Source organism: Neorhizobium sp. SHOUNA12A, from assembly GCF_023006505.1.
Classification (GTDB): domain Bacteria; phylum Pseudomonadota; class Alphaproteobacteria; order Rhizobiales; family Rhizobiaceae; genus Neorhizobium.
In genome coordinates this window covers 1-50,800 of sequence record NZ_JALBGV010000043.1, presented here as the reverse complement: position 1 = coordinate 50,800, position 50,800 = coordinate 1, and the positions used below count along the sequence as shown (strand labels likewise).

General features: G+C 61.5%; 45 protein-coding genes. 34 read left to right on the top strand and 11 right to left on the bottom strand.

What is annotated here, in order from left to right; genetic code table 11:
• Nucleotides 1–121: 121 nt before the first annotated feature.
• Nucleotides 122–1,645: a sulfatase gene (locus tag MOV63_RS19210; protein ID WP_258719239.1), complete on the bottom strand. Its 1,524-nt coding sequence runs from the start codon at nt 1,643–1,645 to the stop codon at nt 122–124.
• A gap of 131 nt (nt 1,646–1,776) precedes the next feature.
• Complete coding sequence (locus tag MOV63_RS19205) at nt 1,777–2,727, bottom strand: LysR family transcriptional regulator (RefSeq protein WP_247035892.1); 951 nt, start codon at nt 2,725–2,727, stop codon at nt 1,777–1,779.
• A 171-nt stretch (nt 2,728–2,898) separates the two neighbouring features.
• On the opposite strand from MOV63_RS19205, the gene MOV63_RS19200 reads away from it, so the two are divergent.
• Genes MOV63_RS19200 through MOV63_RS19175 form a run of 6 tightly spaced genes read left to right on the top strand, consistent with a single transcriptional unit; the run spans nt 2,899 to nt 11,368 of the window.
• On the top strand, nt 2,899–4,407 hold the full coding sequence (locus MOV63_RS19200) for an ABC transporter substrate-binding protein (protein ID WP_247035890.1): 1,509 nt from the start codon (nt 2,899–2,901) through the stop codon (nt 4,405–4,407).
• Between the two features lie 12 nt (nt 4,408–4,419).
• Entirely contained in the window at nt 4,420–5,361 is a 942-nt protein-coding gene (locus MOV63_RS19195; protein ID WP_247035888.1) for an ABC transporter permease, read from the top strand.
• Nucleotides 5,358–7,121 (top strand): dipeptide/oligopeptide/nickel ABC transporter permease/ATP-binding protein, encoded by a 1,764-nt coding sequence (locus tag MOV63_RS19190; protein ID WP_247035887.1) that lies wholly within the window; start codon nt 5,358–5,360, stop codon nt 7,119–7,121. The genes MOV63_RS19195 and MOV63_RS19190 overlap by 4 nt, the downstream gene beginning before the upstream one ends.
• The gene (locus MOV63_RS19185; protein ID WP_247035886.1) at nt 7,118–7,930 is read left to right on the top strand and encodes an ATP-binding cassette domain-containing protein; all 813 of its coding nucleotides are present in this window, start codon (nt 7,118–7,120) and stop codon (nt 7,928–7,930) included. The genes MOV63_RS19190 and MOV63_RS19185 overlap by 4 nt, the downstream gene beginning before the upstream one ends.
• Before the next feature lie 3 nt (nt 7,931–7,933).
• A complete protein-coding gene (locus MOV63_RS19180) occupies nt 7,934–9,694 on the top strand; it encodes a sulfatase-like hydrolase/transferase (RefSeq protein WP_247035881.1) in 1,761 nt (586 codons plus the stop codon).
• A gap of 12 nt (nt 9,695–9,706) precedes the next feature.
• Nucleotides 9,707–11,368 (top strand): glycoside hydrolase family 3 protein, encoded by a 1,662-nt coding sequence (locus tag MOV63_RS19175; protein WP_247035862.1) that lies wholly within the window; start codon nt 9,707–9,709, stop codon nt 11,366–11,368.
• A gap of 85 nt (nt 11,369–11,453) precedes the next feature.
• Here MOV63_RS19175 and MOV63_RS19170 read toward each other — a convergent pair whose 3' ends face one another.
• Nucleotides 11,454–12,407: a formylglycine-generating enzyme family protein gene (locus tag MOV63_RS19170; RefSeq protein ID WP_247035859.1), complete on the bottom strand. Its 954-nt coding sequence runs from the start codon at nt 12,405–12,407 to the stop codon at nt 11,454–11,456.
• 250 nt (nt 12,408–12,657) lie between these two features.
• On the opposite strand from MOV63_RS19170, the gene MOV63_RS19165 reads away from it, so the two are divergent.
• Both MOV63_RS19165 and MOV63_RS19160 read left to right on the top strand, forming a co-directional pair.
• Nucleotides 12,658–13,116, top strand: a complete 459-nt coding sequence (locus tag MOV63_RS19165; RefSeq protein ID WP_247035856.1) for a transposase — start codon at nt 12,658–12,660, stop codon at nt 13,114–13,116.
• Between the two features lie 136 nt (nt 13,117–13,252).
• On the top strand, nt 13,253–13,858 hold the full coding sequence (locus MOV63_RS19160; RefSeq protein ID WP_247035845.1) for a hypothetical protein: 606 nt from the start codon (nt 13,253–13,255) through the stop codon (nt 13,856–13,858).
• A 60-nt stretch (nt 13,859–13,918) separates the two neighbouring features.
• Here the strand turns inward: MOV63_RS19160 and MOV63_RS19155 are convergent, their stop codons facing one another.
• The 4 genes from MOV63_RS19155 to MOV63_RS19140 form a co-directional block, all read right to left on the bottom strand.
• On the bottom strand, nt 13,919–14,989 hold the full coding sequence (locus MOV63_RS19155) for an alcohol dehydrogenase family protein (RefSeq protein WP_247035843.1): 1,071 nt from the start codon (nt 14,987–14,989) through the stop codon (nt 13,919–13,921).
• 13 nt (nt 14,990–15,002) lie between these two features.
• On the bottom strand, nt 15,003–16,382 hold the full coding sequence (locus tag MOV63_RS19150; RefSeq protein WP_247035841.1) for an aspartate aminotransferase family protein: 1,380 nt from the start codon (nt 16,380–16,382) through the stop codon (nt 15,003–15,005).
• Between the two features lie 29 nt (nt 16,383–16,411).
• Nucleotides 16,412–17,908: an NAD-dependent succinate-semialdehyde dehydrogenase gene (locus MOV63_RS19145; RefSeq protein ID WP_247035839.1), complete on the bottom strand. Its 1,497-nt coding sequence runs from the start codon at nt 17,906–17,908 to the stop codon at nt 16,412–16,414.
• Between the two features lie 119 nt (nt 17,909–18,027).
• Nucleotides 18,028–18,522, bottom strand: a complete 495-nt coding sequence (locus tag MOV63_RS19140; protein ID WP_247035837.1) for an Lrp/AsnC family transcriptional regulator — start codon at nt 18,520–18,522, stop codon at nt 18,028–18,030.
• Between the two features lie 88 nt (nt 18,523–18,610).
• On the opposite strand from MOV63_RS19140, the gene MOV63_RS19135 reads away from it, so the two are divergent.
• From MOV63_RS19135 to MOV63_RS19075, 13 genes are all read left to right on the top strand, one after another.
• Entirely contained in the window at nt 18,611–19,996 is a 1,386-nt protein-coding gene (locus MOV63_RS19135; RefSeq protein ID WP_247035835.1) for a PLP-dependent aminotransferase family protein, read from the top strand.
• A 122-nt stretch (nt 19,997–20,118) separates the two neighbouring features.
• The gene (gene ehuA, locus MOV63_RS19130) at nt 20,119–20,904 is read left to right on the top strand and encodes an ectoine/hydroxyectoine ABC transporter ATP-binding protein EhuA (protein WP_040125472.1); all 786 of its coding nucleotides are present in this window, start codon (nt 20,119–20,121) and stop codon (nt 20,902–20,904) included.
• A gap of 60 nt (nt 20,905–20,964) precedes the next feature.
• Complete coding sequence (ehuB, locus tag MOV63_RS19125; protein ID WP_247035833.1) at nt 20,965–21,810, top strand: ectoine/hydroxyectoine ABC transporter substrate-binding protein EhuB; 846 nt, start codon at nt 20,965–20,967, stop codon at nt 21,808–21,810.
• Nucleotides 21,811–21,916: 106 nt separating this feature from the next.
• Nucleotides 21,917–22,576: an ectoine/hydroxyectoine ABC transporter permease subunit EhuC gene (gene ehuC, locus MOV63_RS19120; protein WP_040125899.1), complete on the top strand. Its 660-nt coding sequence runs from the start codon at nt 21,917–21,919 to the stop codon at nt 22,574–22,576.
• Between the two features lie 2 nt (nt 22,577–22,578).
• Nucleotides 22,579–23,238, top strand: coding sequence for an ectoine/hydroxyectoine ABC transporter permease subunit EhuD (gene ehuD, locus MOV63_RS19115; RefSeq protein WP_247035826.1), 660 nt, complete (start codon nt 22,579–22,581; stop codon nt 23,236–23,238).
• A 1-nt stretch (nt 23,239) separates the two neighbouring features.
• On the top strand, nt 23,240–24,016 hold the full coding sequence (gene eutA / locus MOV63_RS19110) for an ectoine utilization protein EutA (RefSeq protein ID WP_247035824.1): 777 nt from the start codon (nt 23,240–23,242) through the stop codon (nt 24,014–24,016).
• 4 nt (nt 24,017–24,020) lie between these two features.
• Nucleotides 24,021–25,022: a hydroxyectoine utilization dehydratase EutB gene (eutB, locus tag MOV63_RS19105; protein ID WP_247035822.1), complete on the top strand. Its 1,002-nt coding sequence runs from the start codon at nt 24,021–24,023 to the stop codon at nt 25,020–25,022.
• A complete protein-coding gene (gene eutC, locus MOV63_RS19100) occupies nt 25,019–26,011 on the top strand; it encodes an ectoine utilization protein EutC (RefSeq protein WP_247035820.1) in 993 nt (330 codons plus the stop codon). The genes eutB and eutC overlap by 4 nt, the downstream gene beginning before the upstream one ends.
• 33 nt (nt 26,012–26,044) lie before the next feature.
• Nucleotides 26,045–27,226, top strand: coding sequence for an ectoine hydrolase DoeA (gene doeA, locus MOV63_RS19095; protein WP_247035818.1), 1,182 nt, complete (start codon nt 26,045–26,047; stop codon nt 27,224–27,226).
• Between the two features lie 7 nt (nt 27,227–27,233).
• Nucleotides 27,234–28,241 carry a N(2)-acetyl-L-2,4-diaminobutanoate deacetylase DoeB gene (gene doeB / locus MOV63_RS19090; RefSeq protein ID WP_247035810.1) on the top strand — a complete coding sequence of 336 codons (1,008 nt, stop codon included), beginning with the start codon at nt 27,234–27,236 and terminating at the stop codon, nt 28,239–28,241.
• A 482-nt stretch (nt 28,242–28,723) separates the two neighbouring features.
• On the top strand, nt 28,724–30,205 hold the full coding sequence (locus MOV63_RS19085; protein WP_247035803.1) for a lipopolysaccharide biosynthesis protein: 1,482 nt from the start codon (nt 28,724–28,726) through the stop codon (nt 30,203–30,205).
• A 40-nt stretch (nt 30,206–30,245) separates the two neighbouring features.
• Nucleotides 30,246–31,244 carry a polysaccharide pyruvyl transferase family protein gene (locus MOV63_RS19080; protein WP_247035801.1) on the top strand — a complete coding sequence of 333 codons (999 nt, stop codon included), beginning with the start codon at nt 30,246–30,248 and terminating at the stop codon, nt 31,242–31,244.
• 31 nt (nt 31,245–31,275) lie between these two features.
• On the top strand, nt 31,276–32,097 hold the full coding sequence (locus tag MOV63_RS19075) for a galactosyl transferase (protein WP_247035799.1): 822 nt from the start codon (nt 31,276–31,278) through the stop codon (nt 32,095–32,097).
• Nucleotides 32,098–32,170: 73 nt separating this feature from the next.
• On the opposite strand, the gene MOV63_RS19070 is transcribed toward MOV63_RS19075, so the two are convergent.
• Entirely contained in the window at nt 32,171–33,211 is a 1,041-nt protein-coding gene (locus MOV63_RS19070; RefSeq protein WP_247035797.1) for an SMP-30/gluconolactonase/LRE family protein, read from the bottom strand.
• Nucleotides 33,212–33,557: 346 nt separating this feature from the next.
• Here MOV63_RS19070 and MOV63_RS19065 point away from each other — a divergent pair, with 346 nt between their 5' ends.
• Nucleotides 33,558–35,480, top strand: a complete 1,923-nt coding sequence (locus tag MOV63_RS19065) for a methyl-accepting chemotaxis protein (RefSeq protein ID WP_247035795.1) — start codon at nt 33,558–33,560, stop codon at nt 35,478–35,480.
• Nucleotides 35,481–35,496: 16 nt separating this feature from the next.
• Here the strand turns inward: MOV63_RS19065 and MOV63_RS19060 are convergent, their stop codons facing one another.
• Complete coding sequence (locus tag MOV63_RS19060; protein ID WP_247035793.1) at nt 35,497–36,429, bottom strand: GlxA family transcriptional regulator; 933 nt, start codon at nt 36,427–36,429, stop codon at nt 35,497–35,499.
• Between the two features lie 95 nt (nt 36,430–36,524).
• On the opposite strand from MOV63_RS19060, the gene MOV63_RS19055 reads away from it, so the two are divergent.
• Genes MOV63_RS19055 through MOV63_RS19045 form a run of 3 tightly spaced genes read left to right on the top strand, consistent with a single transcriptional unit; the run spans nt 36,525 to nt 39,323 of the window.
• On the top strand, nt 36,525–37,670 hold the full coding sequence (locus MOV63_RS19055) for a DJ-1/PfpI family protein (RefSeq protein ID WP_247035791.1): 1,146 nt from the start codon (nt 36,525–36,527) through the stop codon (nt 37,668–37,670).
• A gap of 53 nt (nt 37,671–37,723) precedes the next feature.
• Nucleotides 37,724–38,953, top strand: a complete 1,230-nt coding sequence (locus MOV63_RS19050; RefSeq protein ID WP_247035783.1) for a flavin-dependent oxidoreductase — start codon at nt 37,724–37,726, stop codon at nt 38,951–38,953.
• A gap of 10 nt (nt 38,954–38,963) precedes the next feature.
• Nucleotides 38,964–39,323, top strand: coding sequence for a hypothetical protein (locus MOV63_RS19045; RefSeq protein ID WP_247035782.1), 360 nt, complete (start codon nt 38,964–38,966; stop codon nt 39,321–39,323).
• Nucleotide 39,324: 1 nt separating this feature from the next.
• Here the strand turns inward: MOV63_RS19045 and MOV63_RS19040 are convergent, their stop codons facing one another.
• A complete protein-coding gene (locus tag MOV63_RS19040) occupies nt 39,325–40,788 on the bottom strand; it encodes a sulfatase (RefSeq protein ID WP_247035780.1) in 1,464 nt (487 codons plus the stop codon).
• A 17-nt stretch (nt 40,789–40,805) separates the two neighbouring features.
• Nucleotides 40,806–41,759 carry a dihydrodipicolinate synthase family protein gene (locus MOV63_RS19035; RefSeq protein WP_247035778.1) on the bottom strand — a complete coding sequence of 318 codons (954 nt, stop codon included), beginning with the start codon at nt 41,757–41,759 and terminating at the stop codon, nt 40,806–40,808.
• A gap of 131 nt (nt 41,760–41,890) precedes the next feature.
• Here MOV63_RS19035 and MOV63_RS19030 point away from each other — a divergent pair, with 131 nt between their 5' ends.
• The 9 genes from MOV63_RS19030 to MOV63_RS18990 all read left to right on the top strand — a co-directional run bounded on the left by MOV63_RS19030 (nt 41,891) and on the right by MOV63_RS18990 (nt 50,671).
• Nucleotides 41,891–42,613 (top strand): FadR/GntR family transcriptional regulator, encoded by a 723-nt coding sequence (locus MOV63_RS19030; protein ID WP_040125455.1) that lies wholly within the window; start codon nt 41,891–41,893, stop codon nt 42,611–42,613.
• Between the two features lie 31 nt (nt 42,614–42,644).
• The gene (locus MOV63_RS19025) at nt 42,645–44,231 is read left to right on the top strand and encodes an ABC transporter substrate-binding protein (protein ID WP_405029354.1); all 1,587 of its coding nucleotides are present in this window, start codon (nt 42,645–42,647) and stop codon (nt 44,229–44,231) included.
• A 73-nt stretch (nt 44,232–44,304) separates the two neighbouring features.
• Nucleotides 44,305–45,264 carry an ABC transporter permease gene (locus tag MOV63_RS19020; protein ID WP_247035768.1) on the top strand — a complete coding sequence of 320 codons (960 nt, stop codon included), beginning with the start codon at nt 44,305–44,307 and terminating at the stop codon, nt 45,262–45,264.
• Nucleotides 45,230–46,141: an ABC transporter permease gene (locus MOV63_RS19015; RefSeq protein WP_247035766.1), complete on the top strand. Its 912-nt coding sequence runs from the start codon at nt 45,230–45,232 to the stop codon at nt 46,139–46,141. The genes MOV63_RS19020 and MOV63_RS19015 overlap by 35 nt, the downstream gene beginning before the upstream one ends.
• Nucleotides 46,142–46,151: 10 nt before the next feature.
• The gene (locus MOV63_RS19010) at nt 46,152–47,069 is read left to right on the top strand and encodes a dihydrodipicolinate synthase family protein (protein ID WP_247035764.1); all 918 of its coding nucleotides are present in this window, start codon (nt 46,152–46,154) and stop codon (nt 47,067–47,069) included.
• A 2-nt stretch (nt 47,070–47,071) separates the two neighbouring features.
• On the top strand, nt 47,072–48,082 hold the full coding sequence (locus tag MOV63_RS19005) for an ABC transporter ATP-binding protein (RefSeq protein ID WP_247035762.1): 1,011 nt from the start codon (nt 47,072–47,074) through the stop codon (nt 48,080–48,082).
• Nucleotides 48,083–48,085: 3 nt separating this feature from the next.
• Nucleotides 48,086–49,054 carry an ABC transporter ATP-binding protein gene (locus tag MOV63_RS19000; protein ID WP_247035760.1) on the top strand — a complete coding sequence of 323 codons (969 nt, stop codon included), beginning with the start codon at nt 48,086–48,088 and terminating at the stop codon, nt 49,052–49,054.
• A 558-nt stretch (nt 49,055–49,612) separates the two neighbouring features.
• Nucleotides 49,613–49,774 (top strand): hypothetical protein, encoded by a 162-nt coding sequence (locus MOV63_RS18995; protein ID WP_157885335.1) that lies wholly within the window; start codon nt 49,613–49,615, stop codon nt 49,772–49,774.
• Nucleotides 49,775–49,939: 165 nt separating this feature from the next.
• Nucleotides 49,940–50,671, top strand: coding sequence for a hypothetical protein (locus MOV63_RS18990; protein ID WP_247035758.1), 732 nt, complete (start codon nt 49,940–49,942; stop codon nt 50,669–50,671).
• Nucleotides 50,672–50,800: the final 129 nt, after the last annotated feature.

Here is a 50,800-nt window from a genome sequence, read left to right as displayed (position 1 = left end):
CCGACGCGCCGTCATAGCCGCGCTCTCAAACCACCATCCACCACAACGATGTCCACACTGCCGTATCAGGTTCCAAATGACCTCAAAATCAATTCTGCCAAAGTAGTGCTAAGCCGGCTGCCTAAATCCGTTCTCTGGGATGCTCGGCGATGTCGCCGATCTCGGCCATATGGGTGTCGAGCTTGTCGAGCATCTCGCGGAAAATTCCCGCATAGCTCGGATCGTCCACGACGTTTCTCAATTCGTGCGGATCTTCCACGCAGTCGAATAATTCCCATTCCGGGGGGGCACCATTCGGTCGAGCGCCTGGCTGTCCCAAATCGTCATTGTACCAGTAGATGAGCTTGTAGCGGGCGTCGCGCACGCCGTAATGCGCCCAGGCGCCATGGATGGCATCGTTGTGCATCCAATAGCGATGGTACACCAATTGCTGCCAGTCGTCTGGAGTCCGCCCCTCCAGCACGGCGCGCATCGACCGCCCTTGCATGAAGGAAGGCGTCCGCACCCCGGCATAGTCCAGGAAGGTGGGCGCAAAGTCGACGTTGCAGGCGAGGTCGCGACTGGTCGTGCCGGCCGGGACCGCTGCCGGGTAACGTGCCAAAAACGGCATCTGCAGACTTTCCTCGTACATGAAACGCTTGTCGAACCAGCCGTGCTCACCAAGGAAGAAGCCCTGGTCCGATGTGTAGATCACCAGCGTGTTCTCGGTCAGGCCTTTTTCATCGAGGTAGTCGAGCAGGCGGCCGACATTGTCGTCGATCGATTGAACCGTCCGGAGATAGCGCTTCATATAACGCTGATATTTGAATTCTGCGAAAGCCTGTGGATCGGTGAAGGTGTAGTTCCGGCCGGTCGAAGCGCACACCACGGTGATGCTTTCGCCACCTTTGAGTTCCGGCACGCGGCGAATCGGGATCTGATCCAGCATCAGTTCTCCCGTGACGGTGGCAGGCCCCTCCGGCTGCACGAGCCCGAGATCCTCCCAGTTGAGGTCGGACCGGACGCGCATGCGTGCGGCGGCGGCCGCCGCTGCCCGACCGGAATAATCGTCGTTGAACGTCGACGGCAGCGGAAGATCCTCTTCCGCCCAGAGATGATTGTGTTTGTGGTCGGGCACGAAATTACGATGGGGCGCCTTGTGGTGGCACATCAGAAAGAAGGGCCGGTCGTCGCCTTGTTCGATGAAATCGATCGATTTGTCGGTAATGATATCGGTGACATAGCCCGGAATTCGGCGCCGGCCATCACGATCGATGAAGGCCGGGTCCCAATAATCGCCCTGCCCTGGAACGACTGCCCAGTCATCGAACCCCTTCGGCTCGTGGAGAGGGCCTTCGCCGAGATGCCATTTGCCGAAGATGCCGGTGCGATAGCCTGCCGCTTTCAGAAGCTTGGCCACGTTGGGGATACGATTGTTCATGTGCGTCACGAGCGTCGTGACGCCATTGACGTGGTTATGCGTGCCGGTCAGGATCGCGGCCCTCGACGGCGTGCAGATCGAGTTCGTGACATAGGTCGCGTCATGTCTCACGCCCTCCTTCGCCAGCCGATCGATATTTGGGGTGTGGTTGAGACCTGCGCCATAGGCCGAGATTGCCCGCGCGGCATGGTCATCCGACATGATGAAAAGGATATTCGGTCGCAAGTATTCCTCCCTCGCACGCGGCAGGAATACGTATGATCGCAACCATCGAACCCGTCCGCCTTGGTCAAGGATACAGCGTCAGGTCATGCGCAAATAATGCAATTTCAGAAGCAAGCGATGCGAAAAACTGATCACTGCTGACCGCTTCGCCCGGTCTCCGGTGGGTTATCGAGATGAAACCGCTCCTTACAGAGTGCGATCAGCTGGCGCACCGGAGCCCAGTCACCGAGTTCTTCGCGATAGATCACCCCCGTCCGCGTATGCCTGTAATTGAGGTTGACCGGCACCGGGACGATGCGTGGGCAGGAGGTCGCAAGAACGGCCGCATTGGGCAGCAGGCAGAGGCAATCGCTCCGCTGAAGGATGGACAATGTCGAATGCAGGCTCTCGCAACTCAACCGGATGTCGGGCTCCCGCCCCAGCCGCTCGAAAAGACCGTGCTGGGTGGTGGCCTGATAGATCGGAAGCTCGGAATGAACGAGCCAGGGATAATCGAGCAGGCGCTCCGGCGGAACCGCTCCTGCCGCATCACGGGCGGCGAAGATCGGATGATCCTCGCGCGCCATGACATTGTTGATCACCTTCGTCAGCGGAAGCGCAACGAGGCGGAAGTCTTGCGGATCATCGACCGTCATTCCCGTGAACAGCATGTCGAGGCGCCCCTCCAGGAGATCGGTGATCGAGGTCGCATAACGGCTGTTCCTGAGCTCGAACACGATCTTGGGGAACCGCTGCTGCATGTCGACGAGCAGCTCCGGCAGGATTGCCGGGCGCCACATCGGTCCGGCGCCGATCCGCAGATAGGCCTTGCCTATTGCCCTGTCGGACATGAGTTCCTGCTCGGCCACTTCCCAGTGACGCATCATCCGCAGCGATTCCGACAAGACCTTCTCGCCGAACAGCGTCGGACGGACACCGCGTGCGTGCCGCTCCAGAAGCGGCCGTCCGAAATGGGCCTCCAACTGGGCGAGAGATCGAGATAAAGCGGGCTGCGTGAGGTTCAGCCGTTCGGCGGCACGACGGAGACTGCCTTCCTCCACGATCGCCTGGAGACGGAAGAGGTGGGTGATCTGATCCAGCATGGCAGTGATAAGCTTCGTTTATCGGTCACGCCGTTAATTGCATTTTTCCTGCATTGCCTCAACTGCTATGGCATTTGGAATGCCAAGAATGCGTATTTGGCAGGATCTTATTCGCTACATGCAGCCTGTCTGGCCGGGGAGCGGGCAAGTCAGGCTCTCGGGGAGGAGAGCATGCGAAACCGATTGATTTTGTCCGCCTTGACGGCGGCTTTTTTATCCGTGCCGCCAGTCGCCAAAGCAGAGGTCGGGAACAACCCCGAGACGCTTGCGCTCGCCGGCATTCTGGATAACGACACCTTCGACCGTGCCGGCCTTTCCATCGGCCATCGCGCCCAGTACTGGATGCCGGTCTTCGACACGCTGCTCTACACGGCACCGGACGGCAAGACGATGCCAAACCTGGCCACCGAATGGCACTTCAACGGCGATGGCACGGAGCTGACGCTCAAGCTGCGAGAAGGCGTCAAATTCACCGACGGAACACCCTTCAACGCCGAGGCGGTGAAGGCAAACCTCGAATATCTGCGCGATGGCGTCGGGCAGAACACCTGGATGGCTGGCGCCGTCAAGAATGTCGAGATCGTAGGCCCGGCCGAGCTGAAGCTGCACCTCAAGGAACCAGATCCGGGCATGCTCTTCAACCTGGCGACCGTCGGCGGCGCGATGGCGAGCCCCGCGACGCTCGGCAAGGCTGATTCCAAGATGCTCCCGATCGGTTCCGGACCTTACGTCTACGACACGGCGCGCTCGGTGACCGGACGGCAATACGTCTACAAGCGCAATCCGGATTATTGGAATACCGGCGCCTTTCCGTTCGAAACCATGACGATCACGCCGATCAACGATCTCAGCGCGCGGATGAATGCGCTGAAATCCGGCCAGGTGGATGCCGCCGCGGGCGAAGGACAGGTCGTCCCCGAGGCCGAGGCGAGCAAGCTGACGGTCTCCAGATTGCCCGTGGACTGGCTGGGTCTGTTTCTCTCCGACCGTGACGGCAAAATGGTAAAGGCGCTGTCCGACGTCCGCGTCCGGCGCGCGCTCAATATGGCATTCGATGAAAAAGCGATCCTGAAGTTCGTCGCCCGAGGTTATGGCGAAGTCACGGATCAACCTTTCGTTCCGCCAAGCGAAGCCTTCGATCCATCGCTCGACGGGACCTATCACTATGACCCGAAGGCAGCCCGTGCACTGCTTGCCGAAGCGGGTTATCCCAACGGCTTCAGCGTCACGATGCCGGATATCGGCACGCTTGCGGCCTATACGCCGATCATCACCCAGCAGCTCAAGGATATCGGCGTCACCGTCAGCTGGGTGAAAGTTCCGCCGAATGTCACGATCGCCGAGTTGCTGTCGGGCAAATACCCGATGTTCCTCTTTCGTCTGGGGAGCCAGTCGCCCTGGGCCGACTTCAACAAATTCGCCTTCGCAAACTCGCCCTGGAACACCTCCAAGGCAAAGGACGAAAAACTGGAGGCTCTCCTGAAGACAGCCCAGTATACGCCTCCAGGCAAGGAGCAGAATGCCGCGATGCAGGCCGCCAATCGATACATGGTCGAGAATGCCTTCTTTGCGCCGTGGTTCCGGATCGACAGCATCTACATTTCCAACGCTGAGGTGAAGGTCCAGATGCAGGCGCAGAACATCGTGCCTTGGCCGCGCAATTATGCGCCCGCAAAGTGAGCTCGGACGCCGATGGTACGTTATCTTCTGAGACGGGTGGCTTCCGGCATCGCGCTGCTTTGCCTGGTCTCGACCGTAACCTTCATGATGGTTTTCGGCGCCACGGGCAACGTCGCCCGCAACATCCTCGGTGAGAACGCGACGGTCGACCAGCTGAAGGCGCTGAACAGCCGGCTGGGGCTCGACCGACCGCTGATGGTCCAGTTCGGGGATTGGGTGAGCCATGCCGTTCGCGGCGACCTCGGCCCGTCATGGACGATGAGCGAGAGCGTGGCGTCGGCACTTGCGAGCCGGCTGCCCGTCACCCTGTCAATGGTGACCATCGCCGTGGCGCTGATGGCGCTCCTTTCGGCTATGCTCGGCATCGCCGCGGCTGTCCGGGGCGGCTGGGCGGACCGCGCAATCCAGATCGTCAGCGTCGCAGGTTTCGCCATGCCGAATTTCTGGCTCGGCCTGCTGCTGGTCCTCACCTTCTCGGTCAAGTTCGGCTGGCTGCCGGCGACGGGTTATGTTTCGTTCAGTGCCTCGCCGTCCGCGTGGGCGGCTTCCCTGGTGCTTCCCGTAACGGCGCTGGTGCTTTCGGGGATAGCCTCGGCCTCCCAGCAGATCCGGGGCGCGGTCATCGATGCGCTCAAGCAGGATTACGTGCGCACACTCCGCTCCCGCGGCGTCAGCCCCCGTTCGGTGCTCTACCGCCATGCGCTGCGCAATGCGATGCCGGCGGCGCTGACCGTCCTATCGGTTCAGTTCATCGCCCTTCTCGGTGGTGCCGCCGTCATCGAGCGCGTATTCGCTATTCCCGGTATGGGCTCGTTGACGGTTTCGGCTGCGCTGATCGGCGATGTTCCCGTGCTCATGGGAGTGGTGGTGACCCTCATCATCGTGGTCGTTCTGGTGAACATACTGGTCGACTTCCTCAACGCATGGGCAAATCCGAAGGTGAGGATGTCATGAGCGATATCAACACCGCCCAGCCGCCAATCCCCGCGGCTTCGCAGCGCCGTCATTTCGTCCTTTCGGTGCTCACCAATCCGACAGGCCTTGTGGCCTTGCTGGCGCTTCTGGTCGTCATCGCATCGGCGATCTTCGCGCCTCTGCTTGCCCCCAACGATCCGTCCGCCGTCCAGATATTCAAGGTCAATGCCGTCGCCGGCGACGGCTATCTCCTCGGCGGCGACGGTTCGGGACGTGACATATGGAGCCGTCTCCTTCATGGCGGCCGCAACACATTCCTCGGTGCGCTGATCACGGTGGCCATCGCCGCATCCATAGGGGTGACAGCGGGGCTCTTCGCCGGTTTTTACGGCAGGAAACTCGACCTCGTGGCCCGCTGGATCTCCGACGGCATCATGGCGCTGCCGGCGCTGATCGTATTGCTCGCCTTCTATCAGGCGCTTGGGGCCTCGATCTACCTGTCGATGGCGGTTTTCGGAGTGATGCTGTCACCGGGCTTCTTCCGGCTTACGCGCAATCTCGTCAACGGCGTCAAACACGAGCTCTATATCGACGCCGCACGTGTCTCGGGTCTCAGCGACCTCAGGATCATCACCAGGCATATCCTGCTCTCGGTGCGAGCGCCGGTGGTCATCCAGACCTCCATCGTCGCTGGCATCGCCATCGTGGTCCAGTCCGGTCTCGAATTCCTCGGGCTGGGCGACCCCAGCACGCCGACCTGGGGCGGCATGCTGCAGGATGCCTTCTCCAACATCTATGTCTCGCCGCAGGCGATCCTCTGGCCGGGGCTGGCAATCACCGCAACGGTCGCTTCGCTGGTGCTGCTTGCGAACGCCATCCGCGACCGCATGCAGCAGGGCGGCGTTCAGGTCAGGGCGCCGAAAGTCCTTCCCCGGACGATGAGCGAACCGCTGCCACGCGCCGCACCCGACGTGCTCCTCGACGTGCGCGATCTGGTTGTTGCCTATCCTGCAAGCGACGGCTGGCGGGAAGTCGTCAAGGGCGTGAGCCTCAGCCTCAGGCGTGGCGAGGTTCTGGGGCTCGTCGGCGAAAGCGGATCGGGCAAGAGCCAGACGGCATTTTCCATCCTCGGACTTTTGTCGTCCGGGGGTCGTGTGCTTTCCGGTTCCATCCAGTTCGACGGTATCGATCTGGGGAGATCTTCCGAAGATGAGCTCCGTGCCCTTCGCGGCAAGCGCATCGCCTATGTCCCCCAGGAGCCGATGGCCAATCTCGATCCGGCGTTCCGGATCGGGTTCCAGCTCGTCGAGCCGATGATGACGGTGCTCGGAATCTCTCGGGCGGAAGCGACGCGGCGGGCGCTGAAACTGCTTGCCCGCGTGAAGCTGCCGGACCCGGAACGGGTGTTTCGCGCCTACCCGCACGAGATCTCCGGCGGCATGGCCCAGCGCGTGCTCATTGCCGGTGCTGTCGCCTGCAGTCCCGACCTTCTGATCGCCGACGAACCGACCACCGCGCTCGATGTAACCGTGCAGGCGGAAGTGCTCGATCTTCTGCGCGACCTGCAAAAGGAGTTCAACATGGCGGTCATGCTGGTGACCCACAATTTCGGCGTCGTGGCGGATAGCTGCGGCCGGGTGGCCGTCATGAAGGACGGCAGGATCGTGGAAATCAATACCGTGGCAGACCTCTTTGCCGCGCCGGCGCACGACTACACCCGCATGCTTCTCGGATCCGTTCTCGAAGATGGCAGGACGCGCACATATCGACTACCGATGACGGAGGAGATGCGGGCATGAACGATCAGATCCTTGTCGATTGCCGCAACGTCAACGTCCATTTCGGCGCCCACCATGTCCTGAAACACGTCAACCTCACCATCCGCCCTGGTGAAACCGTAGGCTTGGTGGGCGAGAGCGGGTCGGGCAAGACGACGCTCGGGCGCGCCATTCTCGGCATCGGCCCGGTCAGCTCCGGCGAGCTATGGTTCGACGGCGAGAATATCGCCGGAATGCCGCCCCGCGCCCGCAAGGGCCAGGCGGCCATCCAGGCGGTCTTCCAGGATCCCTATAGCTCGCTCAACCCGTCGATGACGATAGAAGACATCCTGACGGAACCGATTGTCGCGCGCCGGCTCGCCTCGCGTGCCGATGCTTCCCGGCAGGTCCGCAAGCTGCTCGATCAGGTCGCGCTGCCAAGCGACGCGGCGGAACGGTTTGCCCGCGAGTTTTCCGGCGGCCAGCGTCAACGCATCGCCATTGCCCGGGCGCTGGCGCTCTCTCCGCGCCTCATCGTCTGTGACGAACCGGTCTCCGCACTCGATCTTTCCACCCAGTCGCGGGTCATGGACCTGTTCATCGAGATCCAGGAGCGGACGGGCGTCGCCTATCTTTTCGTTTCCCACGATCTGGCTGCGGTGCGTCACATCTCGCATCGCGTTGCGGTCATGCGCTTCGGCGAGATCGTCGAATTCGGAGAATGCGATCAGGTAACGGCTCGCCCCGCTCACGACTACACCAAGCGCCTGCTTCTCGCCGCCCCCGTCGCCGATCCCGCAAGGCAGGCGGAACGGCGCGCCGCGTTCCGCGCCCTCGCAATGACGGCTTGAACCATGCGCGCCATCGTCCTGATGTTCGACAGCCTCAACCGCCGCCTTCTGCCGCCCTATGGCGACAAGACGGCCCATGCCCCGAATTTCGGGCGGCTTGCGGAAAAGACGGCCACGTTCGACCGCTGTTATGCCGGTTCCATGCCCTGCATGCCGGCCCGGCGCGAAATGCATACCGGCAGGTACAACTTTCTTCACCGGTCCTGGTCACCGATCGAGCCGTTCGACGATAGCGTGCCGGAATTGCTGAGAAACGCCGGTATCTACACCCACTTGGTCACCGACCATCAGCATTATTGGGAGGATGGGGGGGCGACCTATCACACGCGCTTTTCTTCGCACGAGTTCTTTCGCGGCCAGGAAGGCGACCTCTGGAAAGGCATTGTCGAAGGTGTGGATCGCACACGTCTCGTCGACTTCCTCTACCAGATGAAGCGGCAGGACCCGATCAACCGGACTTATCTCAGGGACGAGCGTGACCACCCGCAAACGCGGACATTCGATGCCGGGCTGCAATTCATCGAAACCAATGCCGGCCAGGACGATTGGATGCTGCAGCTCGAGACTTTCGATCCGCACGAGCCGTTTTTCAGCTATGCCGAATATCAGGCGCTCTACCCCGATACCGGCGAGGATTTCGACTGGCCGCCCTATGATCGCGTCACCGAGGCGGAAGAACGGGTCCTCCAGGCGCGGTATCGTTATCTGGCGCTGCTTTCGATGTGCGACCGCAATCTCGGCCGGCTGCTTGACATGATGGACGAGAAGAACATGTGGGACGATACGATGCTGATCGTCTGCACGGACCATGGTTATATGCTCGGCGAAAGGGGCTGGTGGGGTAAATCCGTCATGCCGTGGTACGACGAGACGATCCACACGCCCTTCTTCGTCTGGGATCCGCGGGCAAGGGTTGCCGGCGAACGACGTTCCGCACTCGTTCAGACCATAGACATAGCGCCGACGCTCCTCGACCTCTTCGGCATCCGGCCGACGCCTGATATGCAGGGAAAACCGCTTCTCGAGACCGTCAGAAACGATGCTCCGGTTCGCAAGGCGGGACTGTTCGGGAATTTCGGGGGGCACGTGTGTGTCACCGACGGCCGTTACGTCTACATGCGATGCTGCGCCACCGAGGACAATTCGCCGCTCCATGAATATACGCTGATGCCGACCCACATGCGCGCCCGCTTCTCCCCGGACGAACTGTCGAAGGCGGAGCTCGCGCCGCCTTTCTCTTTCACCAAGGGAGCCCCCGTCCTGCGCATGCCGGGATGGACGATCCGGGGCCCCTGGGTTTTCGGGACCCTGCTCTACGATCTTGAGACGGATCCCGAGCAGAAAAATCCGCTCAGAGATGATAGAATTGAAATGCGGATGGCCGAGCTGCTCGTCGATCTGATGCGTGCCTCCGATGCACCCTCCGATCAGTTCGAACGGCTCGGCCTTCCCGAGACGGGACCGGTGCGCGGCGAACACCTGCTCATCGAAAAACAATGGGAGCAGGTCGTTTCCGGCCAGCGCAGCGTGGCGCGGGCAAGCGATTTCCCACAAGGGGCTCGGGTGGCGAATATTCCCATCGCGAAGCTTATGGCCGACGAAACGACGCGCCGCATCTTGATTGCGGAGGTTCCTCGTCTTGCGTCCAAGCCGCCGCCCGCGCCACTCGCCGCAAAGACGCTGGTGCAGGCAGCAACCGTTTGGCCGGAACTGGACCTGGAAAAGCTCGAGGCGCTTGAGCGCGCGCTCACCGAGCAGGTTTGAACGGAGAGATCGATGCCATCGACACTGGATCATCTGACGAAATCGCCCTTCAACCTCGATCGTGAAGCCCTCGACTGGGTAACCCGGACGTTCCAGGCCCTGGACGACACCGCCCGCGCAGCCCAGCTTTTTAATCTCAATTCGCGCGGTGACGACCGCGAGGCGGAGATCGTCCGCCTCGGCGAGCTGCAGCCTGGCGGCATCACCCGTTATTTCGGCGCGGATGGCACGAGGGAACGCGCGCATATGGCAGCGGTTCAGGCCGGGGCCACGGTCCCTCTGCTCGTTTCCGCCGATCTCGAAGGCTCACGCATGAGCCTCTCCTTCGGCACGGCCGTTCCCAATCCGCTGGCCCTGGCCGCCGTCGATGATGTCGAGCTGACCGAGGTGATCTCCGACCTGATGGCGCGCGAAGCCCGTTCCGTCGGGATCAACTGGTCCTTCACGCCGGTACTGGATATCAACGCGGCCTTTCGCAGCCCGATCGTCGCAACCCGCGGATATGGCTCGGATCCGGCGCTGATCGAACGTCACGCACTGGCGCAGATGCGCGTCTTCCAGCGCCTCGGCCTTGCCGCGACCGTGAAACATTGGCCGGGCGAAGGCTATGACGAGCGCGACCAGCACCTGGTCACAACGATCAATCCGCTATCGATGGAAGAATGGCGAGCCACTTTCGGTGTGCTCTACAGGGCGGCCATCGATCAGGGGGTCAAGTCGGTCATGTCGGCGCATATCGCGCTGCCGGCTTATGTCTTGGAGCGCGATCCCGATGCAGGCGAAGAAGCCTATCTGCCGGCTTCAGTCTCTGTGCCGCTCAATACCGCGCTCCTGCGGGGCGAGCTCGGCTTCAACGGCCTGATCGTCTCGGACGCCAGCGAGATGGCAGGCCTTTCGGGCGTGATGCCGGCGCATGACGCGAAGATCGAGATTATCGCGAGTGGCTGCGACATGGTCCTTTTCTCCTCCAAACCGGAGGCGGAAATCGCTGCCGTGCGTGACGCCGCCCATTCCGGGCGCATTCCGGCGGAGCGTTTCTACGATGCCGTCACACGCGTCCTCGCCCTCAAGGCGTCGCTCGGCCTGCATCGCAACGTCGAAATGCCGGTCCATGTAGGTGAGGCGTCCTCCCAAAAATTGTCCAACGAAGCTTTCGCTCGCGCGCCCACACTGGTGAAGGACAGGAACGGTACGCTGCCGCTCGACCCTGAAAAGCATCGCCGCATCCTTGTCGTTTCCGGCGGGATCGTCGAGCCGATGCAGAATGCGAGGCTGGATTTCAAGCTGCCGGAAATGCTGGCTGCCGAGGGCTTCGAGGTGACCCTTAATCCCTATGGCACCCCGCTCGATACGGACGGGCACGACCTCGTCCTCTATCTGTTCGGCGAAGAGACGCTTCTGACACGCGGACGCATTTTTCTCGATTGGCGGGCGCTTCACGGGGATTTCAGGGCCGCCATGAAACGGCCGTGGACGAGCCTGCCGACGGTGATGATCTCCTTCGGCTTTCCCTATTATCTCTACGATGCCCCGCGGGTGCCGACCTATATCAATGCCTATTCCACCCATGAGGCGATGCAGACCGCTGTGGTGGAGGCGCTGATGGGGCGCAGGCTGTGGAACCGGAGGAGCCCCGTCGATCCCTTCGCTGGAGCGTTTGACGCTCAATATTGATTAGATTCTGGGACGGATGCCGGATGAAAGGCATACGGCATCCCGTCGACCGTAACAGGGTATTCGTCGCGGTCCCGTCTGCGGATCAAAGGCCATGGCCATTTCCGACGCCAGCGTCATAGGCGACCCGAAAGCCTGTATTGCTCGAGGCGCTGTCGGGGGAAAGGCCCATTCGCGCCGCGATGCGGTACCGATAGCAGTAGCTCTTGTGGCAGAGGAATGAGCCGCCCTTCAGCACCTTGTCGGAAAAGCGCTTGGCATGCTCGTTTCGCGCCTTTGCCTGTTTCGACAGTGAGCGCACCTTGAAAGGATCGGCGGTCCATTCCCAGACATTGCCGGCGAGATTGTAGAAACCAGCCTCGTTGGGGGCGAAGCTGCGCGCCGGCGCGGTGCCGAAATATCCGTCCTGCAGCGTGTTGGTGTCGGGAAAGCGGCCCTGCCAGATATTGCAGAAGATCGCCTCGTCGGTCGGCTCCTCCTCGCCCCAGGGATACCGCCGGCGGCGGTTGCCGCCGCGTGCGGCATGCTCCCACTCCGCTTCTGTCGGCAGACGGCCGCCGACCCATCGCGCGAACGCGAGCGCATCGTTCCAGGAGACGTGGGTGACCGGATGGTCAAGCCGATCGTCGATGGAACTGCCGCGGCCTTCCGGCTGCCGCCATGTTGCGCCGTCGACGCGCGTCCACCAAGGGGTTCCGATAACGCCACCCGTCGCAAGACTGCTGTCACCGAGCAGCGATGCGAACACGGCCGACGAGCCGAACCGCTCCGATTCCGTCACATGGCCGGTCGCCTCGGCGAACTGGGCAAACCGACGGATGGTGACCGTCTCGACCTCGAGGTGAAAATCCTGCAACGAAATCCTGCGCTCCGGCCCCTCGCCATCGGCGGAGATTACCGGGTCATGGGTTCCAACGAATGTCTCGCCCCCCTTGATGGCAATCGCTTCCCCTCGGATGCCGGCAGAGACCGTGTTTGCCGGTGCGGCAGATATTGCCTGCTCCGTCTCCCGCCTTGATCCTGAACAGCATCCACTCATTGCGTCTTCCTGATGTAACTTATTTCGTCTTGCGGATTTTTCAGGCCGCCAACCTTCTGATCTTCGGTGGTCCACGACTTCGCTTTGGCAGACATATAAACGTTCGATCGCGGGAATGCCAAAAGCATTTGGGTGATCGAATGATAGACGGACTTTCGTCCTTTCAGCGGGTCATTGTTCCTTGAGGGAGCTCTGTTGACTAATTGATCAACTCGGCTGACAAAGGCGGCGATAAAGAGAGGGAACATTCATGGCCGACGAAGAAAACATCGAGCTTTCTACCGTGTCTGCGACGGCTGAATCCGCGCCGGCGCCGTCCGTTGCCAAGAAGGCGGCCTCTCGACGAAAAAAGGCTTCGGTCGAGCCTGTTCGCGCCACATCGAAAGCGGCTTCATCAACGAGGTCTAAAAGGCATACCGACGAAGACAAGCTTGAAAAGCTGGGACAGATCGACGCCCAGCTGGCAAACGGGGTAACGCTCAAGGACGCAGTCAAGACCGTCGGTATTTCGGACCAAACATATTACCAATGGAAGAAGGCCGTAAAGTCCGAGGGCGCCGTTCGGAAAGCGCCTGTTTCTGTTCCCGTTACCGACGATCTTGCCGAGTTCACCCAGCTCGAAGAGGAGAACCAACGGCTTCGCAAGCTGTTGGCGGAAAAGTTGCGCACCGAGAATGCAGAACTGCGCAGACGACTCGGTCTTGAGTGAAGCCGACACCGGAATCTCGCGTCATGTGCCCGATTTGACTACAGGATTCATGGGCTAGCCGATAAAGACAAAAGGCTTGTGGGACCTGCTCGATAGCGCAGGACTCGGCAATCGACATATCCACGCTGAGAGACAGATGAAGACCACGCGGCGCAACTTTGTTGTCGAGTATAAAACCAATCGACGACAGCCGAAGACCCAAGCAAACTCGATTTGGGGTGATACGGATCTGAGGGCCCTGGCCCGGGCGGTGGAAAGCGACACGTCGCTGCCACATCGCATCCAGCCGATTGAGGAGCGCCCGCGAACCTCCGCCAATGCCGCGGTCACGTCCGAACGAGTGAAGCTGGAGCCGAGCATTGAAAACGGCCATCGCGCCGACGATCCAGGAACAATCCTTTCATTGGACGGCGAAGCGGGTTCATCGCCGCCGCCTCAAATCGAATTGCCGGCGGCAATTAATGCTCAGCCATCCCCCGAAATGGTAGCGGTCGTGAGAAATCACGTACCGTTGTCGAGCGCCGAGAAGCCGCACGTAAACGTTCAGACCATCGAAATTGTCACGCCGTCCGAAAAGGACCATCCTCAGCGACGGAGTGTCCATCTGCCGGACGTGGTTTCGGATGACGATCTGGCGGCGCTCGATGCCGAGAACAGGCGGCTCAAAAAGCTGCTGGCCGACAAACTTCGGACCGAGAATGCTCGCCTGACGAACATGCTTCAGCGGCTCGGCAGCTTATAGTCGGCTTGAGAAGTCGGACCCAGCCAACCGGACATCGCCAACACAGGTTCCGAACTACCGTTAATCGGGAACCACGACCAGTTTGCCGACGAAATTCTTGGCCATGAAGTCCGTTTGGGCGTTGTGGAATTTCGACAACGGATAGACGCCGCCGACGAGCGGTCGGACCTTTCCGCTTTCGATATAACCGACGAGGCGGCGAAAATCGGCGCGGCTTCCCTGGCTGGAACCGTGCAGCTCCAGCTGCTTCAGATACATCGTCCTGAGATCGAGCTGGACGACCGGGCCTGCAATGGCCCCCGCGGTCGTGTAACGGCCCTCGGGGCGCAGGATTTTCAGAAGATCGTTGAACATCGGGCCGGCCACGAGATCCGCGACCACGTCGATCGGCGCCCCGCCCGTTGCTTCGGTCACCGCCTCGGCGAGGTCGCCTTTCCCGCGCGTCACCACGGCCTCGGCGCCGATCTCGAGTATGGCGGTTTCCTTGCCAGGGCCCGCGACGGCGATCGGGATAGCGCCGCGCGCCCGCGCGAGCTGAATGATTGCTGATCCGACGCCGCCCGAGGCGCCGGTGACGAGTACCCATTCCCCGACCAAAAGCCTGGCTCTTTCCAGCATTCTCTCGCCGGTCAGATAGGCGCAGCAGAAAGTCGCAAGCTCGATGTCGGTCATGGTGGTGTTGATCACATGGGCGTTTTCTGCCGGCAGCGCCATGTATTCGGCATAACCGCCGTCGCGTCCGTGGCCCATGTAGTCGATGTCGGCAAGGCTATCGTCCTCACGGTTGTAGATGGAGAAATCGACCATCACCCGCTCGCCGATCCGCGTCGGATCAACACCCTCTCCGACGGCAACCACGTGACCGATGGTATCGGCGCCCTGGATGCGCGGAAAGGTGAGCGTGTTGCCCTGCCGTCTCCATGTGGAAACGGCACCGGGATCCTCCTCTGTACCGTAGGCGCCCTGGCGCACCCAGACATCGGTATTGTTCATGCCGCAGGCCGTCACGCGGATAAGGACCTCGCCGGCGGCAGGTCTGGGCACGGGGACGTCTCGGCTGTAGACGAGCTTGTCGAGCCCGCCATGGCCGGTCAGGAGGACGGCTGCCATCGTTTCGGGGATAGAGGCCATGTGTCTTCTCCCGTCAGAGGTTGGCGAAGACACTGTCGATCGCCTCGGCCGTCGCCTTGACGACGATATCCGCTTCCTCGCGGGTGAGGCAAAGCGGTGGCGCAAAACCGAGAATGTCGCCCTGGGGCATGGCGCGGCCGATGACGCCGCGCTCCAGAAGGGTTGCTGCGATTTGTGGGCCGATCTTCTGGGAAGGATCGAAGAACCTGCGATCGTCCTTGTCCTCCACGAATTCCACCGCGGCCATGAGCCCATCGCCCCGGACGTCGCCGACATGCTTGTGGCCGGCAACGGCCTTGGCCAGTTCGGAGCGGAAATAGGCTCCGGTCTCGGCAGCATTCTGCACCAATCCCATCTCGTCGATCAGTTCGAGGTTGGCGATGCCGGCCGCCGCGCAGATCGGGTGCGAGGAATAGGTCCAACCATGCCCGATCGCGCCGAGCTGGTCCGAGCCCTGCACCAGGACCTGCCAGAACCGGTCGGAGACGATCGTGCCGGACAGCGGCGCATAGGCGGAGGTCAGGCCTTTGGCGATGGTGATGAGATCCGGCTTCATGCCGTAATGGTCGGAGCCGAACATCGTGCCGAGGCGGCCGAAACCGGTCACCACCTCGTCGGCGACGAGCAGGATGTCGTATTTCTGAAGTACCGCCTGGATCTTTTCCCAATAGCCCCTGGGCGGCGGTACGATGCCGCCGGTGCCGAGGATGGGCTCGCCGATGAAGGCCGCGATCGTCTCCGGGCCCTCCGAAAGGATCATCTCCTCCAGCTTGTCGGCACAATATTGCGAGAACTGTTCCTCGCTCATCGAGCGGTCCGGACGGCGGAAATAATAGGGCGCTTCGGTATGCAGGATCGGCACGCGCGGCAGGTCGAAGGCCTTGTGGAAGAGTTCGAGGCCGGTGAGACTGCCGGTCATGACGCCGGAGCCGTGATAGCCGCGCCAGCGCGAGATGATCTTCTTCTTTTCCGGCCGCCCGAGGACGTTGTTGTAGTACCAGATCAGCTTGATGTTGGTCTCGTTGGCATCGGAGCCGGAAAGACCGAAATAGACCCTCGACATGCCTTCCGGCGCGCGGTCGATGATCATCTTCGAAAGCGTGATCGACGCTTCCGTGCCGTGCCCGACATAGGCATGATAATAGGCCAGGTTCCGGGCCTGTTCGGCGATTGCATCGGCGATTTTCTGTCGGCCGTAGCCGACATTGACGCAGTAGAGACCGGCAAAGGCATCGAGGCTGGTGCGGCCGTCGCGGTCGGTGATGTAGACGCCTTCGCCGCTGCCGATCACCCGCGTCGGCGTTTCGCCGCGCGCATGCATGCCCATATGGGTCGACGGATGGAAGAAATGATCACGGTCCCAGGCGGTGAGTTCGTTGTTTCTTTCGAGCATTGGCTTTTCCTTCAAGATTATGGGATCGGTCAGCAGGCGGTGTCGATGCAGAGATATTTGAGCTCCGTGAAGGCCTCGATGCCGTGGCGGGAGCCCTCGCGTCCGAGACCGGATTGTTTCCAGCCGCCGAAAGGAACAGGCCCGCCGGTGATCTTCACGCGGTTGATCGCCACCATTCCATATTCGAGCGCCCGCCCGAGGCGCATCTGCCGTGCGCCGTTTTCGGTGACCACATAGGCGACAAGCCCGTATTCGGTGTCGTTAGCGCGGGCGACGACCTCGTCTTCCGTGTCGAAGACGGCGACGGCGGCAACCGGCCCGAAAGTCTCCTCGCGCATGATGACCGCATCGTCCGGTACGTTGGTGATGAGTGTCGGCTCGAAGAAAAGCGGACCGGCCTTGTGGCGTTTGCCGCCGGCAAGCAGCCTGGCGCCCTTGTCGAGCGCATCCTTCACCTGTGCCTCGACCTTCATTACGGCTCGTTCGTGCATCAGCGGACCGATGTCGACGCCCTCCGCCAATCCGCTGCCGACCGTCAGGGCGGCAATCCGTTTGGCAAAGGCCGCGTTGAAGGCTTCGAATATGGATCGCTGAACGAAAATCCGGTTGGCTGCGAGGCAGTCTTGGCCGGAGGTCGCGAATTTTGCGGCGACCGCGATCTCGGCGGCGCGATCGATGTCGGCGTCGTCGAACACGATCAGCGGCGCATGGCCGCCGAGCTCCATCACCAGCCGCTTCATCGTCGGCGCACATTGTGCTGCGATCAGGCGGCCGATCTCTGTGGAACCGGTAAAGCTCATCGCCCGCACCCGTGCATCTTGGCAGAGCCGGCCGACGATGCTGGCGGCATTGCCGGTCACGACGTTGAAGACGCCTGCCGGCATTCCCGCCCGTTCGGCGAGCTCGGCCAGCGCCAGCGCCGAAAGCGGCGTTTCGCAAGAGGGGTGCGCGACGACCGTACAGCCGGCGGCGAGTGCCGCAGCCGCCTTGCGGGTGACCATGGCGGAGGGAAAGTTCCAAGGCGTGACGATGCCGGCAACGCCGAGCGCCTCCCGCCGGACGATCATTTCGGCGCCCGGAAGATGGCTGGGGACGCTCTCGGCGTTTACCCGCTTTCCTTCCTCGGCATACCACTCGATGAAGGAGGCAGCGTAGTCGATCTCTCCGCGGGACTCGGCAAGTGGCTTGCCCTGCTCCAGCGTCATCAAGAGAGCCAGATCCTCCCTGGCTTGGAGTATCAGCCGATGCCATTCCTTCAGGATTGCCGCCCGCTCCTGCGGCAGCTTCGCCCGCCAGACGGGAAAGGCGGTCGCGGCAGCATCGATCGCTGCATCGGTTTCCTCGGCGCTAAGACTCGCGACCCACGCGAGGGTTGCGGAGGAAGCGGGGTCGGCGACCTGGAAGCTTTGGCCGTCGGCGCCGGCAACCCAGCGCCCATCCACATAGGCAAGATCGCGCAGCAGGTGGCGGTCGGCAAGCCGTGTCAGGGCCTCGTGATAGGCGGGGCGTGCAAAAATTGCAGTCATGGCCAGATCCTCGTTCGGTCGTGGCGCCAGTATCGCCTCTCTCATGCGAGAGATTGTCCATTCCGCAGAGGAAAAAGAGAGAGATGGTCTAAACTGGCCGGGCTATGAGGAGAGATCGTCTATGGCCGCTGGCCGGCATCCGGCTCGAACAGGGCGGTAACGGGCACGCCCGTTTCCTCCTTCACCGTCTTGGTGACGATATAGGTGAAATAACGTTCGATACCGAGTTCGCGGTCGAGCAGATCGTCGATCAGGCGTTGATAGGCGTCGATGTCGAGGGCCACGATCTTGGCGATATAATCGACGCCGCCGCCGACCGACCAGCAGGCGGTGATCTCAGGGATAGCAGCGACTACCCGTTCGAAACGATCGAAATCGCTCTGGCGATGGTTGGCGAGCGTGATCTCCACCATGACGCTGGCGATCGGCGCGATCTTCCTTGGCACGAGCCGGGCATGATAGCCGGCGATGATGCCTGCCTTTTCCAGCTTCCGAAGACGCATCCAGCAGGGCGTCGGGGAAAGGCCGACCTTTTCGGCGAGCGCTAGCTTGGTGATCCGGCCATCACCTTGGACCGCCTCGAGAATGCGCAGATCGATGGCGTCGAGTTTCATATGGTTTCCTGTCGTGCGGTTGTTGAGGAAGACAATGAAAATTCGTTTTGCCATTGTCAATTGAACTGATTTTAAGCACAGTAAAATCATGACAAATTGGCGCCCCGATCCCTCCCAGCTCCGCCGACCGGCCTATCTTTCGCTCGCCGAGCAGATTGCCCGCGCCGTCCAGGAAGGAAAGCTCGTCAACGGGACCAAGCTGCCGACCCACCGCCGCATGGCGGACGATCTCGGCCTGTCGGTCCAGACGGTCAGCCGGGCCTATGACGATCTTATCCGCCGAGGGCTGATTTCCGGCGAAATCGGGCGGGGCAGCTTCGTGCAGACGCAGGCGCGGGAGCCCGAACCGCCTTACCTGCCCGAACGGCTGGGTGAGGTCATCGACCTGTCGATCCTGAAGCCGGTCTGCGAGCAGATCCATGTCGAAAAATTCCGGCAAGCCTTCGCCTGGCTTTCTGAAAACCTGCCGGCGAGTTCGGCCCTGTCGTTCCGGCCGAATATGGTGTTCCCCCGCCACCGGGCCATCGCGACCGAATGGCTGGCACGCTGCGGCCTGGATGTTTCGCCGCTGAATGTCAGCGTGACCAACGGCGCAACATCGGGAATGACGGTGGCCCTGATGAGCGTCGCACCGCCCGGCTCGACCATCGCCACGGAAGTGGTCAGCCATCATACGCTCGTTCCGCTTTCCACCTATCTCGGCCTGCATCTGGAAGGGCTGGCGATCGACGAGGAGGGCATGATCCCTGAGGCACTCGACGAAGCCTGCCGCAAGGGTCCGATCCGGGCGATCTTCCTGCAGCCATCCGTGATCAATCCCATGGCGGCTCTGATGAGTGCCGCTCGCCGCGAGGCACTTGCAGCCGTGGCCGCCAAGCATGACATAGCGATCATCGAGAACGACGTCCTCGGGCCCATGGTGGAGGGCCGTGCGCCGCCGATGGCCGCCTTCGCTCCGGAACGGACGCTCTACGTGACAAGCTTCACGAAAATCACCGTTCCGGGCCTGCGCATCGGTTATCTCGTCGCGCCGGACCGTTATGTGGCGGCGGTTGCCAACCGGCATCTGGTCTCCAACTGGATGGCAACGCCCGCAATGGCCGAGATCGCCACCCGCTGGGTCAGCGACGGCACCGCCATGGAACTCGTCAACTGGCAGCGTCGCGCCCTCGTCAGCCGTCATGCCATCGCCGCCGAGACGCTGGCGGGTCTGTCCTACCGGGCGCATCCACAGAGCCTGCACGTTTGGCTGCCGCTTTCCGGCAGTCACACCGAAGATGCCTTCGTGGCCCAGGCGCGGCTACGCGGCGTGGGCATTGCACCGGGCAAGTCGTTCCATACGACGGATCACGGATGGACGCCGGCCCTGCGCATCTCGCTGGGATCGACAACGGAAAGCGAGTTGCGCACCGGGCTCGCAATCGTCGCTTCGCTGGCGCAGGGAAACCCCGAAGAGCTGCTGCTTGCGATTTGATGCAAGCGCCTGCCGTTTGTGCAGGCGGATAAATATTGTCATGATATTATTTTCCGAATTGACATGATTTCTTGAGGCCGTCATCGTTGATGCATTGCTTGTCTCAACAGGGAGAGACATGAATGCCATCGCCCATCATCCGCATCGACAGCATCGTCAAGAGATACGGCCCGCTGACCGTTCTCGATGGTTTGTCGATGAATGTGATGCCGGGCGAGAAGCTGGCGCTGATCGGCCCTTCCGGTTCGGGCAAGACCACGATCCTGCGTATTCTGATGACGCTGGAATCGATCAGCGGCGGCCATATCGAGGTCGACGGCGAGCAGCTTTATCACATGAAAAAGGGCGCCGATCTGGTTGCCGCAGACGAGCGCCATCTGCACCGCATGCGCAAGAAGATCGGCATGGTCTTCCAGCACTTCAATCTGTTTCCGCATAAATGCGTCCTCGACAATGTCACGCTCGCGCCGATGCTCACCCAGGGTGCGACACGTGCCGATGCCGAAAAGCGGGCCATGGATCTGCTGGACATGGTCGGCATGGCGGACAAGGCGAAGGCGGTGCCGGCACAGCTTTCCGGCGGCCAGAAACAGCGTGTCGCGATCGCCCGGGCGCTCGCGCTCTCTCCGAAGATCATGCTGTTCGACGAAGTGACATCCGCACTCGATCCGGAACTCGTCGAGGAGGTGCTGAATGTCATGCGGCGGCTCGCGGCCGAGACCGACATGACCATGCTGCTGGTGACGCACGAGATGGGTTTTGCCCATGATTTCGCAGACCGCGTGTTGTTTTTCGATCGCGGCAAGATCGTCGAGGAGGGCGGACCGGATGAGATTTTCCGGAACCCGAAGCAGGAGCGCACCCAGACCTTCCTGCGCAAGATCATAGCGGCAGGCCACCGCGTCTGACCGCCAAAGGCAGCGATACAGCCCGAAGACATCGGGAAAAAACCAGAGGAGTAGGGAACAATGAAAACGAGAATTTTAGCATCGGCCGTCAGCATTTCGGTCCTCGCCGCTATCGCGGGCGGTATTTCTGCATCCGCAGCGGACCTGAAGCAGTTGAAGGAACAGGGCTTTGCCCGCATCGCCATCGCCAACGAGCCGCCCTATACGGCGGTCGGCGCCGATGGCAAGGTTTCGGGTGCCGCTCCCGACGTTGCCCGCGTCATCTTCGAGCGTCTCGGCATCAAGGAGGTCGTGGCTTCGATCTCCGAATATGGTGCGATGATCCCGGGCCTGCAGGCCGGCCGCCACGATGCGATTACCGCAGGCCTGTTCATGAAGCAGGAACGCTGCAACGCGGTGGCCTATTCCGAGCCGATCCTTTGCGATGCGGAAGCTTTCGCCCTCAGGAAAGGCAACCCGCTGAAGCTGACGAGCTACAAGGACATTGCCAACAATACGAATGCCAAGATCGGCGCCCCGGGTGGCGGCACCGAGGAGAAGCTGGCCCTGCAGGCTGGCGTGCCGCGTGAGCGCGTCATCGTCGTGCCGGATGGGCAGAGCGGCATCAAGATGCTCCAGGATGGCCGCATCGACGTCTATTCTCTTCCGGTCCTGTCAATTCACGACCTTCTCGACAAGGCGAAGGATCCAAACCTCGAAGTCGTCGCACCGGTGGTCGGCGCACCGGTCTATTGCGATGGCGCGGCCTTCCGAAAGCAGGACGTCGCCCTCCGCGATGCGTTTGATGGGGAGCTCAAGAAGCTGAAGGAATCGGGTGAGTTTGCCAAGCTTATCGAACCCTATGGTTTCTCCGCCAAGGCAGCCATGTCGACCACTCGCGACAAGCAATGCACTGCCGCCCAGTAAACGGCCGAACTGAGGTGGACGGAGCGGCTCATGTGCCGTTCCGCCACCGATCGCGATGGCCTTGGGCCGTTTCTGCACTGTCTCGGATGATGGGAAGTTTCCGCTGATGTCGGTCTGGTCCGGCTATTTGACGCTGATCCTCGAGGGGGCGCTGGTAACGCTGCAGCTGACCGTCATGGGTTCGGCTCTGGCGCTGGTGATGGCTTTCCTGGCCGGCCTCGGGCGGCTTTCGCGCTTCTTTGCCGTGCGGGCGCTTGCGACGACCTATATCGAATTCTTCCGGGGCACCTCGATCTTCGTCCAGCTCTTCTGGGTCTATTTCGTCCTTCCTTTCGCGGGCCTCACCCTCACGCCGCTTCAGGCGGGCGTTCTGGCTTTGGGGCTGAATGTCGGGGCCTACGGGGCAGAAGTTGTGCGCGGTGCCGTCAAGGCGGTCGGGCGAGAACAGACCGAGGCCTGCATCGCCCTCAATCTCTCCCGCTTTCAGCGGATGCGCCATGTGATCCTGCCGCAGGCGCTGCCGCTGATGCTGCCCACCTTCTGCAACAACGCCATCGAGCTTTTGAAGGGCACGGCCGTCGTCTCGCTGATCTCGCTGACGGACCTCACCTTCCAGGCGCAAGTCGTCCGTGCCCAGACCGGCAATACGCTCATTCCCTTCGCGACCATCCTCTTTCTCTACTTCGCCATGGCCTGGGCGATTTCCACCGTGATGCGCTGGCTGGAGCGGCGGGTGACGCGCAGCCTCGATGGCGTGAGGACCTGACCATGGAGTGGGATTGGGATTTCGTCTGGCAGATCATGCCGACCCTTCTCGAAGGGTTCAAGATTACTCTCCTGGCGACCGTCCTCGGTGCGGCCGTCGCGGCGGTGATCGGTCTCGGTCTCGCCATCGTGCGCCGCTCGCCGATCACCGCGGTCTCGCGCACGGTCGGCTTCGTTTCGGAATTCATCCGCGGCACGCCGCTTCTCGTGCAGCTCTATTTCATTTTCTACGTGCTGCCGGATATCGGTATCCGCCTGTCGCCGCTGGTCGCCGGCGTCATCGGCATCGGCGTCCACTACGCCACCTATACCGCCGAGGTCTATCGCGCCGGTATCGAGAACGTGCCGCGTGGCCAGTGGGAAGCGGCAAAGGCGGCCAATCTCACGACAAGGCAGGCGTGGATCCACGTCATCCTGCCGCAGGCCGTGCCGCCGATGATCCCGGCGCTCGCCAACTATTTCATCGCGATGTTCAAGGAAACGCCGCTTCTCTCGGCGATCACCGTGCTGGAGCTGATGAACCAGGCAAAGAGCATCGCCAACAGCAACTATCGCTATATCGAGCCGATGACGCTCGTCGGCGTTTTCTTCCTCGTGGTCAGCCTGATCTCGGTCCTGGGGCTGCGCTGGCTGGAGGAACGTTATGCCAGGATGGACGACTGAGATGACTTCCGTTGAGATAAGCCTCGCCGGCCGGAAACCGCGACTGGACGATCGCCCGCTTCAGAAACGCATCGGTCTGGTGATCCTGGCCACCGACCATACGACCGAGGTCGACTTCCAGTGCATGGTCGCGAGCGATCGCATTGGCGTTTATGTCAACCGCATCCCGTATGCCAATCCGACGACGCCTGAAAATCTCCTCAGGATGCAGCCGGTGCTGACCGAAGGCGCCTCGTTGATCTTGCCGGGCGAGACGCTGGATGCGGTCATGTATTCCTGCACGTCCGCCTCCGTGATCATCGGCGATGCCCGTATCGAGGAGGCGATCCGCTCCGCCAAGCCGGGCGTTCCCGTGGTGACGCCGACGGCTGCGGCCGTAAAAGGCCTGCGGGCTATCGGTGCAAGCCGAATCTCGATCCTGACGCCCTATACTGTGGAGACGAGCCGGCCGATGGCCGATTATTTCGCCGGCCTCGGCTTCACGATCGACAGGTTTACCTGCCTGGGTTTCGACGACGACCGCGAAATGGCGCGCATTGCGCCGGACGAGATCGTCTCGCTTGCCCGCGATGCAATCGCACCGGAATCGCAGGCGCTTTTCATCTCCTGTACGGCGGTGCGCGCCGCCCAGGTCGTCGCCCCTATCGAAGCCGAGATTGGCAGGCCCGTCGTCAGCAGCAACCTTGCCACCGGTTGGGCCTGCCTGCGGCTTTGCGGGGAAATGACATCGCGTCCTGAACTGGGCACGCTGATGACCAAGCCCTATCCGGAAGGCTGAGACCATGAGCGGGAAGACCTTGCCGGTTCAACTTGACGATATCCGTGCCGCCGCAACTCGCATCGATGGCCGCGTGTGCCGGACGCCGATGGTGGCGTCGGTCGTTCTGAGCGAGCGGATGGGCATACCGGTCCATCTGAAGCTCGAACACCATCAGACCACCGGCAGCTTCAAGCTGCGTGGTGCGACGAACGCCATCCTTTCGCTGACGCACGAGGAGCGGACGCGCGGTGTGGTGGCGGCCTCCACAGGCAATCATGGGCGGGCGCTCGCCTTTGCGGCGAGAACGGAAGGTGCCGTCGCAACCATCTGCATGTCGTCGCTGGTGCCGGAAAACAAGGTCGCGGAAATCCGCCGCCTCGGTGCGCGCGTGCGCATCATCGGACGTTCGCAGGACGAAGCGCAGGAAGAGGTGGACAGGCTGGTGGCAGAGGAGGGGCTGGTCATGGTGCCGCCTTTCGATCATCCGGCCATCGTGGCGGGGCAGGGTACTCTCGGTCTCGAGATCGTCGAACAGGTGCCGGAGATCGGGACCGTTCTGGTGCCGCTGTCCGGCGGCGGGCTTGCCGCCGGCATCGCTGCCGCGGTGAAGGGACTGAGGCCGCAGGCGCGGGTCATCGGCCTGACGATGGAGCGCGGCGCGGCGATGAAGGCGAGCCTGGATGCGGGCAAGCCGGTTCTGGTCGAGGAAGTGCCGAGCCTTGCGGATTCGCTCGGCGGCGGCATCGGGCTTGATAACCGCGTGACTTTCCCGATGTGCCGGCATCTCCTCGATGACGTCGTCCTGCTTTCCGAAGCGGAAATTGCAGCCGGCATCGCACATGCCTATTCGGTCGAGCGCGAGGTGGTGGAAGGCGCCGCCGCCGTCGGCATCGGGGCGCTGCTTGCCGGGAAGGTCAAAAGCCTTGGGGCCATCGTCACTATCCTCTCCGGCCGCAATATCGACATGGAACAGCACCGGCGGGTGATCAACGGTGACGCCATCCATGGAAAGGACGCCGCATGAGCCGGATAATCATTCTCACCGAAAAGGACCTGCGCAAGCTTGTTCCACTCGACGGGGAAGCGGTCGCTTGCGTCGAGGACGCTTTCCATGCGCTAGCCACCAAGCCGGTCGCCATGCCGCCGATCCTGCGCCTCGATATTCCCGAGCATCGCGGCGAAGTGGATGTAAAGACGGCCTATGTGCCGGGCATCGAAGGGTTCGCCATCAAGATCAGCCCCGGCTTCTTCGACAATCCGAAGATCGGCCTGCCGAGCACGAACGGCATGATGGTCCTGCTGTCCAGCCGCACCGGCCTCGTGCAGGCGCTGTTGCTCGACAACGGTTACCTGACCGATGTCCGGACGGCTGCGGCGGGCGCGGTTGCGGCAAAACATCTCTCGCGTCCGGACTCGACCGTTGTGGCGATTTTCGGAGCAGGCATGCAGGCGCGGTTGCAATTGGAGGCTCTGATGCTAGTCCGGCCGATCCGTGAGGCGTGCATCTGGGCGCGCGACCTCGGGAAAGCCAAAACCGTTGTCGCCGAATTGACGATCAGGCTCGGCATCCCAGTAACGGCCGAGGCCGATCCGGAGATCGCCGTCGCCGGTGCCGATATCGTTGTCACGACGACCCCATCGGCAATCCCGATCCTGAAGGCGGAATGGCTCCAGCCCGGCCAGCATGTGACCGCCATGGGTTCGGATGCCGAACACAAGAACGAGATCGACCCGGCAGCAATCGCCAAGGCCGATGTCTACGTCGCCGACAGCCTGAAACAGACGCGCTGGCTCGGGGAACTGCATCATGCCGTCAAGGCCGGGCTCATTTCACCGGACACCGAATTTTCCGAGCTTGGGCAAGTCATCGCCGGCATCCGCCCCGGACGCGAGAACGCAGGACAGATCACACTCACCGACCTCACCGGGACCGGTATCCAGGATACCGCCATCGCCACGCTCGCCTTCGCGCGGGCGGATGCCGCCGGCGCTGGTACCGCATTCGAAAGCTGAACCGGCCTTGCGCCGGATAAGAAGGGAAGAGACATGACCCAGCCCAATCTCAAGTTCTCGCGTGGGGAATATGCCGCGCGGCTGGAAAAGACCCGGCATGCCATGGAGGCGAAAGGGATCGACCTCCTGATCGTCAGCGACCCATCAAACATGGCCTGGCTGACGGGTTATGACGGCTGGTCGTTTTATGTGCATCAGGCCGTCATCGTGCCGCCGTCCGGCGAACCGGTCTGGTTCGGCCGCGGCCAGGACGCCAACGGTGCCAAGCTGACTTCTTACCTCAGCCAGGAAAACATCGTCGGTTATCCTGATCATTACGTGCAGTCGACCGAGCGCCACCCGATGGATTATCTCTCCGGTATCTTGACGGACCGTGGCTTCGGCAAGCTGACGATCGGCGTCGAGATGGACAATTACTGGTTCTCCGCGGCCGCCTTCGCCTCGCTGCAGAAACATCTGCCGAACGCCCGTTTCGTGGATGCGACCGCGCTGGTGAACTGGCAGCGTGCGGTGAAAAGCGAAACCGAGATCAGATACATGCGCAACGCCGCGCGGATCGTCGAGGCAATGCATGCCCGTATCTTCGACAAAATCGAGGTCGGCATGCGCAAATGCGATCTGGTCGCCGAAATCTACGACGCCGGCACCCGCGGCGTCGACGGCATTGGCGGCGACTATCCGGCGATCGTGCCGCTCTTGCCGTCAGGTGTCGAAGCCTCCGCGCCGCACCTGACCTGGGACGACCGGCCGATGAAGAGGGGCGAGGGCACCTTCTTCGAGATCGCGGGCTGCTATAACCGCTATCACGTGCCGCTGTCGCGCACGGTCTTCCTCGGTAAGCCGACGCAGGCCTTCCTCGACGCGGAAAAGGCGACGCTGGAAGGCATGGAGGCCGGCCTTGCGGTGGCCAAGCCCGGCAATACCTGCGAGGACATCGCCAATGCCTTCTTCGTCGTGCTCAAGAAATACGGGATCGTCAAGGACAACCGCACCGGCTACCCGATCGGCCTGTCCTATCCGCCGGACTGGGGCGAGCGCACCATGAGCCTGCGCCCAGGCGACCGCACCGAGCTGAAGCCTGGCATGACCTTCCATTTCATGACCGGCCTCTGGCTCGAGGACATGGGGTTCGAGACCACCGAGAGCATCCTCATCACCGATACCGGGGTCGAATGCTTCGCCAACGTACCGCGCAAGCTGATGGTCAAGGATTGAGACTGCGATGAGCGAGAACGCCTTGCGACCGTCGCCGATCAGCCCGACGGTGGACTTCGACGCCGACGGCGTGCAGCACGGTTTCCTGCGGCTGCCCTATAGCCGCGACGATTCCGCCTGGGGATCGGTGATGATCCCGCTTACGGTTATCCGCAACGGCAAAGGGCCCGTGGCGCTCTTGACCGGCGGCAATCACGGCGACGAATACGAAGGGCCGATTGCACTCTTCGATCTGGCCCGCAGCCTCAAACCGGAGGATGTCAGCGGCACGGTGATTATCGTTCCGGCGATGAACTACCCGGCATTCCTAGCCGGAACGCGAACGTCGCCGATCGACAAGGGCAACCTAAACCGCAGCTTTCCCGGTCGTCCGGACGGCACGGTAACGCAGAAGATAGCCGACTATTTCCAGCGCGATCTGCTGCCCCGCGCCGACGTCGTCCTCGACTTTCACTCCGGCGGCAGGACACTCGATTTCCTGCCCTTCTGCGCTGCCCATATCCTGCCCGACAAGGAACAGGAGGCCCGCGCCTTCGAGCTGGTGAAGGCGTTTTCGGCGCCCTATTCGATGAAGATGCTCGAGATCGACGCGGTCGGCATGTACGACACGGCCGCCGAGGAGATGGGCAAGGTCTTCATCACCACGGAGCTTGGCGGCGGCGGCACGGCGACGGCGAAAAGCGCAGAGATCGCCAAGCGCGGCGTGATCAACGTGCTGCGCCGTGCGGGCATCGTCGCGGGCAGCGCCGATGTCACGCCGACGACCTGGCTCGACATGCCGGACGGCAATTGCTTTTCCTTCGCCGAGGAGGACGGACTGATCGAGCCCGTCTTCGATCTTGGAGATGAGGTTGGCGAAGGCGCCGTTGTGGCCCGCATCTACCCAATCGGACGGACCGGCGCAGCTCCCCGTGAAATCCGCGCGAAGATGGGCGGCATCCTGTGCGCCCGGCATTTCCCGGGATTGGTCAAGGCCGGCGACTGTGTCGTCGTCATCGCCGTCGTCGTCAGCTGACGTAATCGAAAACTGTTTTTTCTGCTCCGCCGCTTCGTTATGAAAGCGGCGGAGCCAATATATTCCGAGCTTGGATCAAAGCCGGATGCGCACAAATCGCAGGTGATGCCGCCTTGGATGGCGGCCGTGCGCGCAGGTTCTTTCGCACTTGCGAAGGGCACCACAAAACCAACATCATTTCCCGCCAACTAGATCGTCAGCGGTCTTAAGCCTTGGCCATGGCTTCCGGATCGCGCTGCTGAACGAGGTAAACGACAAGGGAAAAATTGCATGGAGAACTCGATGACCGAAGTGTCCAGCAGATAGCCCGCCCTTCGAATGCGGCAAGGAGATCTCACGCATCATGTGCGCGAAACCCGCGCTTGCGGCAAGACGGCACAGCCTTCTCGCGGCTTGAAAAGGGGCCGAAACTCCACGAAAAAGGGTAGCTATGGAATGATGTCGCTCACATACGATCGGTATTTGTTGCGAAGAGGTCGGCCATGAGCATTGCTGATCGCCTGGTAACGGGAAGTCTCTGGGTCTCCCTCTCGAGGATCATCGTCAACGGGTTGTCGACCCTCAGCACCATCGTTCTGGCGTGGTATCTCTTGCCGTCGGATTTTGGCTTGGTTGCGCTTGCGACGACGATGCTCGCCATCGTGACGACGATAACCGAGCTTTCCTTGAACGAGGCCCTCATCCGCCACGAGGCTCCCGGGGAATCCCATTTCAGCGCCGCATGGACACTGGCTGCAACGCGCGGTCTGATATTGTGCGTCCTATTCGCCGCCTTCGCCTATCCGGCTTCCCTCATCTATGACGAGCCGCGCCTTTTCGGCGTCCTTCTTGTTTTGAGCCTTAGCCTCCTCATAAACGGGTTCGCCAATCCGCGACGGATCATGCTCCAGCGGGAGCTGATTTTCTGGCAGGAATTCGTGCTGAACGTTGCCCAGAAGATTGCCGGATTTGTGGCGACCGTCGCCATCGCCGTCATCTATCAAACCTATTGGGCGCTGGTGGTCGGCACGCTGGTGATGCAGGTCACCAACGTTGTGGCATCCTATTTTATCCTGCCGTTCCGCCCCCGGGTCACCTTTTCCCATATGCGCGAATTCTTTTCGTTCTCGATCTGGATTACCGCCGGGCAGATCGTCAACACCCTCAATTGGCGTTTCGATTACCTGCTGATCGGTAAGCTGCTGACGGGCTCGGCCCTTGGATATTATTCGCTTGGCGGGCAGCTCGCGATGACGCCCACGCGCGAAGCGACGGCGCCTCTGACCGCCACCATCTACCCGGCGTTTGCCAATGTCCGCCATGATCCTGCGCGTCTCGCCGCAGCCTATCAGCGAACGCAGGCCTTGCTGACGGCGGTCGCGTTACCCGCCGGCATAGGGATGGCGGTCATCGCAGATCCCCTGGTCAGGCTGGTGCTTGGTGAAAAATGGCTTCCGGTGATTTTCATCATCCAGGCGCTGGCCTCTGTTTATGCGCTGCAGACACTGGGATCTCTCAATCAGCCTCTCGGCATGGCGCTGGGGCAAACCCGGAACCTGTTCATCCGCGACGCGCAGATGCTTCTTGTCCGGATCCCGGTGATCACGATCGGCCTGGTGTTCTGGGGGCTTCCGGGGCTGATATTCAGCCGGGTGCTCACCGGCCTCTTCAGCGCGTTTGTGAACATGGTGATCGTGAAGCGCTTCATAAATGTCTCGGTCACCGCCCAGCTATGGGCAAATTTCAGAGCGCTTGCCAGCTCGGCGGTCATGGCTGCCGGCGTGTCGCTCGCTGATCGCTACATGGGAATTGAGACCACGCATACCGGACTTGTTCTACAACTTGCCGCCCTTATTTGCCTTGGAGGCGTTCTCTATTGCGGTTCCAGCCTCTTTCTCTGGCTGGTTATGGATCGTCCAAATGGCCCGGAGACTGAAGTCAGAAAGATCGCTTCCAAGGTGTTGTCCAAAGTCAGTCACGCCTGATCGCGGGACTTGTTGTTCTAACTTTTGAAAGAGAGGCGTAATGTCACCCGTTCAGCAATCCGAGCTTATCGCCAAGCTTCAGGACAGGACCCACGATTGCCTTAAGGAGTTCATCCGCCCTGATGAACCGATAGCGATACTGGACTTTCCCGATATCAGGAATTGCGGAGATTCCGCGATCTGGCTGGGAGAAATGGCCTATTTGCAGCAGCGCTACGCAAAGCGGCCTTCCTACGTCTGCACGACCGACGATTTTTCACCGGATGAACTCAAAAGCTCTGCCCCGAACGGTCCGATCTTCATCCATGGGGGCGGCAATTTCGGTGATATATGGGTGTTTCACCAAGATTTCCGGGAGCGCGTGATGGAGCTGTTTCCCGATCGCCAGATCGTCCAGTTTCCGCAGTCGATTCACTACAAGTCTCCGGAGCGGCTGGAGCAAAGCAAGCGCGCGATCGGCAAGCACAGGAATTTCGTGCTGCTGGTGCGCGACGAGGAATCGTTTCAGTTTGCCAAGGAAAATTTTGATTGCCAGGTCTATCTGTGCCCGGACATGGCCTTCTGCATCGGCAGCATAGAGCCCGCTGCGCCGGAATTTCCCGTGCTTGCGATGCTCCGCCAGGACAAGGAGCAGGTCGGGACCGTTGACTTTTCCGCCTATCCGGACATCCCGAAGGAGGATTGGATTACCGAGAGCCGGTCGAAGGTACGAGTTGCGAAAGCGCTCGGAGCAGCCTCGGCACTGCTGCATTTCACCCCTTCCGAAATGCGGCTGCGTAAGCTGGACGCCGCGGCCAACAACCGCTTCCAGCGCGGCATACGGCAGATTTCCCGAGGCGGGGCCATCGTGACAGACCGCCTGCATGTGCATATCTGCTCGCTTCTCATCGGCCGCCGCCATGCGGTGCTCGACAACAATTACGGCAAAATCCGGCGTTTCATGAATGCTTTTTCAGGAGGCACCGATCTTTCCTACAAGGCGACTTCGCTCGACGACGGCATCAGATGGGCAAGAGAACAGGCGGGTGTCGCGGCATGATCGCGCCTGAGATCAACGACCGGAGGCTGTCATGAGTGTTATCACCTTTATCATTCCCGTCAGGCACCAGGACAACGCACGTGACTGGAGCATTCTGAAGCGAAATCTGACGCAGACGGTGGCGTCCATCGCCAACCAGACCAATCCTGACTGGCGGGGCGTGATTGTCGCCAACAGGGGCGCCGATCTTCCGGTCCTGCCGGACAAGTTCTCGGTGGCATGGGTGGACTTTCCGCCGAACGACATCCACGAGCGCGGCGATGCCACGGAAGAGGATTTTCTCGATTCATTCCGCGCCGACAAAGGCCGCCGCGTGCTTGCGGGCATGCTCACGGCCCGCGATTGTCGCTTCTTCATGATCGTCGACGACGACGATTTTGTCAGCGCCCGAATTACCGAATACGCCGCCCGGCACCAGAACGAGAACGGCTGGACGATTGACAAGGGCTATATCTGGGACGACGGCGGCAGCATTCTGTTGTGCCGCGACCAGTTCAACCACTATTGCGGAACGTCGCTGATCATCCGTTCGGACCTCTACGGACTGCCATCCAAGGCGGAAGACGTTTCACTCCAATGGATCAAGGACATGCTCGGCAGCCATGTCCGCATAGAATCGGTTTTGGCCGAACGCGGAACGCCCTTGAATGCCCTGCCATTCCGAGGTGCAGTTTATCGTGTCGCCCATAAGGGATCGCACAGCAAGGCGCCCAGCCTGATCCATATGTATTTCCTGAACAGGAACGTTCTCAAACAGCCTGTCCGGATTCTCAAGAATTTGACGAAGCTCCGACCGCTGTCGGCGGGATACAGAAAAGAGTTTTTTGGGCTTTCCGCCGGAAAGACGGAGTAGAAATCGCGGCGCATCGACGGCCACGAAAACGGCCGGATCTGACGACCGGCCGCTTCGGATTTCGTCGCGGTGATTAAACGGCGCCGCGGGTTTCGACGTAGATCGCGTAGACCGAATGGCTGCTCGCCATATAGAGGCGGTTCTTCTTCGGGCCGCCGAAGACAAGGTTCGGGCACCGCTCCGGAAGCTTGATGAAGCCGATCGCCTTGCCGGCCGGGTTGAATATCTTGACGCCGTTCAGATCTTCGGGCCTGGCGCCTGCAGCGCCGTTCGATCCCCAGCCGCACCAGAGATTGCCATCGACATCGATCTTGAAGCCATCGAGACCCCCGTTGTCGTCGGCCGTCACCAGCGCCGTCTTGTTCGAAAGCTTCACGCCGTTCGCGCCGACATCGTAGCTCCAGATTATGCGGAATGGCGATGCGCGGCCTTCAACGATGTAGAGCTTCTTTTCATCCGGCGAAAATGCAAGGCCGTTCGGGCCTTTCAGCTCATCGGTGACGAGGCCAAGCTTGCCGTCCGGCGAGATGCGATAGACCGAATGCGGCAGTTCCGCTGTTGCCTTGTCTCCTTCCCACTCGCCGGCAATGCCGAAGGGCGGATCAGTGAACCAGATGGAGCCGTCCGATTTGCAGACGATATCGTTCGGGGAGTTGAGCTTCTTGCCGTTGTAGTTGTCCGCGAGCACGGTGATCGATCCGTCATATTCGGTGCGGGTGACCCGGCGCGTCAGATGTTCGCAGGAAAGCAAACGGCCCTGGCGGTCGCGGGCGTGGCCGTTGGCATAGTTGGAGTTGGCGTTGTAGACGCTCCAGCTCTCATTGGCTTCGTCATAGCGCATGACCCGATTGTTCGGAATGTCGCTGACGAGCAGATAGCGCCCGTCGCCGAACCAGACCGGGCCTTCCAGCCAGCGAGCGCCGGTGGCGACCTGTTCGAGCGAGCTGCTGGCGATGCGATATTTCGCAAAGCTCGGATCGAGGATTTGGATAGCCGGATCGGGGTAGATCGGGCTCGGCGTAAAGCCGATCGCTTGCGCGGATGCCATTTTCGGGAAGGTGGTTGCCAGGGCGGCCGCTGAAAGCGTCATGATGTTGCGGCGTGAAAAATTCACGTTGAAGTCCTTTGATTATGGATAGTTGATTTCATATCAATTTGCCGGGTTTGACGGGGAACCGAGACGATGGTCCGCCTCCAATTAAAGGCAGTCCATTGTGCGTCGCAACAAACAAGATTGCCTTCTGCAGCCTTTGGTTAAGCAGTGGTGAAAACCACCTGAAAGTTCGAATGTGCCTTTGATGCGCTGCGGCAAGAGTAAGATTTTATTATGAAAAAGCGCTTATGAAAAACGGAGGATCAAGTTCGATCACCATGCGCATGATGTGCACCGTCCGGCACGGCTCCGGCATTTTTCACGTTTCGATGCACTGTCGCTGTTTCAGCGTTTTTTGAGGTATCTGATGCTCAAGAACTTAAAGATTAAAACAAAATTTCTGATGGCGATTGCCATCCTCGCGGTCATTTCCCTTGCAGGCCTGATGTATGTCACCAGCAGGTTCAGCGCCGCCAACGAGGCTTATTCCGGCTTCCTGCAGAAGGAAAGTAACGCGGCGACCTTCGGACCCCGCGGCGCTGCCGGCATGTGGACCGCGACGACATGGCTGAGCCGCGCGCTGGCCCAGGACCCGGCAAGCGCGGCGTTCCAGGATCTTTCCGGCCGGTTTTCCAAGGAATTTGCCGGCGCCCGTGACCGGTTGACCCAGATCCCGGCGCTGGTGCCGAGTCGCAAGGCTGCGATCGACGAACTGCTTGCCGGTGCGGATGCGCTGAAGGCAGTCGGTGACGATCTTCTCAAGGCCCATACCGCAGGCGACCAGGAAAAGGTCCGTACCCTTTCCGCCAAGCTCGACCAGGCCATCGTCGATCTCTCGCCGAAATTCGGCGCCAATAACGGCGCCATGGCCGAAATCCTCAACAATGGCGCCAAGACGTTGAGCCAATCGGTCTCCAGCACAATCACCTATGCGATCTGCGGCATGCTTTTAGGCATCGCGATCGCCACCGTTCTGTCCATGACCATCGCTCATAAGGGCATCACCGCGCCGATGGCCCGCCTGCGTGAGCGCATGGCTTCGCTGGCCGCCAGCCAGACGGAAGCTGCCATCGACGGCCTCGACCGCAAGGACGAAATCGGCGAGATGGCCAAGGCCGTCGCCATCTTCCGCGACAACGCTCTGGAGCGTGCTCGCCTGGAACGGGAAGCTGAAGACAATCGTGGCCTGTCGGAGCGCGACCGCATGGAGCGCGAAGCCCAGAAGACGCGCGAAGCCGCCGAGATCAAGTTTGCCGTCGACAACCTGGCAGAGGGCCTGAGCCATCTGTCCGATGGTAACGTCTCCTATCGCATCGAAAAGCAGTTCACCGCGACGTTGGACGGTGTCCGCAACGATTTCAACGTCTCGGCCACAAAGCTGCAGACGGCCCTGGAGCAGGTGGCGGAGAATGCCCGCAGCATCCAGGCCGGTTCGGCGGAGATCAAGGCGGCCGCCGACGATCTGGCCAAGCGCACCGAGCAGCAGGCAGCTTCCGTCGAGGAAACCGCCGCAGCTCTCGAAGAAATCACCACTACCGTGAAGGACGCCACCAAGCGCGCTCAGGAGGCCGGCGCGCTGGTTGCCCGCACCCGCAGCGGCGCCGAAAACTCCGGCGAGGTCGTCCAGCGTGCCGTCAAGGCGATGGAACAGATCGAGAAGTCCTCAGGCGAGATTTCCAACATCATTGGCGTCATCGACGATATCGCCTTCCAGACCAATCTTCTGGCACTCAACGCCGGCGTCGAAGCGGCCCGTGCGGGCGATGCAGGCAAGGGTTTTGCAGTCGTTGCCCAGGAAGTGCGCGAACTCGCCCAGCGTTCCGCCAAGGCCGCCAAGGAGATCAAGGCGCTGATCACGACGTCGAACGAGCAGGTCAACGCCGGGGTGCAGCTGGTGGGCCAGACCGGACAGGCGCTGGTAACGATCGTTTCGGAAGTGCAGGAGATCAACCGGCACGTCAACGCGATCGTGGAGTCAGCCCAGGAACAGTCTTCGGGCCTTCAGCAGATCAACACGGCCGTCAACCAGATGGACCAGGATACCCAGAAGAATGCCGCGATGGTCGAGGAATCGACCGCCGCAAGCCATGGTCTCGCCCGGGATGCTGCATCGCTCAACGAACTGCTGGCCCAGTTCAAGCTGCCCGGTCAGCGCCACGTTCCGCGTCAGGCCGATCGCCGCGACACGCCGGCTGCCTCGCCGGCCCGCAATCTGGCCCGCAGGGTTGCCACCGCCTTCTCCGGCGGCTCCTCGGCCGCTGCGGTCAACAACGACTGGCAGGAGTTCTAGGCGCGCACTTGACCGACTATCTGTAGCCGCGCCTGAGCGCTTGCGGAGGCTGCCCCAGGCTTCTCAGGAACGCCCGCCGCATTCGGCCGGCGTCGCCAAAACCGGAAGCCTCGGCAATGTGTTCGAGCGGCAGGTGGCCGGTCTCGACCGCCATCCGCGCCGTTTCGAGACGCAGGCGCTCGACGGCCTTGGCCGGCGTTGTGCCGGTTTCGGCTGCAAACGCCCGTGCAAAGTTGCGCGGGCTCATTGCGGCCTGGTCGGCGAGGCGCTCGACGGTCAGCTGGTCGGCCAGATGCTCGCGCATCCAGCCGATCAAGGTCGAGAACCTGCCCGTGTGCCCTCCAAGATCGACAAGCGCTGAAAACTGGGACTGGCCACCGGGCCGGCGTTGATGAACGACGAGCTGTTGGGCGGTTCTGCGCGCGATATCCGCGCCCAGATCGTCTTCGATAAGGGCAAGCGCCAGGTCGATGCCGGCAGATATTCCGGCTGACGTCCAGACATGACCGTCCTGGATATAGATACGCTCCGCATCGAGCTCTATCTTCGGGTAGCGGCGAGAAAAGTCGTGCGAACTGCCCCAATGCGTCGTGGCCCGACGTCCATCGAGGAGCCCGGCTTCGGCGAGCAGATAGGCCCCGGAACACACACTCGTCACGCGCCTTGCGCTCGTGCGTTTCAGCCATTCGAGAATTTCGCGCACGGCCTCCATGGAGCGGATGATCTCGCCGCCCGAGATCATCACCGTGTCGAAAGGCCCATCCCGGAGCGGGGCAGCCGACAGCTTGAGGCCCGACGAACTCTCGATCTCGCCGCCACCCGGCGCCATCAGGATCAGGTCGTAACTGCCCGGCCGGAATCGCTCCGCCATCTCGAAAGCCGACGTCGGCCCCGCCGTATCGAGAAGCTGGAAACCCGGATGCACGACAAGAGCAACTGTGCGAGCCATGGCAGTTTTTGCCCGATTAATGTCATTTCAGTCAGACGATAGCAGCGGTAACTTTCCCTGCAAACAGGGCAACCGATCGATCGGGCGAAACTATCATGACGTGGCGGTTTGTTCTTACAGGCGGGTTTGGGCTTGCTGCGGTCTTCCTGGTGGTCGCCGGGGGCTGGATAGTCTCTCTGCCGTCTGCGTCCTCGGCCGGGACCGTCAAGCCTATTCCCGGCGAGGAGACACGCGCCACAATCGAGGCTTTGAAGCCGTCCAAACGCGTCCGCCCGGTGATCGCGATCGTCGGCATCAACGACGGGACGGAGATCACCGATTACCTGATGCCCTACGGTATCCTGCACCGCGCTGATGTCGCTGATGTCGTGGCGCTGGCGACACAGCCCGGGCCGATGGTTCTCTATCCGGCGTTGAAGGTCGAGCCGCAGGCGACGATCGCGGATTTCGATGCCCAGCATCCGGAAGGCGCCGATTACATCATCGTCCCGGCGATGATCCGCGAGGACGATCCGGCGGCATTGCGCTGGATCAGGAGCCAGGCGGAAAAAGGCGCGCTGATCGTCGGCGTCTGCGTCGGTGCCAAAGTGGTTGCTGCCACCGGCCTTCTCGACGGCCGGAAAGCGACGACCCACTGGTATTCGCTGGACGCCATGCTGAAGGAACATCCGAGCATCCGCCATGTCGCCGACCGCCGCTTCCTCGTTGACGGTCGCGTTGCGACGACGACGGGGATCAGTGCCTCCATGCCGATGTCGCTGACGCTGATTGAGGCGATCGCCGGGCGGGAGAAAGCCGAGGCTGTCGCCGCCGATCTGGGCCTCGCGAATTGGGATGCGCGACACGACAGCGGCGCCTTCACGTTCACGCGTCCTTTCGCATTGACGGCGATCGGCAATTCGCTCGCCTTCTGGCGCCGCGAAACGCTCGGCATCGAACTGTCGAAAGGCGTGGACGAGGTGTCGCTTGCGCTTGTCGCGGACGCCTGGTCGCGGACCTACCGCTCGCGCGTGATGACCTTCGCAGCCAGCGCGGATGCGGTGGAGAGCCGCAACGGCATCCGCATCATCCCCGACAAGGTGAGCGCGTCGACAACGCGCGTGCCGGCAGCGCCGCTGGGCAGCAAGCCGGCGGAGGCGCTGGACGATACGCTGAAGGCCATCGCCGACCGCTATCGGGAAAACACGGCCGATTTCGTGGCCATGCAGCTCGAATACAGGAGACGAGTGACGCCGCAATAGATCGTCGCGGCTTACATCCTGCCGCTCGTCCCGCAAACGAGAAAGGACCAGTCATGAAAGCTCTCATCGCAGGCGCCGGCATCGGCGGATTGACGACCGCGCTTCAACTCCACGAAGCCGGGATCGAGGTCGAGATCTTCGAACGCGTCGGCGAGGTTCGTGAACTCGGGGTCGGCATCAACATGCTGTCGCATGCCGTGGCGGTGCTGGCCGATCTCGGACTGCAGGCCGGCCTCGACGCTGCAGGGATCCGTGTGCGGGAACTGATTTATACCAACCGTTTCGGTCAGGTCGTGTGGCAGGAATTGCGCGGCCTGGACGCCGGTCAAGAGGCGCCGCAGGTCAGCATCCATCGCGGCAAGCTGCTCGGCGTGATCCATAGGGCGGTGATCGCTCGTCTCGGACCCGACGTCATCAGAATGGGTTGCCGGGTGGAGGGCTTCGAGCAGACCGAAGATGGGGTCGCGGTTCATTTCAGCGGAACGGATGGATGGCGCGGCACGGCCCGCGGGGATCTGCTGATCGGCGCCGACGGCATCCATTCCGCGATCCGGGCGCAGCTCTATCCCGATGAAGGGCCGCCGATCTGGAGCGGGATCATGTTATGGCGCGGCGCCACACGCTGGCCGATCTGGCGCGATGGCCGGACGATGGTGATATCAGGCGGCAATTTCGCAAAATTCGTCTATTATCCGATCGGAGCGGATCCTGCGGAGCCTGAAATGCGGCTGACGAACTGGGCCGTGATGGCCAAGGTGGGCGAGCCCGGCACATCGCCGCTACGCCGCGAGGACTGGAGCCGGTCCGGCCTGTCGGACGAGGTGTTGCCCTTCGTGCGTGACCGTTTTCACCTCGATTTCGTTGATCCTGCCTCCATCATCCAGGCCACCGAAAATTTCTACGAATACCCGAATTGCGATCGGGATCCCTTGCCCCGCTGGTCGTTCGAGCGGGTCACGCTGCTCGGCGATGCCGCCCATGCCATGTATCCGGTCGGTTCCAACGGAGCGAGCCAGGCAATCCTCGATGCACGCTGCCTGGCACGGCATCTCCAATCCGGGGACGGTATCGAGGCGGCCCTTTCCCGCTACGATGCCGAACGGCGGCCGGTCACGTCGCAAATCGTTCTCTCCAACCGCCTGGGCGGTCCCGAAGGGGTCATCGACATGATCGAGGCCCGTGCACCCGACGGTTTCGACGACATCGATACCGTGGCCTCGTTCGAAGAACGTAAAGCAACGGTTCGTGGTTACGCTTCGCTCGCTCGTGGGCGGAGCCAGTGAGGATGGTTCCATGGTTGCCACCGCCGCAATGCTTTTTCTCGCCGAAACGTGTCTCTACGCGATTGCATCGCTGACTCACGCGGGCCTCCTCGTCGAGGGTCATGAGCACAGGCAAGCAATGATCGCCGAAGCCGTGATCGCAGCGATCCTGCTGCTCGGGTTGTTATCCGTCAGACTCCGCCGGCCCTGGAGCCGCGTGGCGGCAATTTCCGCGCAGTCCCTGGCTCTGCTGGGCACGCTCGTCGGCGCATTCACCATCGCGGTCGGCGTCGGCCCACAGACGACGCTCGATTACGTCATACACGCGGTGATGATCCTGATCCTGGTCTGTGGTCTTGTCTGGTTGGTGAGGAGCCGAATTGTGTGGTGACCTACTTAATCCTGTTCTGCATCCGCTGAGCCGCATTGGGAAGGGACGATGTCGCGCGCGGTGCTGCGCCGGCGGCTTCCGCCTGCAGGAACGCGGCGATTTCGCCAAGCAGCATGAGTTCGGTCGGGGCGTAGGCAGGATCCCCGGAAAGATTGATGGTCTCCTGCGGGTCGGTCTGAAGGTCGAACAGCTCCCGCTCGCTCGATCCTCCACTCGTATAGAGTGTCAGCTTGAAGCGCTGGTCCCGGGCCATGGTTGCCCGCATCGGCGGGTCCCAGAAACTACCGCTGTCGTTGACACCGGAATTGCGGTAGGCGCAGATCGCGCTGCTGCGCCGCGTCGCGTTCCGCGATGCCATGGCCACCAGATCCTCGCTTTCCGGGCAGGATTGCGTATCGAGGCCTGCTGCTGCGAGGCACGTGGCCGCCACGTCGCGACCTTGCGCAAGCGCGGTGCATCGGGTGCCGGCGTTGACGTGGCCCGGCCAACGCAGCAGCAGCGGCACTCCGACGGTAGGTTCGTAGAGTGCAACTCCCTTGACGAAGAGCCCGTGATCGCCAAGCTGATCGCCATGGTCGGATAGGAATAAGACCAGCGTGTCGTCGGTCATCCCCGCTTCGTCCAGCGCCGCCAGAACGCGGCCGACCTGCTTATCGAGAAAGGTTATGGAAGCGGCATAACCGAGACGAATCCTGCGGATCTCCTCCGCAGAGAAGTCTGAGAAACGTCCGAGATAGGAACCCTGCTGCTCCCGGCGGACGCATCCGGGTTGTATCGTGCGCGAAACCACCGGCTCCGGAATCTTCGCCGCATCTATGCAATTTACGAAGGCGAGGGGGTAATCCTCATAGGGGTCGTGAGGGTCGAACAGGCTCATCAGGCAAAAGAAGGGCTGCCTCTCTGCTTTCATCGACTGGATGAAGGCAATAGTCCGGTCTGCCGCCCACTTGCTCATGTGTTGCGCCTCGGGGTGATGAAGTTCCTTTCGGCCGTTGCGCTGGAGGGCAGCGAGGAAATCCGGCGCCGTCTCGCGAAGCCAGGCCGCATAACCGTTGAAGGGGCTGCCGATCGAAACCGATGGCTCGAGGCACCATTCGTAGATATCGAAACCGTCATGTGGATGACGTTGCCGTTCTTCCTGAATGCGGCTGCTGACATGCAGCTTGCCGAAAAGTGCGGTCCGATAACTAGCCTCCTGCCGCAGCCGTTCGGTGAACAGCACTTCGTCCGGCGGCAGGTTGTCATGCACCCGCTGGACCGCATGATCCGGCACGGGTTTGCCGGTGAAGATGCTCGCCCGGGAAGGGGTGCAGATCGGGTTGTCGACCGTGCAGTGCTCGAATACTGCTCCGGCTTCACCTAGACGGTCGAGGTGAGGTGTCGGAATCCAGTCGCAGCCATAGATGCCGAGCGTATCCCGACGCTGCTGGTCCGTCATGATCATCAGGATGTTGGGTCGTGTCACGATGCCACCTCGACGTTTTAGAGCATGATCTCGGGAAGGGCGATCCTGGCCTTCTCACGCAGTGTGGAAACGACCGATGGATCAATCCAGCGATAAGGCCGACGCAGCCGGGTGCCGATCTCCGCCCATCCCCCGATCGCGGCCAGGAGCTTGTCCAACGCGGCGTTGGAATATCCGTGCACCCTGGCAAAGGGCGCTATGTGGTCATCCAGGAAGGTGCGCAGCCGCTGCTCGATATCAAGCGACCGGTCGATATCGTCGGCCATCGACGCGGTCCACCGCTGTGCACCGGACGGGCTCAGGCAGGCAACGTTGGAGAATGCCCCGACTGCAACGTCCTGCTGGACGCCTGTCGCAAGATGATGCCCCGGGACATAAATTCCCCACGCATCGAGATGCTTGCGGGCCTGATCGTACCAGGATGCATCTCCATCCCCAAGCTTGATGCCCACGACCTGCGGCACGCCCGCAAGGATTGCCGCCAGTTCCTCCGGGGTAAAGACGCGCTTGGCATGCGGCGGCTGGTAGAGCACCAGCGGAACCGGGCCGGCAGCGTCAGCGGCCATCTGCAGAAAATCGGTCGCCTCCGAGGCCGTCACCGGCCACCAGTCGGGAAGGATCACCTGGATTGCCTCCGGTTCGAGCGCCGCCGCCCGGCGCACCCGGTCCAGAGATATGCGGGGATCGGGCTGACACGCACCGATGACGAATGGCATCGCCGCGGGGCTGCAGCGGTCTGCCAACAATTGTTGAATCTGGTCGAACTCCGCTTCTGTCTGATTGTGGAATTCGCCGGCGGTGCCGTTCGAGTAGATGCCGTCCACCTTGGCGGCAATCAGTCGGTCGATCGCGTCGGCCAGACGCGGGAAATCGATTGAATCGTCTTCATTGATCGGCAGCAGGAGCGTTGCCCAATTTCCGCGAATGCGGCCCCAGCGGTCATTCCGCCGTTCGAACTTTGTGATTGCCACACCCACCTCCCGTTTACCCCAGCCGGATCCCGGACTTGTTCAGCTGCTTTCTGCATTTATCGACTTGCTAGATATCCTACAAGTCGATATACCTCAATCATGTTGATTGTCGAAATGTGCATGGAGCAGCATTGGCCAAGCCCATAAAACCTCTGGAGCGTCCGCCGCTTCTGCATGTCAGCGTGCAGGAAAGCCTGCGCAGCTATATCGAGGACAATGACCTGACGGCCGGCGCGGCTCTGCCGCCGGAGACTTTCCTGGCGCACCAATTGGGCGTGGGGCGCAATTCGGTTCGTGAAGCGATCAAGGCGCTGGAATCCGTTGGCATCCTCGAAACGCGGCGCGGCATTGGCGTTTTCGTCAAGGAATTCTCGTTCGCGCCGCTTCTGGACAATCTCGCCTATGGGCTGCAGGCGTCGCTGCGTGATGTGGAGGAATTGCTGGAGATTCGTCGCGTACTGGAGACGGGCCTCATCGACAAGACCATCGAGATGATCAGTGACGATGACGTGGCCGAGCTTCGACGCCTTACCGATCGCATGCGCCAGCGCGCTGAGCGCGGTGAAAGCTTCGCCGAGGAGGACCAGCAATTTCATCAGCTTCTGTTCCGTTGCCAGAACAACAAGATGCTGAGCGCGCTGATCGATATCTTCTGGTCCGCCTTCTACAAAGCCTCGGGCTTCGCAAACCTGGCAAGTCCCACGCCCCTGGCGACCTGGCAGGATCACCACGAGATTGCAGAGGCCGTGGCGGCGAGAGATGTCGAAGCGGGCCGCAAACGCCTGAGCGCACACTATTCCGGCATCCGGAAAGTCATCGCGATCAACCGGCCCGAGGAGGTCGATCCGGTTTAGCGATAGTCGAAATATAAAAGAGGAGGAGAGCATGCATCGACGGAATTTCGGTCGCCTTCTGGCGGCGGGAGCTTTGCTTTTTGCCACGACTGCCGCAATGGTGCCCGCGACGGCCCAGGCGCAGACGGGCAAGACCATTGTCGGCGGGTTCGACGTGGGCCCAGGTGGTTTCCAGGGCAACTTCAACCCACTGACTGCCACAGCCGGCTTTACCTGGCTCAACACCTATTTCGAGCCGCTGGTCATCTACACATCCGATTTGTCGAAGCTTACCGGCGCGCTGGCTTCAGAGTTCACCCTCGGCCAGGACAACCTGACATATACGTTCAAGCTCGCCCAGACGAACTGGCATGACGGCACGCCTTTTACCTCGGCGGACGTCAAGTTCACCCTGGAGCTTGCCAAGAATGCCGAGAGCGGCAGCATTTTTGCCGCGCGGCTTGCCGATATCGCATCGGTCGAGACGCCGGATGCGCACACGGCAGTCGTCAAGCTCAGCAAGCCGAACTCGGCATTCCTCTCCGTTCTGTCGCAGGTGATGATGCTGCCGCAGCAGGCATTGTCGTCGGTGAACGTCAAGGAGATTGCCAAGAGCCCGTGGTGGTCCACCAAGCCGGTCGGAACCGGTCCATTCAAGTTCGTGAAGCATGTCAGCGACCAGTATGTCGAATTGGCTGCCTATGAGGGCTATCGGGGCGGAAAGCCGAAGGCGGATCGCCTGATCAACCGCTATTTCGCAAATCCGGCTGCGGCCGTCGCGGCCCTCAGGGCGGGAGAGATCCAGTTCACCTTCGCCGAACCCGACGATGCCAAGACCTTCAAGGGCGATGGCGGTTTCCGGGTCATCGAGGGCGATTCCTACGTGGTGAACTATATCGGCTTCAATCACCGCGCCGGAATTTGGGACGACCTTCGCGTCCGTCAGGCGGTCATGTATGCCATCGACCGAAACGCCATCGTCTCCAGCCTTTTCGGCGGTGCCGCCAAACTCGCCAACTGCGGCTATGTCGCGCCGCAGCTTCTTACGAAGGATTTGGCCGACTATGCCTACAATCCGCAAAAGGCAAAAGCCCTGCTGGCGGAGGCGGGCTGGGAGAAGATCAACGGCAGCAAGCCGATCCCGTGGCTGACCTACTACAATACGCCGCAGGTCGCCAACGTCATGGCGGCGGTGCAGGCCATGCTGGCGCAGGTCGGCGTCAACGTGGTTCCGCGCGCGCTCGACGTTCCGAGCTACAACGGCATCGTGCGAAGCGAAAAATGGCAGGATTTTCCGCTGGTCTATGCGGGGCTACAGAACGGCCCCAATCCGGGATCGCTCAATGTCGGGCTGAATGCCGCACAGACACCTCCGTCCGGCAACAACATCATGCGCGTCGAAATGCCTTCGCTGACCGATGCGTTGAATGCGGCGATGGCGGAAACCGACCCGGCCAAGGCCGACGGCAGATGGCAGAAGGTCTGCAAGGAAATGAACGCTGCGCTTCCCTGGGCACCGATGTGGGTGGCGAGCCGCTACGGGGTCGTGTCCAGCAAGCTCAAGGACTTCTTCTGGACGCCCGCTCCAGGCGGTGGCCCCTACGTCTCCCATCCGGAAAAATGGGATCTCGCTCCTTGATGTGCCCGTGAGCCGGGATGCGGTCTGGTGAACAAGCCCGACCGCATCCCCTGCGGACCCTGTTGGTGAAAACATGCTGCAATACATCCTTCGCCGTACGGCTGTCGGCCTGCTGATGCTGCTGGCCCTGACGGTTCTCATCTTCACGTTGCTGCGGCTGACGCCCGGCGATCCGATCGACGCCTATGTCAATCCGTCTGTCCCCATTTCCGCGTCCGATCTCGAGATGCTTCGCACCCGGCTCGGTCTCGAGCGGCCGCTGCCGGTGCAATATTTCGCCTGGCTGGGCGCGGCGCTGATGGGGGATTTCGGCTATTCCATCCAGTATAATGGCGAGGGAGTGCTGCCGCTTGTCCTCAGCCGCATTGGCCCGACGATCCTGCTGATGTTCAGTGGGCTTGTCATCGCCGCGGTCGTCGGCATCTCAACCGGCATCTTTGCGGCCGTCCGCCGCAACAAGCTGGCCGATCTTTCACTTTCGACGGCGGCGTTCGTGGGAATTTCAAGTCCGGCTTTCCTCACCGCCCTGCTGGGCCTCTACGTATTTGCGGTCAATCTGCGCTGGGTGCCGGCCGGCGGCATGCTGACGCCGGGGGCGCCTTTCTCCGTCGGTGACCTGCTGGCCCACCTCATCCTGCCCGCCACCCTGCTTTCAATCGGTCATGGCGCCCTGATCATGCGCTACATGCGCTCGTCGCTGCTCGAAGTGCTGTCGCAGGACTATGTGCGCACGGCGCGCGCCAAGGGCGTCCGGGAATTCTGGGTCATCGTTAAACATGCCGTCCGCAACGCCCTGCTGCCGGTGATCACCCTGATCGGCTCCACGATCGGCATCGCCATCGGGGGCGCGATCTTCATCGAGAGCGTGTTCGACTGGCCCGGCATGGGTCTGCTGATGGTCAATGCCGTCGTCCGGCGCGATTACCCGGTCATCATGTGCGCTACGCTGCTGACTGGCGCCTGCGTCATCCTGGTCAACCTGCTGACCGACATCGCCTATGCCGCTGTCGATCCGCGCATCAAGGTGGCATAAGATGGCGAGCTTGACACATGCCAGCTCCGCCGGTCCCATCCGACGCGCACTTTCCCGCTTTTTCGAGAACGGTGCGGCTGTGGTCGGCTTGGCCATCCTCATCCCGATCCTTGTCCTGACCCTCACTTACGATCTCTGGTGGCTCCACAAGCCCAACGACATCGACCTTTTGGCGATGAACCAGGGGCCGTCGTCGGCCCATTGGCTCGGCAGCGACGGGGTGGGGCGGGATATCATGGCGCGGCTGCTGCAGGGCGGACGGATCTCGCTGCTGGTGGCGACGGTATCGATGGCGATCTCCACGTTCCTCGGTTTCTTCATCGGAGCCATCGCCGGCTTTGCCGGACGTTTCGTGGATGGTGCCACGATGCGGTTCGTCGATCTCGCAATGACCTTGCCGCCGGTCATTTTCCTTCTGGTCCTCGCCTCCATCGTCGGCAGCGGCATAGTCCCCACGATCTTCGTGATTTCTCTGCTGTCGTGGCCGGTTCTCTCCCGCATGGTCCGGGCCCGGCTGCTGGAGCTGCGCGAACGTGACTTCGTCGTGGCGTCCCGGGGCATGGGCGCAGGGCTCTGGCACCTGCTGATCCGGCATGGTTTGCCCAATACGATCGATATTCTCGTGGTCTACGCCACCCTGCAGGTGGCAAATGGGATCCTGCTGGAGGCCGGTCTCTCATTCCTGGGTCTTGGGGTCACGCCCCCGGAAGCGAGCTGGGGCAATATGCTGAACGCTGCCCGCGCCACGCATGTGCTCGAAAATTATCCCTGGCAATGGATGTTTCCGGGCGGCGCGCTCGTCGTGACCGTTCTTGCCATCAACTTCGTGGGCGATGGGCTTCGCGATGCCTTCGATCCGCGCTCCGAACTCAAGTGAAAGGTTGCACATGCCCCACTTTACCGGCGTCATTCCGCCCGTCGTCACTCCGCTCACCATGACTTTCGAGGTGGATTATCCTTCCTTCACGCGCGTCATAGACCACCTGCTCGATGGCGGTGTGCATGGGCTGTTCGTTCTCGGCTCGACCAGCGAAGTGGTGTTCCATGACGAAGCCACGCGCCGCCGCATCATCGAACATGCGGTCGAGCAGGTGCGCGGCCGCGTGCCCGTCCTGGTCGGCGTGATCGACCCGACAACCGAGCGCGTGATCGCCCATGCAAAGGTGGCGCAGTCGGCGGGCGCCGACGCGGTTGTCGTCACGGCGCCGTTCTATGCCCGGACAAACCAGGCCGAAACCATCGATCACTTCCGCTATATCCGGGAGGCGATCGACATACCGGTCATCGCCTACGACATCCCTGTCTGCGTCCACACCAAGCTCGAACGCCGGACCACCGTGACGCTTGCCCGCGAAGGCACGATCGCGGGCGTCAAGGATTCGAGCGGCGATGACGGCAATCTTCGTTATGTCATGGCAGACACGGCCGATCTTCCCGATTTCTTCGTCATGACAGGATCCGAGATCGTCGCCGACAGCGTGGTGAACATGGGTGCGCACGGCATCGTGCCGGGCCTCGGGAATGTCGATCCGCACGGTTATGTCCGCTTGTGGAACCTCTGCCAGGCGGGCGATTTTGCCGGTGCGCGGCTGGAGCAGGAACGGCTGTGCCGGCTTTTCGAAATGGTCTGGGTCAGCTTGGGCCGGACCAGTGCGGGCTCGGCCGGAGTGGGGGCCTTCAAGACCGCCATGCGCAGGCTTGGGGTTATCGACACCAATGTCATGGCGCGTCCGCAGCGATCCCTGAACGACGAAGAGGCGGCCGTCATCGACGGCATCCTGCGGCAAACCGGGCTTCTGGATTGACGATGAGCGCTGAGCCGATCCTCGAAATTTCCGGGCTCAAGACGGTGTTCCGCATCGGCGATCGGGAAATCGTCGCCGTGCGGGACCTCAGCCTTGCCGTGGCGACGGGAGAAACCGTGGCGCTGGTGGGCGAATCCGGCTCGGGGAAGTCGGTGACGAGTTTGTCGATCATGGGTCTTCTGCCGCGTGGCGTGGGCCGGATCGCTGCGGGTACGCTCCGGTTGAAGCGCAAGACGGGCGAAGTCGTCGAACTGCAGACTATTGGCGGCGACACCCTGCGCCGGGTGCGCGGCAATGATATCGGTATCGTCTTTCAAGAGCCGCTGACCAGCCTCAATCCGGTTTTTACGATCGGTGAACAGATTGCCGAGCCGATCCGCATCCATATGGGCAAATCCCATCGGGAGGCCTTGTCGGACGCCATCCAGCGGCTGGAGGATGTCGGCATTCCCGATCCGCGCCGACGTGCCGGGCAATATCCGCACGAACTCTCCGGCGGCATGCGGCAGCGAGCGACCATTGCCATGGCACTCGCATGCAACCCGACGCTGCTGATTGCCGACGAGCCCACGACGGCCCTCGATGTCACCATCCAGGCGCAGATCCTCGACCTGCTCGGTCGGCTGCAGAAGGAACGCGGCATGGGCATGTTGTTCGTCACCCACAATCTTGGGGTCGTTGCCGAGATCGCCGACCGCGTGGCCGTCATGTATGCCGGTTCGCTTGTCGAGACCGGTAGCGTGGCGCGGGTCTTCTCCCATCCGCGTCATCCCTATACCAAGGGGCTGATGCGCTCGGTGCCGCAGCTTGGAACCGCGACGCTTCTCAGGGAGGCGGGCACCCCGCTGCCGACCATCGCAGGGTCGGTTCCGAGCCTCATGGACCTGCCGTCAGGCTGTCCTTTCGCTCCCCGCTGTCCCTACCGCATAGAGGCCTGTTCGGAAGCCTACCCGGCGCTGGCAGACGCCGGCGAGGGACAGTTCAGCCGCTGCATCCGATGGCAGGAGATCTGAACGATGTCACAGGAATTTCTCCTCGAAGTAAGCCGGCTGGGCAAGGATTTTGCCCCGGTGGCATTTGCCCGCGGACCGGTCGTCCGCGCCGTCCAGGATGTCTCCTTCAACATCAAGCGCGGCGAAGTCGTCGGCCTGGTTGGAGAATCCGGCAGCGGCAAGACCACCATCGGCCGCATGGTCGCGCAACTGATCGAACCCACCTCCGGCAGTATCCGTTTTGAAGGCTCGGAAACGACGAGCCTGACGCGCCGCGAGCTCCGCGGCCTGCATGCGCGGGTCCAGTATATTTTCCAGGATCCCTTCGCCAGCCTCTCGCCGCGGATGACGATCGGCGAAATCCTCACGGAAGGGCTGGATATCCAGCGGATCGGCAGCAGATCGGAGCGGGCCGCAAAAGCTGCCCAGGCCCTCGCCTCGGTAGATCTGCCGCCAGATGCGATTTCCCGCTACCCGCACGAGTTTTCCGGCGGCCAGCGTCAGCGCATCGGCATCGCCCGGGCGTTGACGCTTGCGCCCGAGCTGATCGTCGCCGATGAACCGGTGTCGGCGCTCGACGTGTCGATCCAGGCGCAGATCGTCAACCTGCTGCGCGACCTGCAGACGCGGCTCGGCCTGACCATGCTGTTCATCGCCCACGATCTCGCGGTGGTCGAATATGTCGCCGATACGGTGATCGTGCTCTATCTCGGGCGGATCATGGAGATGGCGCCGAGCCGCGAGCTTTATGCCAGTCCGCAGCATCCTTATACGCGCGCCCTGCTTTCGGCTGTTCCGTCGCCCGACCCTTCACGGCATGCGAACCGGCAGATACTCAAAGGGGATATCCCAAGTCCCGCCAATCCCCCAAGCGGCTGCGTCTTCCGGACTCGTTGCCCGGTTGCGATTGAAGCCTGTGCGAGCGTCGTGCCGCCACTCAGGGAAGGGGGGAAAGGACACTTCAAGGCCTGCATCCGTGACGATCTCCATTAATCCGGCAAAGCAGGCAAATCATTGGCCATGAAAAACAGGCTCCTGTCGGCGTCTGGGTTGTCCGGCACGGTCCAGACTTCGGCGCGAGTTTACGTCATTGGGCGTAGCGCATCATCACAAAGAGTTTCTTCCTTCCCGGTGCGATTTGCTGTTCGCTTCCAATTCCGAAGCGGAACCGCATTCTCGTTTTGTCTCTTCGAAGGGCGGACGCGGTGAGGCCTTGAACCATCAATGGCCTGAATGGGGTGTTGATGCACATTAGGAAGGCCAGCGAAGCGAGTGGCGCGCATGAGCTTGCTCTTGAGAAAATCGGTGAAATCGATGGCGCCAGCAGCGTTGGCGCAGATGACCATTGCTTCGATTGTCTTTGGTATAATTACATATGATTACCAAGGGGATTTCCTGAATTCGTTGGTTTATACTTCGCTGTGCTTTCTTTTGATGCAAGCTGGCTATTTCGCAGGTATCTTCTACATGGTGTGGTCCGAGTTTAAGCGGAAATCACCGTAGGTCGATTCTTTGGGAATGACGGATTTTATCTTGATCGAAGGGTGAGTTATGACGAGCGACATCTGGATATCCATCAGGCTGCGGCTTGAAAGAGAGTGGCGGTTGCTTGATCCGGAGCGGATGACCTCTCCGCTGCTGTTGGAAGGAAACCAGGACGATCACATGCCGGCTTTGCCCAGACGGCGTCTGCGCATCGGAAGGGTCGATTGAGCCTCGACCGTCGGCCCGCTCCGTTGTCGCCGGATGGCGTCAATAGCGGGAGCAGGGCAATTTCAGCCAAGTCAGCTCGTTTTCCGAGTGATCCTGTTGATCGCCTGACCCTGGTGTTTCCTGATGTGTTCCAAGACAGAATCGCGTGCTGCTACGGAGCCTGCCATGTCTTATCTCAGCAATGCCAAACAGTGGCTGTCTGCGCTATCGGATGGGGATGTTCGTGGCATCGCTCATGAAATCAACAAAGACGGAATTTTTTGCGCTCCCGACTTCCTGGCAGCCGAAGATCTCAGCCAGATGCAAAATTTTGTCTCCACCACGATCACGCGCGAGGGTCGCCAGACGATTTCGCTGAAAAGCGATGAGCTCGCTGGATCAGGCCTCGACGACCTCGGCAATTCCCCGGAATTCAAGGCCCTCTTTTCCCGCCTCTATTCCATCGGTCTAGGCCGGCCAGCGCCTGACGTTAAATTCTATCAGATTCTTCGCTGCCTCACGGGTAAAAGCGTCACGGAACATTCCTTGATATTTCACTACGATTCCTACGCGATCACGGCACTTCTACCGATCGAAATCCCGAAATTCGGCAAGCGCGGCGACTTCTTGATTATCCCCAATACCCGTGGAATCCGATCGAATTACCTCTTCAATCTCGCCGACAAAGCGATCCTCGACAATGCGCTCACCCAGCGGATCCTGCGCAGTCGCGCATCCGGCGGAAAGGGCGTGAAGCATGTGTCGTTGGTTCCCGGCAATCTCTATCTCTTCTGGGGTTACCGCAGCATTCACACGAATGAGCCTGTCGATGAAGGCGCTGTGCGGGCGACGGCGCTGTTCCATTATGCCGATCCACACGCCAACAGTTACCTGAAGCGGCAGCTCGGCCGCGGTTAATCCGATGCGTCCCCCGACGACTAGCAGGCTGTTGAAGAAGTCTCTGGATTTGCCTTGAGAATGGCCTCGTCGCCATTGTGGTATGCGAATGCGATCTCGATCGAGCCATCGTCAAGCAATTCGGCATGC

Coding starts and splice junctions, on each gene's coding strand:
- ehuB (WP_247035833.1), top strand. CDS start 20,965: ATGAAAACGAGAATTTTAGCATCGGCCGTCAGCATTTCGGTCCTCGCC.
- ehuC (WP_040125899.1), top strand. CDS start 21,917: ATGTCGGTCTGGTCCGGCTATTTGACGCTGATCCTCGAGGGGGCGCTG.
- eutA (WP_247035824.1), top strand. CDS start 23,240: ATGACTTCCGTTGAGATAAGCCTCGCCGGCCGGAAACCGCGACTGGAC.
- MOV63_RS19005 (WP_247035762.1), top strand. CDS start 47,072: ATGAGCGCTGAGCCGATCCTCGAAATTTCCGGGCTCAAGACGGTGTTC.
- doeA (WP_247035818.1), top strand. CDS start 26,045: ATGACCCAGCCCAATCTCAAGTTCTCGCGTGGGGAATATGCCGCGCGG.
- eutB (WP_247035822.1), top strand. CDS start 24,021: ATGAGCGGGAAGACCTTGCCGGTTCAACTTGACGATATCCGTGCCGCC.
- MOV63_RS19000 (WP_247035760.1), top strand. CDS start 48,086: ATGTCACAGGAATTTCTCCTCGAAGTAAGCCGGCTGGGCAAGGATTTT.
- MOV63_RS19055 (WP_247035791.1), top strand. CDS start 36,525: ATGACGTGGCGGTTTGTTCTTACAGGCGGGTTTGGGCTTGCTGCGGTC.
- eutC (WP_247035820.1), top strand. CDS start 25,019: ATGAGCCGGATAATCATTCTCACCGAAAAGGACCTGCGCAAGCTTGTT.
- MOV63_RS19060 (WP_247035793.1), bottom strand. CDS start 36,429: ATGGCTCGCACAGTTGCTCTTGTCGTGCATCCGGGTTTCCAGCTTCTC.
- ehuA (WP_040125472.1), top strand. CDS start 20,119: ATGCCATCGCCCATCATCCGCATCGACAGCATCGTCAAGAGATACGGC.
- ehuD (WP_247035826.1), top strand. CDS start 22,579: ATGGAGTGGGATTGGGATTTCGTCTGGCAGATCATGCCGACCCTTCTC.
- MOV63_RS19200 (WP_247035890.1), top strand. CDS start 2,899: ATGCGAAACCGATTGATTTTGTCCGCCTTGACGGCGGCTTTTTTATCC.
- MOV63_RS18990 (WP_247035758.1), top strand. CDS start 49,940: ATGTCTTATCTCAGCAATGCCAAACAGTGGCTGTCTGCGCTATCGGAT.
- MOV63_RS19145 (WP_247035839.1), bottom strand. CDS start 17,908: ATGACTGCAATTTTTGCACGCCCCGCCTATCACGAGGCCCTGACACGG.
- MOV63_RS19025 (WP_405029354.1), top strand. CDS start 42,645: ATGCATCGACGGAATTTCGGTCGCCTTCTGGCGGCGGGAGCTTTGCTT.
- MOV63_RS19065 (WP_247035795.1), top strand. CDS start 33,558: ATGCTCAAGAACTTAAAGATTAAAACAAAATTTCTGATGGCGATTGCC.
- MOV63_RS19160 (WP_247035845.1), top strand. CDS start 13,253: ATGAAGACCACGCGGCGCAACTTTGTTGTCGAGTATAAAACCAATCGA.
- doeB (WP_247035810.1), top strand. CDS start 27,234: ATGAGCGAGAACGCCTTGCGACCGTCGCCGATCAGCCCGACGGTGGAC.
- MOV63_RS19195 (WP_247035888.1), top strand. CDS start 4,420: ATGGTACGTTATCTTCTGAGACGGGTGGCTTCCGGCATCGCGCTGCTT.
- MOV63_RS19140 (WP_247035837.1), bottom strand. CDS start 18,522: ATGAAACTCGACGCCATCGATCTGCGCATTCTCGAGGCGGTCCAAGGT.
- MOV63_RS19015 (WP_247035766.1), top strand. CDS start 45,230: ATGCCGCTGTCGATCCGCGCATCAAGGTGGCATAAGATGGCGAGCTTG.
- MOV63_RS19020 (WP_247035768.1), top strand. CDS start 44,305: ATGCTGCAATACATCCTTCGCCGTACGGCTGTCGGCCTGCTGATGCTG.
- MOV63_RS19010 (WP_247035764.1), top strand. CDS start 46,152: ATGCCCCACTTTACCGGCGTCATTCCGCCCGTCGTCACTCCGCTCACC.
- MOV63_RS19170 (WP_247035859.1), bottom strand. CDS start 12,407: ATGAGTGGATGCTGTTCAGGATCAAGGCGGGAGACGGAGCAGGCAATA.
- MOV63_RS19185 (WP_247035886.1), top strand. CDS start 7,118: ATGAACGATCAGATCCTTGTCGATTGCCGCAACGTCAACGTCCATTTC.
- MOV63_RS18995 (WP_157885335.1), top strand. CDS start 49,613: ATGACGAGCGACATCTGGATATCCATCAGGCTGCGGCTTGAAAGAGAG.
- MOV63_RS19135 (WP_247035835.1), top strand. CDS start 18,611: ATGACAAATTGGCGCCCCGATCCCTCCCAGCTCCGCCGACCGGCCTAT.
- MOV63_RS19075 (WP_247035799.1), top strand. CDS start 31,276: ATGAGTGTTATCACCTTTATCATTCCCGTCAGGCACCAGGACAACGCA.
- MOV63_RS19045 (WP_247035782.1), top strand. CDS start 38,964: ATGGTTGCCACCGCCGCAATGCTTTTTCTCGCCGAAACGTGTCTCTAC.
- MOV63_RS19175 (WP_247035862.1), top strand. CDS start 9,707: ATGCCATCGACACTGGATCATCTGACGAAATCGCCCTTCAACCTCGAT.
- MOV63_RS19205 (WP_247035892.1), bottom strand. CDS start 2,727: ATGCTGGATCAGATCACCCACCTCTTCCGTCTCCAGGCGATCGTGGAG.
- MOV63_RS19165 (WP_247035856.1), top strand. CDS start 12,658: ATGGCCGACGAAGAAAACATCGAGCTTTCTACCGTGTCTGCGACGGCT.
- MOV63_RS19180 (WP_247035881.1), top strand. CDS start 7,934: ATGCGCGCCATCGTCCTGATGTTCGACAGCCTCAACCGCCGCCTTCTG.
- MOV63_RS19050 (WP_247035783.1), top strand. CDS start 37,724: ATGAAAGCTCTCATCGCAGGCGCCGGCATCGGCGGATTGACGACCGCG.
- MOV63_RS19080 (WP_247035801.1), top strand. CDS start 30,246: ATGTCACCCGTTCAGCAATCCGAGCTTATCGCCAAGCTTCAGGACAGG.
- MOV63_RS19085 (WP_247035803.1), top strand. CDS start 28,724: ATGAGCATTGCTGATCGCCTGGTAACGGGAAGTCTCTGGGTCTCCCTC.
- MOV63_RS19150 (WP_247035841.1), bottom strand. CDS start 16,382: ATGCTCGAAAGAAACAACGAACTCACCGCCTGGGACCGTGATCATTTC.
- MOV63_RS19155 (WP_247035843.1), bottom strand. CDS start 14,989: ATGGCCTCTATCCCCGAAACGATGGCAGCCGTCCTCCTGACCGGCCAT.
- MOV63_RS19190 (WP_247035887.1), top strand. CDS start 5,358: ATGAGCGATATCAACACCGCCCAGCCGCCAATCCCCGCGGCTTCGCAG.